Consider the following 57,523-nt stretch of genomic DNA (forward strand, 5'->3'; position numbering starts at 1 on the left):
GCCGTGCGCAGCCAGCTGAAAGCGGCGCGCGCGCAACGCGACGGCACGCTCGCACAGGAAATCGTCGGCGTGACGATCGCGCAGAAGAAGGGCGATCCGATCACGGTGCTGCAAGACGAGCATCCGCGTGAGACCAGCCTCGAAACGCTCGCCAAGCTCAAGGGCGTGGTGCGTCCGGACGGCACCGTTACGGCAGGCAACGCGTCGGGCGTGAACGACGGCGCGGCGGCACTGTTGCTCGCGAATGAAGAAACGGCGAAGCGCTTCGGTCTCACGCCGCGCGCCCGCGTGCTGGGTATCGCCACCGCCGGCGTCGCGCCGCGCGTGATGGGCATCGGCCCGGCGCCCGCCACGCAAAAACTGCTGGCCCGTCTGAACATGACCATCGATCAATTCGACGTGATCGAACTGAACGAAGCGTTCGCGTCGCAAGGTCTCGCGGTGCTGCGCGCACTCGGCGTGGCCGACGACGACGCCCGCGTCAATCCGAACGGCGGCGCGATCGCGCTGGGCCACCCGCTCGGCATGAGCGGCGCGCGTCTGGTGACCACCGCGATGTATCAACTGCATCGCACGCAAGGCCGGTTTGCGCTGTGCACGATGTGTATCGGCGTCGGCCAGGGCATTGCGATCGCGATCGAGCGGGTGTGATGGTTTAGCGGCTTGGTCCGCGCTACGGTTGAAGCTGGATGAACAGAAACAGCCTCGTCGCTCATGCGACGAGGCTGTTTCTTTTTGTGCGGCGAGCATATCGAATGCGTGTCTAATTCGGTCTAAAGACGCTTTTGATTACAACGGAATACCGGAAAACATCGACTGCCGATTCGGCCGCCACACAGTATGCATTTAATGCTGTCTGCATTTAAAACGCGCCGTTCATTCTGAATGGGCGTGAGAATATCCTTGCTTGTCCGGCTGACAGGATGCCGCTGTGACGCCATGCCGCGGCGCTTTAATGGCCGCGCGCATTCATTTGAAAATCACAATTCAATCAATTGCGGGTTGTTGTCAGGCATGTAAAATCGTTTGCGTCGTACCTTTTGAAAACTACCATCCTGAAGATGCACAGGCACTCATGGCGTTAAGAGTCCGCATTCCGCGGTTTCAGCTCGCCGTTACGCTGGATCGAACAAACTCTCAAGGAGCATGCAAATGAAGGCAGCGACGATTGGAGCAGCGTTGATGGTCGCGGCGTCTGCCGCAGCCCAGCCGGCATGGGCGCAAGATGCCATGGCCAGTGCCGCGCAAGGCATCGTCGGCGCGGTGGAGCCGGTGCATATGAAGGCGCAGATCGTCGGTATCGATCCGGGCACCCGCACGCTCACGCTCAAGGGGCAGGGCGGCAACGTGGTGGTCGTGCTCGTGGGCCAGCAGGTGGAGGGATTCGACAAGCTGACGGTGGGTGACCAGGTGGACGTGCTCTACAAGAATGCGCTCCTTGTGAAGGCCGAGAAGGTCACCGGCAAGGACAAGGGCATTCGCGCGCGTGTCGACACGCAGGTGTACGCCCCGGCCTCGGGCGGCTTCGAATCGGCGCGCCAGATCGAAGTGCTCGCCACCGTGCAGAAGATCGACCGCAAGAAGCGTCTGGTCACGCTGCGCGGCGCGTATCAGACGCAAACGCTCGAAGCCGGTCCCGACGTCGATCTGAAGGACGTCAAGGTCGGCGATACGATCCACGCGGTATTCGTGTCGGCGGCGGCCGTGCAGGTGACGCCGAAATAACGTCGGGCAATCGGCAGCCACAAAAACACCCCTTGTTTTAAGGGGTGTTTTGTTTTTTTGCCACGAACACAGCTCGCCTTCACGCGCGCGGCTAACGCGGCGCTGGCGGCCCCAGACTCAACCACGCGAGCCGTCCCAGCCAGCGTCTGAGCAGGCCGCCTCGCGCCGGCAGCGCGTAGCTCAACGACACGCGCGCGGCGCATTCGCCATCCGTACTGAGCCACACACGCTCGCCGCGTTGCAGCTGGAATGTGTGGCCCGGATCGAGCCAATGATCGTAAGGTGAACTGACGCGTGTGAGCCAGAGGCGCGCGCCTTGCACGGCGAGCGTGCCATCGGCTTCGACACGCCAGGTCAGCGTCGCGCCTGGCATGACTGAAAAATGCAGCACCAGCTTCGGCAGACGGTCGTCGTGCCGATACGCCACCAGACTCGATTCATCATCCATGCACTGCGGGCTTGCCTGATCCATCTCGTTCTCCGTCATCAAGCCGGCTGACGGAGGTGCCCACAAAACAAAAGGCCCCTTCCGTTACCGGCGGGGCCTTGGGGATATGTTACGCAGATTCAGACTGCTAACGCGCACGCACTCCCAATGGCCAGCCGATGATGGCTCGCTTCGGGTGTGTAATCGCATTTGCGATAGAGATGTGCGTCAACATGAGATCGAGTGTGCCGTTTTGCCACAGGTCTTGTCAATCAAAAAATCGCCATTCATTTGAACGGGTGTGCGAACCGCTCGGGATCCTTCGCAATGCGTAGTGCTTGCGTCGCCAGCCTATGAGGCGACATCCCATGCCTGCGTTCGTGGTGGGTTACGAGATCACGTAGTGAAGACGTCGACCACGCGTCGACGCTTACGGATCACGCTGACAGCCGGCGCTTCAGCGTCGATGCGGCGCGACGATACCCAGCGACGCAATGCGTCGATACAAGGTGGCGCGCGACATGCCGAGCGCTTGCGCCGCCGCGTTCGGCCGCCATTGATGGCGTGTGAGCGCATCGATAATGCGTGCGCGCTCTTCACGCGGGTCCTGCCGCGCGTCCCGTTGCCGGCCGTCATGTGGGTCAATCCGCAATAGCGCCGGTTTGTGCGCGGCTTCAGGCGCGAGCAACGCCGCTATATCCGGCGCGACATGGCGCAATTCCACCCGTGCGCCGTCACAGATCGCGCACGCGTAGCGCAGCACATTGCGCAACTGGCGAATGTTGCCCGGCCATGCGAACCCCGCCAGGCGCTCGGCAAGGTGTGGGTCGAGCGTGAGCACGTGGCCGGCCATTTGGGCTTCTTCGTCGAAGACCGCGTCGATCACGTCGCGGATATCCGCGCGCTCGCGCAGCGGCGGCATCGGTAAAGACGCGCCGCTCAACCGGTAATAGAGGTCTTCGCGGAACGTGCCGGCCGCGACCATCTGCGCGAGATCGCGGTGCGTGGCGCAAATCACGTCGATATCCACGCGCACGGGCGCATCGCCGCCGAGCGGCGTCACTTCGCCTTCGGCCAGCACGCGCAGCAGCCGCGTTTGCAGATCGAGCGGCATGTCGCCGATTTCATCGAGAAACAGCGTACCTGTATGCGCCTGTGCAATCTTGCCGCGTGCGCCGCGGCTGCGTGCGCCGGTGAAGGCGCCGGGCGCATAGCCGAACAATTCGCTTTCGATCAGCGATTCCGGAATCGCGCCGCAATTCACTGCGATAAACGGCCTCGCGCGCCGTGCGCCCGAATCATGCACCGCGCGCGCGAACACTTCCTTGCCGACGCCGGTCTCGCCGAGAATCAGAATTGGCAGACGTTTGCCCATCACGCGCAAAGCAACGGCCGCGTTATGCGCGATCTGCGGATCCGCGCTGTGTAGAAAACGTCCGAGCGCACCGAGTTGCAGATCGTTTTGCGACGCGGTTTGCGCCGATCTTGCGGCGCCATCGTGCATCGTGGACGCCGAGCGCGACATACGTCTGAGCGGCGCGCGAATACGCGCATACAACGTCGTCCCGGTCGCGCGCAGGCGCAAGCCGACAATCGCATCCGTGCGCGCGACGTCGTGCAGGTGCGAGCCCGACGTGTCGAATACGTCGTCGATGTGACGCGGGCCGTTCAGCGCCGGAATGCACTCGCGCGCCTTGCGATTGGCGGCAACGAGATTGCCGCATTCGTCGAAGGCGATCAGTACTTCGGGCTGCGCCTCGACAAAGTTGCGGCTCGAATGGCCGAACAGAATCCAGTGCTGGGTCGTTTGATTGAGGAAGTAACCGTCTTCGATCAGGCCGGCGCTTTGCCGCACCAGTTGAAACACGAGCCGCTGACTGTCGCGGTTATCCGGCGACTGCACGGCGGAGGCATCGAGCACGCCGATCATCTCGCCGGTCGGCGCGAAGATCGGCGCCGCGCTGCAGGTGAGGGTCGTGAACGCCGCGCGGAAATGATCGGTCTTGTGCACGATGATCGGCGCGAGATCGGTCAGCACGTTCGCCACGCCGCACGTGCCTTCTTCGCGCTCGGACCAGCACGAACCGATATACAGGCCCGCATGCTTGAAATCGCTGCGGCGTTCGCGATCGATCCGGTAGTCGATGGTGACGCCGTGCGCGTCGGTGAGCATCACGCAATAGTCGGCGACGCGAATCATGTCGTGCAGACGTGTCAGGCATTGGCCCGATGCACGCAGAAAGGCTTCTTCCTTGCCTTGCACTTCGCGCAATTCCGCCGACGTCAGCACGCGCGGTCCGATCACGGCGCCCGGATCGAGCCGGTACTGTTCGAACGAACGCTGCCACGACGAGACGAGCCGTGGAGAATCGGCGGGCGCGGGCAGGCGCCCTTCAATGGCGCCACGCACGCGGTCGATGTGCTGGGTCTGCGAGACGTAAGGCATGGTCGGCTCCAGGCGAGCGACACACAGTGAGATCAGGGTGTTCTTGTATCACATCCCGCTTGATGAATCACATTGCAATGCAGCACGCGAGACGCGTGAGACGATTGTCTCAGTCTCAGGTGAGACGGTTGGCCTTGTCGCGCAGATCGAGACGGGTAAAGGGTTTGCGACGCGTCTTCGTATTGCTCGGCCACGCTGCGAACGTTGCACGCGCCGGGCGTGAGACGCCTGGAACGCTGCGTCGCGTGGTGCCGGCTCACCATCCAGATTTGCATCTCGATGCGAAAAGCCCTTTAAACAGGGCACTTTCGCGCGGCGATGTGATTTCTCAGCAGATTGGCACACCCTTTGCAGTGTCCTACGCATGACAAAGCGCCATCGTTTGACGACGGCGACACAGGAGACATGCACAGTGCCATCGCCCATCACCGTCGGCGTGATCGCGAACCCTGCGTCGGGTCGCGACATTCGCCGTCTCACTTCCTATGCGTCGGTGTTTCCGACCTCCGAAAAAGCCAACATGGTGGTGCGCTTGCTGGCCGGGCTCGGCATGCTCGGCGTAACGCGCGTGCTGTGTCTGCGCGACCGGACCGGCGTGGCGGCGCTGCTGCTGCGCGCGCTCGACACGCACGACGCCGTCGCCGCGCAACAGCGCTGGCCGGAAGTCGAGTTCATCGAACAGCCGATCACCGACAGCGTCGCCGATACCCACGCGGGGGTCGCCGCGATGCTGCGGGCGGGCGTCGAGTTGATCGCCGTGCTCGGCGGCGACGGCACGCACCGCGCCGTCGCCGCGCATTGCGCAAGAGTGCCGCTGCTGACTTTGTCCACCGGCACCAACAACGCCTTTCCGGATTTGCGCGAAGCCACCGTGGCCGGCCTCGCCGGCGCGCTCGTCGCGTCGGGCGCGGTGCCGCCGGATGTGGCGCTGATGCGTAACAAGCGGCTCGTGGTGCGCTGCACGGCCGGGCCGAATCGCGGCCGCGAGGAGATCGCGCTGGTCGATGTCTGCGTGAGCCGCCAGCGCTTCGTCGGCGCGCGGGCCGTCTCCGATCCGGCCGATATCGAAGAACTCTTTCTCACGTTCGCCGCGCCCGACGGCATCGGCCTTTCGTCGATCGGCGGAGCGTGGGCGCCCGTGGAGCGCACCGCGTCGCACGGTTTGCATCTGCGCTTTGCAGCACCGGGCGAATCCGGCGTGCCGCTAGTGGCGCCCATTGCGCCGGGCCGGGTCGAGCGCGTGCTGATGCGCACGTGCGAACGCTTCGAAGTCGGCGTGTGGAGGACGCTGGAAACCGAGCACGGCACGCTCGCCTTCGACGGCGAGCGCGAAATCGAACTGGAGCGCGGCGACCGCTATGAGATCGCGCTGGATTGGGAAGGGCCGCTGACCGTCGACGTCGAACGCACGCTGCGTTTCGCGGCGTCGCGTCAACTGGTGCGGGAAGTGGCGAACGTGGTTGCGCATCAAAAGTAGGTAGTGGGCAGGCAGTGCATTCATTCCAAGGAGACACACCATGTCGGTTTCAACTGAATTGAGCAAGGAAGATCTATTGAAGGCGTATCGCATGATGCGCACGATCCGCGAGTTCGAGGAGCGTCTGCACGTGGAATTCGCGACCGGCGAAATTCCCGGCTTCGTGCATCTGTACGCGGGCGAGGAAGCGTCGGCCGTCGGCACGATGCTGCATCTGAACGACGCCGACTATGTGGCGACCACGCACCGCGGCCATGGTCATTGCATCGCCAAGGGCGTGGATGTGCGCGGCATGATGGCCGAGATCTACGGACGCAAGACCGGCGTGTGCCACGGCAAGGGCGGTTCGATGCACATCGCCGACCTGTCGAAAGGGATGTTAGGTGCGAACGGCATCGTCGGCGCGGGCGGCCCATTGATTTGCGGCGCGGCGCTGGCGGCGAAGTACAAGAAGTCGGGCGGCGTCGGCGTGTGCTTCTTCGGCGACGGCGCGTCGAATCAGGGCGTGATTTTCGAATCGTTGAACCTGGCCTCGGTATGGCGGCTGCCGGCGATTTTCGTGGCGGAGAACAACGGCTACGCAGAGGCGACATCTTCGACGTGGTCGGTGGCGACCGACAACATCGCGGATCGCGCGAGCGGCTTCGGCATGCCGGGCGTGATCGTGGACGGGTTCGACTTCTTCGCCGTGCATGAAGCGCTCGGCGAAGCGATCGAACGGGCGCGCAAAGGCGGCGGTCCGACGCTCGTCGAAGTGAAGTTCTCGCGCTATTTCGGCCACTTCGAAGGCGACGCGCAAACCTATCGCGCGCCCGGCGAAGTGCAGAAACTGCGCGACGAGAAGGATTGCCTGAAGCGTTTCGAAGAGCGCGTGGTGCGTGCCGAAATGCTGAGCGCGGATCAGTTGCGTGGTGTGGATGCCGAGGTGAAGAGTTTGATCGAGAGTGCGGTGACGGAGGCCAAGGCTGCGCCGTTGCCGACTGCTGAAGACCTGCTGAGCGACGTCTACGTGTCCTATCCGTAACGCACGCGTTGCATACCTAAACGATTGGAGACAGACATGGCACGCAAGATCACATTCTCTCAGGCAATCAACGAAGCACTGAGTCAGGAAATGGCCCGCGATGAAACCGTCATCGTGATGGGCGAGGACAACGCGGGCGGCGCGGGATCGCCCGGTGAACAGGACGCGTGGGGCGGCGTTCTCGGTGTTACGAAGGGACTGTTTCACAAGTATCCAGGACGCGTGCTGGACACGCCGCTCTCCGAAGGCGGCTATATCGGCGCGGCAGTCGGCGCGGCGGCCTGCGGCATGCGGCCGGTCGCGGAGCTGATGTTCATCGATTTCATGGGCGTGTGTTTCGACCAGATCTTCAACCAGGCCGCCAAGTTCCGCTACATGTTCGGCGGCAAGGCGGTCACGCCGGTCGTGATTCGCGCGATGCAGGGTGCGGGCTTGCGCGCGGCGGCCCAGCATTCGCAGATGCTGACTTCGTTGTTCACGCACATCCCCGGACTGAAAGTGGTCTGCCCGTCGACGCCATACGACGCCAAGGGACTGCTGATCCAGGCGATCCGCGACAACGATCCGGTGATTTTCTGCGAGCACAAATTGCTCTATAGCCGCGAGGGCGATGTGCCCGAAGAGTCGTACGCGATTCCGTTCGGCGAGGCGAACGTGGTGCGCGACGGCGACGACGCCACCATCATCACCTACGGACGCATGGTGCATTACGCCACCGAAGCCGCCGAAAAACTCGCCAAGGACGGCATCCAGGTCGAGGTGATCGACTTGCGGACGACTTCGCCGCTCGACGAGGAAACGATCCTCGAGAGCGCGAACCGCACCGGGCGCGTGGTCGTGGTCGACGAAGCGAATCCGCGCTGCTCGATCGCCACCGACATTTCCGCGCTGATCGCGCAGCGCGCGTTCCACTCGCTCGAGGCGCCGATCGAGATGGTGACCGCGCCGCATACGCCCGCGCCGTTTGCCGGCGTGCTCGAAGACATGTATATCCCGTCGGCCGCACAGATCGCCGAGGCTGTGATGAAAGTGAGGGCTTGAACGATGCCGATCCATATGATCACGATGCCCAAATGGGGCTTGTCGATGGAGCAGGGGCAGGTCAACGGGTGGCTCAAGGCCATCGGCGACAAGGTAGTGAAGGGCGACGAGATTCTCGACGTGGAAACGGACAAGATCTCGTCAGGCGTCGAGTGTGCGTTCGAGGGCATCCTGCGCCGGCAGATCGCCCAGGAAGGCGACACGCTGCCGATCGGCGCATTGCTGGCAGTGGTGGCGGACGCGGAGACGCCGGACTCGCAGATCGACGCCGAGGTCGAAGCGTTCCAGCGCGACTTCGTGCCGGCCACGTCGGCGGATGGCGACAGTGGGCCGCAACCGGAGAAGGCGCAGATCGGTGGGCGCACCGTGCGCTATCTGAAACTCGGCGAAGGCGGCACGCCCGCGCTGCTGATTCACGGCTTCGGTGGCGATCTGAACAACTGGTTGTTCAATCACGCCGACCTTGCCGCGCATCGCGCCGTGTGGGCTCTGGATCTGCCGGGTCACGGCGAATCGGGCAAGACGCTCGACACCGGGAGTGCCGACGAACTCGCGGACAGCGTGATCGCCTTCATGGACGATCGCGGGATCGACAAAGTGCATCTGATCGGACACTCCATGGGCGCACTGATCGCGATGACCGTGGCGGCGCAAGCGCCGGGGCGGGTAGCGTCGCTGGCGTTGATCTCGGGCGCGGGTCTGGGCAAGGAGATCAACGGCGACTACATCCAGGGCTTCACTGAAGGCAGCAATCGCAATGCGCTCAAGCCGCAGTTGGCGAAACTCTTCGCCGACCCGAGTCTCGTGACGCGTCAACTGGTGGAGGACATCGTCAAGTACAAGCGTCTCGAAGGCGTGCCCGAGGCGCTGCGCAAGATCGCGGCGTCGGCCTTCGACGGCAACGTGCAACGCGTGAGCTATCGGGACCGGCTGGCGGAACTCGCGCCGCGCAGTCTGGTGATCTGGGGCGCCGGTGATCAAATCATCCCGGCCGGGCATGCGCAGGGTCTGCCAGGCGACATCCGCGTTCATGTGCTCGACGGCAACGGGCATATGGTGCAGATGGAGGCGGCCTCCGAAGTGAATCGTCTGCTCAACGATTTTCTGGGGAGCTGAGATGGACGCCGCATTGCATGCCGACAGCGTCACCGCGCTCGGTCAGCACGGTAAGCGCAGCGCTGACAAGCTCGCGCGGATTCCGGTGAAGATCGTGCCGGCCACGGACGGCGAGGTCTTGCCGAAGCCGCCGTGGCTGCGCGCGAAACCGATGATGAGCGAGACGGTCGCGGGCATTGCGGCGATCCTGCGCGAGCACCGTTTGCATTCGGTCTGCGAGGAGGCAATGTGCCCGAACATCGGCGAATGTTTTGCGCGGCGCACCGCGACGTTCATGATCATGGGCGGCATCTGTACGCGGCGCTGTGCGTTCTGCGACGTCGCGCATGGCCGCCCGGCGCCGCTCGACGAGGCCGAGCCCGCTCGGCTTGCCGATGCCGTGGCGGCGCTCGGGTTGCGCTATGTCGTCGTGACGTCGGTGGATCGCGATGATCTGCGCGACGGCGGCGCGGCGCATTTTGCGCGCTGCGTGACCTTGCTGCGCGAGCGCGTGCCGGGCATTCGGGTCGAAGTGCTGACGCCGGATTTTCGTGGACGTATCGAGCGGGCGTTGCAGGCGCTCTCGGGCGCGTGGCCGGATGTGTTCAATCACAACCTCGAAACGGTGCCCGCTCTCTATCGTGCCGCGCGTGCGGGCTCGGACTATCAGGGCTCGCTGCAACTGCTCGCGCGCGTCAAAGAGGCGAACGAGGCGATGCTGACCAAATCAGGATTGATGGCCGGATTGGGGGAATCCGACGAAGAACTGCTCGGCGCGATGCGCGATCTGCGCGCGCATCGCGTGGACATCCTGACGATCGGGCAGTATCTCGCGCCATCGCGTTTTCATATGCCGGTGCGGCGGTATGTGACGCCAAAACAGTTCGACGCCTGGCGCGAGGCCGGCTTGGAGATGGGCTTTCGCGAAGTGGTGGCGGGGCCGCTGGTGCGCTCGTCGTATCAGGCGGACCAAATTGCCGACATCGCCATGGCACGCGCAACGCAATGATATGAAGAACGGTTGCCGCCCTCGCTTGTACTTATAGACGACAGCGAGGAGTGGCACCGTCGCCGTTTAAAAGCAGGCGCGGCTCGTCATTTCGCTTGCAACAATCTATGTCGGAATATGTCACGCAGCGCGAAAAACGCCCGCAAACCCTTGTCGCGCGGGCCTTCCTCGTGGTGAAACAGGGTGACATATCTTCCCTGTCGATTATGTCGGTGCGTCCTTCTATAGTCCGTTCTGTCGCCACACAGCAGTGACAGAAGTGGCCCGAATCCAAGAAGGACATACCGTGAAAAATCATTCGTTCGTCGTCCCGGCCGCCGCCTCTGCCTTTGCCTCTGCAACCGACTCAGTGTCGAGCGCCTCATCCGCACGCGGCGCGCTGCGCAAGCTCGTCCTCTCCGCCACGGTCGCCGTGCTCGCGCTCGGTAGCGCATCGGCGTTCGCCTGGTCGCAACACGGCACGGCGTACACCTCGCGCGGCACCTATAACGGCGCGCGTTACGGCTCGTGCGGCGGCAGCAGCTGTTCGCATGCGGGCGGCGTCGCCGGCCCTTACGGTGGCCTCGCGACCAACACCGGCACGGTGACGCGCAATGCGCCAGGCCAGTTCTCGAATTCGGGCACCGCGACGGGGCGCTACGGCAACTCCGTCCAGCATGCAGGCGACACCAGCTGCGCCGGTGGCACGTGCTCGCACACCGGGACGTTGACGGGCCCGGATGGCAAGACGGCCACCACTTCCGGCGATGTCACGAAGACCGGCACGGGGCAGTATTCGTCGTCGGGATCGGTAACGGGTTCGAACGGCAACACGGTCAACCATTCGGCGTCGACGAATTGCGCCGGCTCGACGTGCTCGCGTTCCGGCACCGTGACGGGTTCGGATGGCGGGACCGTCAACCACTCCGGCTCGGCCACGCGTGTGGCACCGGGTGTCGTGACGACTTCGACGAGCGTGACGGGCACGCATGGCAATACGGTGACGTCCAGCGGGACGGTCGTGGCGACCACGGGTGTCGTCGCGACGGGCGGCACGACGGTGGTGGTCGCGCCGAAGCCGGTGGTGGTTGCGCCGCCGGTTGTGTACGTGCCGCCGCCTCCGGTGGTGGTGACACCTGCGCCAGTTGTCGTGACGCCTGCTCCGGTGGTGGTTGCGCCTAAGCCTGTCGTGGTCGCGCCGCCGGTTGTCTACGCACCTCCGCCCCCGCCGCCTGCCGTGTATGTCGCACCGCGGGTCGTGTATGTCGCGCCGGCGCCGCGTCCGGTCGTGTGGGTGCCGGGTCACTGGATTGGGCGTGTCTGGGTGCCGGCGCATTGGTCCTGATGGGCGCGGCCATGCGAGTCAAATCCCGCGTGACAGTTGTGCAAGGTGGGGACATGGTGCGCCGATCGTCTTTCGATGCTTCATCGACACGGCGGTTTTATCAAGCAGGCGCGTTGGCAGCGATGGTGGTTGCCGCGGGCGTGGCGATTGCAATGAGCCGCTTCGTGGCACCAGCGGATACGCGCGGGGCGAGTGGATCGTCGCAGGAATGCTCCACTCGCTACGCCGCGTTGCTCGATCTTGCGGAACTGGCGAGACGCGACGGCAAATCATCCGAGGTCGTCGTGCGCGGGCTGAGCGACAGAGGCGGTGTGATGAGCGGATGTTTGTCGGTGGGCGGCAGGGCTAATGCGGATTAGCGTCCTGATTGCTGCTCACGCCACTCACGCCACAAAAAAAGCGCTCCCGGTTCCATAACCGGGAGCGCTTTTTTGTCATGCGCGGCGTAGTGGCGTTGCCGCGCTACCGCCCTTGCTGCTGCAAATACTGCCTGACATCGCTCAGCGTCACGCTGCCTTTATGGCTCGTGTCGATCTGATCGAAGTGCTTCGCCACAAAGCCGAGACCCTGGGTTTGCGCCTGCGCTTTGGTGACCGACGCGCCATTGCTGAGCGCCGAGTTCGCCCCGAGACGCGCCTCGAGCCGTTGTTGCGCTTGCTGCTGCAATGCCGTGCCGGTCGATGGCGCAATTGGTGCCGCCCGGTTTTGCGGGAAGAACGGACCGTCGACGCCGCGTGCGCCGTTGGGCGGCGTCGCGGGCGCCACCGCTTGCGGCGGCAACGCATATGCACTGCCGACCAGGCAGCCGAGAGCAATCAACGGGGAGACACGCCGTAACTTATCGATAAGAGACATGATGACTCGCATGGATTGAGTGAATAGGGTATCGCGAACGAGGTTCATCCGATCGGTTCCTTGAACGTTCCATGAGTGCGCGGTCAGGGCGCCGCCGCTTGCGCCGTGGCCGTGGCGGTCGGCTCGCTGGCGGGACTTTCGTCGCGCCACGGCGCCGGCAGCGTCCAGAGGGCGAGCGCATCGGGCAGCGGCGTGCCGCGATAGAAGCGCACGAGGTCGCGCTTCATCAGCGGACGGGCGACGTCGTCCAGATAGATCATGTGGCCACCCTGGAAGAAATTGACCTGCAAGTCAGGATTCAGGCCGGGCACGGTCTGCAACCGCGCCAACTGCTTCTCGGTATTGAGGAACGGCGTAGCGAGATCGTGGAAGCCGTTTTCCGAGAGCACCCTGAGTTGCGGATTGAGCGTCAGCGCACCGAGCAGGTCGGGGATCGTGTCGGGCAACGCCTGTCCGTCGTGCGAGAAATCCCACAGCTCGATGATGTTGTCGTTCAGCGGCATATAGGTCGCGTTCGGCGCCGTGTACCCGAGATAGTCCGGCATCTGGGTGGCGAGCGCCGTGGTGAACGGCTGCGAGATCAGGATGTCGGACGGATCGGAATCGCTCTGCAGACGCGGATCCGAATTCGGCAACGACACGCGGCCGTCATAGCGGCCGATCGTCGTGCCGGGCAGCAGGCTCGTCGAGAACGGATCGCGGTTGAAATAGCCCTGCAATGCCTGCACGGTCAAACCCGACGGCAAGGTCCAGGAGTCGAGCGTTTTCGCATTGGGGAAGACGGGCTTGCCCAATGCGTCAGGTATGCCGAGCTGGCTGAGCACCCATGACTGCGAGTAACGCCTGAACTTCTTATATTCCGCCGTGACGAACAGGCTGGTCTGCAACGCGTAAAGATCCTGATTGAGCGGCGCGGGCGACGCCTGGTTGTAGTACGCCGCGACCTCCGCATAGCCGGGGAAATAGCCCGCCAGCGTATCCGTGTCGAGCGCCAGCTCTTCCGACGACGCCGTGATGGCGACGGCTTCGATCGCATCGGCGAAATAGTTCAGGATTGCCGATTGCAGCACGATGCCGGTCAGATGCACGCCGGCGGATTCGAGCGCCAGCGCCAGCATGTCGGTACGCGGCGTGCCGTACGACTCGCCATACAGATAGATCGGCGAGCCGCTGCGATTGTTGACGGCCAGATAGCGCTGGATGAAGTCGCGCATGATGTTGACGTCGGCGTCGGTCGTCCAGTACTTCTTGTTCGTGTTCGGCAGAATCGCTTCGGAAAGCCCGGTTCCGGGCGGGTCGATGAAGACCATGTCCGTGGTGTCGATCAGGCTCTCCTTGTTGTCCACGAGCGGATAGTTCGGCCAGTTGCCGAACACCGGGTCGGGCGTGGCCACGCGCGTCGGCGCGAATGAGCCGAGCCGCAGCCAGATCGAGGAAGAGCCCGGGCCGCCGTTATAGACGAACGTGACGGGGCGCGCCGCGCCGTTCGCGCCCGGCGCGGTGTACGCCACGTACGACATGGTGGCTTCCGGGTTGCCGTTCGCATCGGCCGCCGTCAGATGGCCGGTGGTGGTGGTGTAGTTGATCGGCGTCTTGCCGAGCGTCCACTGGTAGTGCATGACCGCCGCCTTCTCCGCGGCCTGGGCGGGCGCGAGACCGTCGTTGGCTTTGGCCGAATAGGCGACCAGGTCGATATAGGTTTGATTGGCGGTCGGCGCCTGCGGCTGCGAAGCGGCGTGGGCGCTGAGTTGCTGATTCGCAGCGGTCTGCTGCATGCTCACGGCCGTGCCGGAGGACGAACTGCCGTCCCCGCCGCCGCATCCGCCGAGCAGCAGCACCGTTGCTGCCATTGCCATTTTCAGGGTTCCTGGAGCCGGCAGCTTGCGCTGACGAAAAGGGCCATTGCCTCGAAGACGCTCGTCTCGTTTCATCTCTATCCTCGGTGGTGGATTCAGATACCTTTTCACAAAGGCCGCTGTAGCGGATGAAGATGCATCGGAGTTCGAAATATTCTGGATGCATCGCCGCAAATACAGCGGTGGAGACCAACTTTCTTAAAAATGCATAGCCACTTCCCTGCTATGCGGGATGCGTAGAATAACTAAATATTGTGATTGAATATTCCGGTTATCTCGGCATGTTTTCCGTTTTTCCGCAATCGAATATTCGTATATTGGCGGCAGATAAAAAATAGGTGAAGCCGTAGCCTTTTGTCAAGGACGCGACGAATTTCCGTAATGACGGCTTCGGAATGCTGCGTGTGGATTCGTGCGGAACTAAGTGCGTACGGGCTTTACGGCGCAATTAATTCGCTGATTATTTATTACAAAATGGAAGTTGTTGTTTGCTAAACGTAATGATTAATTTGTGTGGATTGCCCGCTTATGCCAATTGATTTTCCGGGTGAATCAGATTGAGTTCCAGAAATACCGCGCCGGCAATCGGATTGAAGACATAAGCCGGAATCCGTTCGAAACCCAGCGATGCATAAAGCTCGAGCGCGGCTCGCATAGTCGGCAGCGAGTCGAGGCGAATGCGGTGATATCCCGCGTCTCTCGCGGTATCGCAAATGCGCGTCGCCAATTGCCTGCCGGCCTGCAGACCGCGTCCCGCTGGACGAACATAGAGCCGCTTCATCTCGCAGGTCGTGTCGTCGAGAGGCCGCATGGCGACGCAGCCAACGAGTTCTTCATCGTTGTGCGCGAGAAGCACCCGGCCTTGCGGTGCCGCGAATTTGCCGGGCAAGTCGGCGAGTTCGGACTCGAAGTTCTGGAAGCCGAGATCGATGCCCAGGCTCTCGGCGTATTCGCGGAAGATGGCCCGGACCGCTTCCAGTTGCTGTGGGAATTGGGCGGTCGTGATCTGGATCATGGGTATTCGTGGGTCGTGCGGTCCTATTGCGGTTCCACCTGCACCAACGGGAAACGGATCTCGAACGTCGTCCCCACCCCTTCGCGCGAGACGAAATGGATGTGTCCGTTCAACACGCGGCACAGTTCCTTGACGATAGCGAGACCGAGGCCCGTGCCGGGAATATCTTCACCCGCGGCGCGCTCGAATTCGTCGAACACGCGGTCCGCATCCGAAGGCGCGATGCCCACGCCGGTATCCGCGACGCGAATCGACCAGTGCTCCGCGTCGGCCATCGCGAAGTTCAATTCGATTTCCCCCGACTTCGTGTACTTGGTCGCGTTGGAGAGCAGATTGACGGCGATCTGTTTGAGCTTGAGACGATTGGATGTGACCGCCGTCAACGCAGGATCGAATGCCGTGCGCAACGTGAGTCCTTTTGCCTCGATCGAAGGACGCGACGAGGTGACGAGCTCCTCGTACAGCTCGCGCAGTTCAACCTGTTCGAATGCGAACGGGGCGCCGTCGCCGAGCACCATGGAATACTCGACCATCTGCTCGACGAGCTGTTTCATATCGGCCGCCTGGCGGTTCGCCAGCGTCAACGCCGTTTCGGCCCTGGCAGGCGCGCGCGAGATCAATTGCAGCGCGATGGAAAAGGTGTTCAGAAAATTGCGCAGATCGTGGACCACGCTGCGTGTGATCTGCATGCGCGACTCGTACAGGTCGCTCACCAGCCGCTGCTTCAGCATCAACTCGTGATTGGCGCGCTCGAGCCGGCCGGTGTACTCGTCGATCTTGCGGTCCCGTTCGCTGACCACTTCCTTGATCGACGTGAGCGTGACCATGCTGAAGGTTTCGGCGATCAGGCGCCGTGCCCGGCTCTCATGGCGGCGCGTGAAGGTGCTGTCGAGACTGGCGAATTCCTCGAGCGCTTCGGCCAGCACCTGATCGAAGAGATCGAGTTCGCGCACCAGTTCCTCGATACGATAGCCCTGGCGCCAGCGGATCTTGCCGTGTTTTCTCGCATTGCGCTCGATAGTCGTCTCGACCCGTTCGAGATCTTCGACATCGAGGGCCGCGCACAGTCCTTCGAGAATCTCCGGCAGATGATCCGCCAGTTGCTGATAAGTGAGTTTGTCCGCTTCGACGAGGTCGGTGTCGCCGAATACGGCATTCATCCATTGCTCGGTGAGTCGGATCCGTTCCGCGCGAACGAAGTCAGCAAAATTGCGCAGCGGGCTAACACGTGTGTCGGTCATGATGGCGCATTGGGGTGAAGTTTCTACAACGTACAAAGGCTCGAACCACCCACGCGCGTTGGACCGGAGGCGCATGGCGTGCCTCACAGGACAGGTACGTTCGGCTGGAGTCAATTAAAGGCCTGGCCGGCAAGCTCTCTGCCCTCGCGTGTCCCGAAAGCGCCGCCGCAGCCGATTATTCGCACCATTATCGCCGCAATCGCGGATTGTGGAACACCTCTTGCGGCGCTGTAGTCGGATGACAATAACGCTAACTCGAACGTTTAACCCGGCGGCCTCTGATGCACTCAATCTTGCTGGTAGACGACGAGCCGGAAATCCTGGCGGCGTGGCGCCTGATACTCGAGAACGAAGGTTACGAAGTCGGTTGCGCGAGCAACGGCGCAGAGGCGGTCGCGCGTGCGGCAACCAGCGTTCCCGCCCTGATCATCACCGACTGGATGATGCCCCTGGTGGACGGCGCTGAATTGTGCCGTCGACTGAAGGCGATACCGGAACTCGCCAACGTGCCGATTCTCGTGCATACCGCTGTTCCGCCGCCCGAGGGCGCGGTCAAGAACTGGGATGTCTGCCTGAGAAAGCCGGTAGGCGCGGAGCTTTTTCTGACGACGGTCGCGCAACTGTGCAAGCAGCGGTATTAGCTGTTGATCGTTTGAGCGCACAACGGGCAGTTTCTTCCGATTCTCGCGTGCCGCATCTTTGATGACCGGCAATATTGTCTCGCGCATTTCTCTGCGCCTCGCATCACTTCGAATTGAGCACCTTCAAAAAATCGACGAATGCGCGCAACGGCGCCGGCAAATGACGATGCCCCGGATAGTAGAGAAACGGCCCTGAAAAACGCTGCCACCACGGCTCCAGAATCGGCTCCAATGCGCCGCTGTCGAGATGCGGGCGAAGCATGTCTTCGAACAGATGAATGACACCCACGCCCGCGACGGCCGCGCTGACCGCGAGATCGATTGCCGCGCCGGGCCGCACCAGCAGCGGTCCCGATGGATTCAACTGCAACACTTCGCCATCGCGCTCGAAATACCAGATCGGCATGGCGCCACCGGCGAACTGTCCGCGCAGGCACGCATGCGAGAGCAACTCGCTGGGATGATCGGGACGGCCGTGCGCGTCGAGATAGCCTGGCGCTGCCGCCGTGGCGAAGCGTTGCACGCGCGGTCCGATCGGTATCGCGATCATGTCCTGTTCGAGCCGCTCGTCATAGCGAATGCCGGCGTCGCAGCCGATCGACAGCACATCGACGAAACCATCCTCGACCACGACCTCGACGCGGATGTCCGGATACGTCTTCAGGAAGGCGGCGATGATGCTCGGCAAGACGATCCGGGCGGCGCTCGACGGTACGTTCAGTTTGAGCGTGCCGGCCGGTTTGTCCCTGAACACGTTCAGCACGTCCAGCGCCGCTTCCATCTCGCTGAAGAGCGGCGTCAGCTTCTCGATGAGACGCAAGCCGGCCTCGGTCGGCGCCACGCTGCGCGTGGTGCGGTTGAGCAGGCGCAGACCGAGCTTGGCCTCGAGGCGGCGCACGGCGATGCTCAGACTCGACGCCGACACGCCGCTGACGCGTGCCGCGTCGCGAAAGCCGCCCGCGCGGGTGACCGAGACGAAGGCGGCCAGATCGTTCAATTCCATGGCGATTGTGCAAAATTTTAAACAACCCGTACACGTTAGACGGCTTTATTTAACAACGCAACCCCGTCCATACTGGCGTTCAACCACTTACCAAGGAGCGCGTCATGTCGAATCTCAACACCACGGACACCTTTCCGCTCGCCGGCCGCTCGGTACGCCGCATGGGCTACGGCGCCATGCAACTGGCCGGCCCCGGCGTATTCGGGCCGCCGAAGGATCGCGATGCAGCGCTCGCCGTGTTGCGCGAAGCGGTGGCGTCCGGCGTCAACCACATCGATACGAGCGACTTTTACGGGCCGCACGTCACCAACCAGTTGATCCGCGAAGCGCTGCATCCTTATCCCGGCGACCTCGTGATCGTCACCAAGGTGGGCGCGGTGCGCGGCAGCGACGGCGCGTGGCTGCCGGCATTCGAACCGGACGATATCGAGCGCGGCGTGCACGACAATCTGCGCAATCTCGGCCTCGATGTGCTCGAGGTCGTGAACATGCGGATCATGGGCAGCGTGCATGCGCCCGCCGAGGGTTCGATCGAAAAGCAGGTCACGGCGCTGGCCGAACTTCAGCGACGTGGACTCGTGCGTCATATCGGCTTGAGCAACGTGACGGCGACGCAAATAACGGAGGCGCAGCGCATTGCCGAGATCGTCTGTGTGCAGAATCACTACAACCTGGTGCACCGGGAAGACGACGCACTGATCGAGGAACTCGCGGGGAAGGGGATCGCGTATGTGCCGTTCTTCCCGCTTGGCGGGTTCACGCCGATTCAGTCGTCAGCGCTGTCGGATATTGCACAAACACTCGGCGCCACGCCGATGCAAGTCGCGCTCGCGTGGCTGTTGCAGCGGGCACCGAACATTCTGTTGATCCCCGGCACGTCGAGCGTCGGGCATCTGCGTGAAAATCTGCAGGCGTCGCAATTGAAATTGTCCGCCGAGGTGTGCGCGAAACTGGATGCGATCGGTCTCGCCAACGGCGAAGCGTGATCGCAAAGCACTGCGATTTCACACCGAATTCGCGATGGTCTCCCGCAGCCACTGATGTGCCGGATCGCGGTGCGAGCGCTCATGCCAGAGCATCGCGATCTCGTAGCCCGGCACATCCAGTGGCGGCTCGACCACCCGCAGCGCGCTGTTGTCGCGTACCAGCCGTTCCGGAAGCATGCCCACCAGGTCGGTGCTTGCCAGAGCCGACAACATGAACAAAAAGTGCGGCACGGACAGCACGACCCGACGCGTCATGCCGGCCTTCGCGAGCGCTTCGTCCGTCGCGCCGGCAAACCCGCCGCCGTCCGGCGATACGATCACGTGCTCCAGTTTGCAGAACTGCGCGAGCGTCGGCCGGCGCTTCAGACGTGGGTGACCGGCGCGGCCCACCAGAACATAGCGCTCGGCGAACAGCACCCGGTGGCGCAATCCTTCGGGCGCGCCTTCGCTGGTATGAAATCCCAGATCGATCTCCCCTTGTTCGGCTTGCCGCGCAATACGTGGCGGAGCCAATTCGACGACGGCGACGCGCGTGCCCGGCGCCGCCGCGCGCAAGCCGGCCAGCGCGGGCAGGATGATCGTCAATTCGACGCAGTCGGTCGCGGCAATGCGCCAGCTTTGCGTTGCTTCGGCGGGATCGAAAGGGCGCGCCGGCGCCACCGCGCGTTCGAGTGCTTCGAGCGCTTCGCGCAAGGGTTCGCGCAACGCCTCGGCGCGCGCGGTGGGCCGCATGCCGCGCGGTCCGGGCAGCAACAGCGGGTCGCCGAGGACATCGCGCAGTTTGGCCAGATGCGCGCTGACCGACGGCTGCGAGAAGTTCAGCCGCTCCGCCGCGCGCGTGACATTGTGCTCCGACAGCAGCACGTCGAGCGTGACGAGCAGGTTGAGGTCGAGTCTCCTGAGATTATTCATGGCTATACCTGACATATTGACAATTCATTTCCAATATACCGGAGCGAGGTCTATCTTTGGTTTCTTTCAACCATGAAGGCCATGTGATGAACGTTCTTCTTGTTTATGCGCACCCGGAACCCAAGTCGTTGAATGGGGCGCTCAGGGACTTTGCGGTCAAACGTCTTGAAGATGCCGGACACACCGTTCAGGTATCCGACCTTTACGCAATGCAGTGGAAAGCATCGCTCGATGCGCACGACAGCCTCGTGAAACAACCCGGCGAACGCTTTGATCCGGCGCTCGACTCGAAGCATGCGTTCGAGAACGGGCTGCAGAGTAAAGACATCGAACTCGAACAGGAAAAGCTGATGTGGGCGGATGCAGTCATCCTGCAGTTTCCGCTCTGGTGGTTCACCATGCCTGCCATCCTGAAAGGCTGGGTGGAGCGTGTGTATGCGTACGGCTTTGCATACGGCGTCGGCGAGCATTCCGATGCGCGCTGGGGCGAGCGCTACGGCGAGGGCAAACTCGCCGGCAAGCGCGCGATGCTGATGGTCACGACGGGTGGTTGGGAATCGCACTACAGTCCGCGCGGCATCAACGGTCCGATGGACGACGTGCTGTTCCCGATTCAGCACGGCATTCTGTATTACCCCGGCTTCGACGTGTTGCCGCCGTTCGTGATCTACCAGACAAGCCGCATCGACGAAGCGAACTATCCGGAGGTGCGTGATGCGCTCGGGCAACGGCTCGACGATCTTTGGACCACAGCGCCGATTCCGTTCCGGCCGCAGAACAGCGGCGCATACACGATTCCGGAACTGACGCTGCGGGCCGATATCGAGCCCGAAAAGGTCGGGTTCGGTGCGCACGTCGAATAGGATCCTGACGGGGCGCGCGTAGTAGGTTCTTCATACAAGGAGGCGCGCCTCTTGTCGCGACCCCAAGCTGACGGGATCGTATGTTTCGCTGAAATTTGGTTGTAAGTCGCCGTTGCTAGAGTCGTCCACAGAATTGTGCCGCCGTATGCCGGACAGTGGACACCTGGAAAGGGAAGAGCGACAAACCATGAATAAAGCTCGTGCGTTCTGGCTCATTCTGACGCTGCTTTTTACGACGCCCGCCTGGGCGTTTCAGTCACGCGTCGTCACGATTCCGAGCGCGGCCATGCATAAGTCGCTCGAAGCGACGGTCGTGCTGCCCGATCAATATGCGCGCGGCAAAGCGGCCGACCGCTTTCCGGTCGTCTATCTGTTGCACGGCTCGGGCGGCGACTACACCGACTGGACCTCGAATTCGCAGATCGGCAAGCTGGCCGACCGCTATCACGTGATACTCGTGATGCCCGATGGCGGCCACGAAAGCTGGTACATCGACAGTCCGGTCGATCCGCACAGCCGCTACGAAACCTATGTGGGCACCGAGGTGGTGGGTTACGTCGACGCGCATTTCCGCACGATCGCGACGCGTCAGGCGCGCGCCATTACCGGCTTGAGCATGGGCGGCTTCGGCGCCTTGCATATCGCGCTGGACCGGCCGGACGAATTCGGCGCCGCGGGCAGCATCAGCGGTGCGGTGGATCCGCGTGGCTGCGAGGACGAGCCGGGCATCGACCAGGTATTCGGCGATCCGATGCGGCATGCCGACTTCTGGAACAACGAGGCGATCGTCGAGAATGCGCGCAGTTTCGGCAACGCGCATATCGCGCTCACGATCGACTGCGGGGTGAACGACTCGCTGGTGCAATCGAACCGCACGCTGCACGAGCGGCTGGTCGAACTCGGCGTGCCGCACGACTACGCGGAGCGGCCCGGCGGCCACACCTGGAAGTACTGGGCCAACGCGGTGCAGTATCAGGTGCTGTTTTTCGCCGGGACGTTCAAGCGCAACGGGGCCACTACTGCGGTAAGCGCCGCAGCTTGAGGCTGTGCCCGCGCGCAGCGGGGCGGTTTCAAGCCGCCCACTTTTCCATCAATCGATGCCGTGAAACACCGCATCGTCCGGACCGAGATAGGCGGGCGGGCGCCACGCCGCATCGCGCATGGAGTGCTGGACCAGTTTCTCGACGCCCAACAGCACCGCGAAAATCGCCATCCGCACTGGAATGCCGTTATCGGTTTGCCGGAAAATCGCCAGCCGTGAATCGTGATTCAGGTCCACGCTAAGATCGTTGGCGCCTGGCCGGCTGTCGCGCGGCAGCGGGTGCATGATCAGCGTATCGGCGCCGCACACGCCATCCACCAGCGCCTGATTGATCTGGAAGTCCGGCGTGTAGCCTTCGAACGATTCGTCGGTGAAGCGCTCTTTCTGGATGCGCGTGGCGTACACCACGTCGGCGCCGCGCAGTCCGGCGGTCAGATCGTGGGTCTGCTCGATCACGTGGTCGTTGCGCGAAATCTGCTCGATGATATAGCTCGGCATTTCGAGCATGGGCGGCGAGATCAGCGTGAACTTGATGCCGCGATACAGCGCCAGCAGCTTGACCAGCGAGTGCACGGTGCGCCCGTATTTGAGGTCGCCGACCAGCGCGATATGGGCGCCGTCGACGATCTTGCCGAGGCGCGAGAACTCGCGCTGAATCGTGTACAGATCGAGCAGCGCCTGGCTCGGGTGTTCGCCCGGGCCGTCGCCGCCGTTGATCACCGGCACGTTGGTGGCGCGCGCGAATTCAGCCACCGAGCCTTGCTCCGGATGGCGGATCACCAGCGCGTCCACGTAGCCGCTCATCACGCGGCTGGTGTCGTAGATCGACTCGCCCTTGGCCATCGACGAAAACGTGAAGCCGGTGGTGTCGCACACCGAGCCGCCCAGCCGGCAGAACGCCGCGCCGAAGCTCACACGGGTGCGCGTGCTGGCTTCGAAGAACAGATTGCCGAGCACCGCGCCTTCCAGCACACGGGAGATTTTGCGGCGCCGGGCGATCGGCTGCATGATGTCGGCCACGCGAAACAGCGCCTCCACCGAGTCGCGCGAGAATTGATCCACCGACAGCAACTGCGGCTTGCCCTCAAACAGCATCTGGCTGGCGAGCGACTGTGAGTCTACGCTTTGCGTATACTTGTCGCCCGGCTCGCCGTTCACCACGATTTCCGACACGAAGCGCTCGACGATCTCCGGCATGGCCCGCGATTCCTGCGAGTCGTCCGGCAGGAGCCACGTATCAAGCGCCCGGCGCGACACGCCGATGCGGCTCGCGAACGTGTCGCGTGTCATGTTCAGGCGACGCATCGCATCGCGTAGGAAGGCTTGTTGCGGGACGCTCATGGGGCACCTGTCGGAAGAGGGGATGGCGGGCTGATGTACGCGGTGCGTATATTAGTTTTCCTGCGGCAGAAGTCAAGCAATTTCGCGATGGACTTTGCCAAGCCGCGCCGGTCGCGGTTACACTGCGTGTCATGCATTCCGGCCCAACGCTCAGACTCCGCCCGTCGACTTCCGCACGTCTCGCTCACGCGAGCGTCGCCGTCGCACGCGCGTGGGGCTCGAACGTCGGCGCCAAAGCCAAAAAACAGCCGCTCATCTGACCGGAGCTCGCTGTTCCGTCAGATGTGCGACGGAACAGCCGGTCAACGCCCGCCTGGGCACTTTCCTGTCTTTCCTCCCTCGCACTGCCTGACGGAATCGATACGGTCGTCATCGAGGTAAAGACATGTCTATTTTTTCGGGTATCTGGGTTCCGCTCATCACGCCGTTCGCCGACGGCGCCGTCGATCACGCCGCCTTGCGCGCGCTGGTGCGCCGCTATACCGGCGCGGGCATCGCCGGGCTGGTCGCGCTCGGCACGACCGGCGAACCCGCCGCGCTCGACGCCGCCGAACAGGACGCCGTGCTGGCGACGATTCTCGACGAAGCGCAGGCCGCCGGCCATCTCGCGCAGGATGGGCGAGCGTTGCCGGTGCTGGCCGGCGTGTCGGGCAATCACACGGCGAGCATGCGCGAGCGCATCGAGCAATTGAACGCGCTGCCGGTTGCCGGCGTGCTGATGGCCGCGCCGTATTACATCCGGCCTTCGCAGGCGGGGATCGTCGGCCATTTCATGGCACTTGCCGATGCCAGCGAGAAGCCGGTCGTCCTGTACGACATTCCGTATCGAACCGGCGTGCGGCTCGAACTCGACACGCTGCTCACGCTCGCGGCGCATCCGCGGATTCAGGCGGTGAAGGACTGCGCCGGTTCGCTCGACACCACGCTCGCGCTGATTCGCGACGGCCGCCTGCAGGTGCTCACCGGCGAGGACATCAATATCTTCAATACCTTGTGTCTGGGTGGCAGCGGGGCGATCGCGGCGTCCGCGCATGTGCGGCCCGAGCGCTTCGTCGAGATGTATCGCGCGCTCGCGGCGGGGCGGCTCGCCGAAGGCCGGCGCATTTTCCATTCGCTCGCGCCGCTGATCCAGGCGCTGTTCGCCGAGCCGAATCCCGCCCCCGTCAAGGCCTTGCTGGCCGCGCAAGGCCTGATACGCGACGAACTGCGCATGCCGATGACGCGCGCCAGCGGTGCGCTGATCGAGCGGCTCGAAGCGCTGGCTGAACGGGAGCGGAGCGAGTCGCGGGAGAGCGAAGTATCGGTTTGAGCGAGGCGATTCATCCAATATTCCGGTCGTTTTCCCGGTCGACGCACCGGGATTTCTGGCCGGCATCGAGGACGATGGTTCGAGTGGCGCCCCCACATCATTAACATGAGCCACGCCGTGCAACTGTGCGGCATCCCCAAGCTGGCCGTGATCAGGCGCGAGAGCTGCGGTCACGCCTACATCAGCATGCGATGGCGACGAGGTGGCGGCCTGGACCAGCGCGGACGTCAACTTCATGGACCGGCAGATCCCGGGTCGGCGTCCTAGACGGCAGCGAACGTGAGGACGACCCTGCGCGCCGCGTGGCCAGGAAATTCGCAAGACCCGACGATCTCGCCGCGCATCGATAAGGAAAACGAAGACTATGTGTGACGTTCAATCGCCGGGCGCTCGTGGGAAATACCGCCTCGCCACGATCGCGACGTGAGGCTCTCGCTTCAAGGTTGAACCTCATACGGTGGACATGTGGACAGGCGCTGATCGTCTACCGCACCGCCGACAGTGAAGTGATACAGGCTTTGCCAGGTGTGATCCGCTACGCCGAGCAGTGCGTGCATTTCATCGTCGAAGAAGCAGCCAATCCCTGTCGCGCGCACGCCGGCGGCTTCGGCTTCGAGATAGAGCGCCTGGCCAAGAATGCCGCATTCCCAGAACAGATGGCGATAACGCCACGGCTGCTTCAACGCGGTTCCGAATTCCGCGATCATCCCCAACGCAAAGCAGGAATCGGCGCCGATATCCTGGTGACAGCAGATCAACTTTGCCGTGGCGCGCAAATCGTAAGGCAACAGAAGATAGAGCGGCAGATGATCGGGGCCGGTCTTTTGCCACAGCCACTCTGGACGTAGGGCCTGCTTGAGATCCGGCAGCGCGCCCGGATTTCTCACGAACATATACAGACCCGGCTCCAGCTCGCCCACGCGATGCACCATTAGCGCTGCATGCACTGCTGCGGGAGACATCAGCGCATTCCACGGCGGCGTGTCATGACGTGGCAACAGGCACGCCAGCATGCTGAAAAACGCCGCCTCGGCGATGCGCGTCGCACCGTCGAAATTCACCGCGCTGCGGCGCTGCCGCGCGATCCGGGCAAAGCTGAGATCAACGGCGGGCAACGTGGGCGACGGGTGCTCTTCCGGAGTCGGCAAGGTCGGTTCGCGAGTACAGGGCTTATGCGTGGCGCGATGGATCGAATCGATGTCCGGCCACTTCACATGTCCCGGACTCAGCTGATTCGCGCGTCCGTGCCACTGCGCGCTATCCAGGACGATCAGCATGCGTTCAAGATCAGGCCGCCATTCAGGGTTGCCGATCCAGAGCAAGGCATCCGGCGCTTCTGCCTCTGCCTGCCCGAAATCTTCTCCGCGGTTCAATCCAAGCAGGTTGGCCACTGCGTCGTCCGCAGCCGCCTCCATCAGCCGCGTCTGCCAGCCAAGCGCCGCCGCTGCGTAACTCATCGCGGCGATGACATGGCCGCAATCGTGCTGGCAGTAGCGCCAGGCGCGCATGCCGTATTTCCACGCCTCGCGCCAGAAAATCGAGCTTATGCCGACCAGGACGCCGCCTGGCGGGAACGCCTCGCTCCATCGTTCGTCATCCACGGCAGCGCGACATTCAAGGGAATGGTCACGGCTCTGGTAATGGTAGATCCCCGCGGACAAGCCGGGCAGCGTCGGACACAGAAGATAGCCCTCAGTCGGATGCAGATTTCCGCTCGATGGGTTGCAGCGCAGTGCCCACCGCTGGGTGCCGTACGATTTCCACGCCGACAGGCCGAGCGAAACTTCGAACAGAATTGCCAGACTGGCGAGATCGAATCTGCGCGCGGGCGGCAAAGCTCCGCAGCGTAGTTCGTTGTAGCGTGTGGTCAGGCTATCCGCGGCCAACGGCAGACCAATGCGCGGTGCGCCGTGAAACACCCGGAACGGATCCGGTTGGGTTGCCCAGTCGAGTTTCCCGGGGCCAGGGGCATAGCCGCTGACGCGGTGCTTGCTGCGCTCGTGATATTCAAGCATCGCATGCTGTAACCGGTCCATGTTCCCCTCAGACCAGGAATATCCGCACATGCGACTGTACAAAGCCGGCTGGCTCGACGTTCGGGCGCGGTCGTCATCAAGTCGTGGAATGGAACGCGCTTCGGCAAACTGCTATTGCGTTCGGCGCCTCCTGTGCGATGCCCCGGCTATCGGGTTGTCTTCACGAAAGCAGGGGATGTTTTCGGCGCATGGTTCACCCTTCAGGTGTCTTTGAACGTTTTCGGGACCGCCGACTTCAAAAACTCGTGACCATCCCAGCTTAGCCGCCAGTCGCTACCCGTCGAGCGGACGAGATTTGCGTCGGCAAGCAGGCTCAACTGATACCACACACCCCGGTTTGAAACATCGAACGCATCCTTGAGCGCGCTTTCAATGTCAAATTCGCTGAGGTGCGGGGATTTGTTTTCCTCGAGAGTCTTCAGTATTGCGAATGCCAGATTCATATCGCGCTTCACGATCCCCTCCTGTCGCAGATAGGACATACCTCGAAACGGCGCCGCGGGTACAAGGTCCGCAATCATGCCGGGTGTGGCTTGCTGCACGGCTCTCTGCGCTTTCGCACAGTTCCACGAAAAGGGTGGCACGACGCGAGCCGTGCAGGTCCACGACCGAGGTTCATTAGACGGAAAACCACCGGACGTCCCATCTAACTGAGAGGTTGTGGCCGACCAGCCATGGTCCCGTGCGGTCGCCGGGCATCGTGAGCCTGATTGCTTTGTTGTGCTGGTCGCGAGTGCGCTCTCCGGGATTCAACGCTTCGGTCCCCTCATACCCTCGTTTTCCATTGCGGCATGCCGCTCTTCGCTGGCTTCAATGGGTTCCATGGTCTCGTCGATCGAAGCTGTCGCGCGTTCTGTGGCCGCCTTCGTTTCGTCGACGGCGGAACCGAGTCCTCCGTCGTCGTCGCTCGGGGGCTCCAGCATGTCTCGAAGCATGGCTGCCAACTCCGGCGTGTTCCACGGTGCGCCATGCTGCTCTTTCTTCTTTATGTAGTGCCTGACTTCCGCGTCCTGCTCCGGTGTCAGGGGAAGACCGCGAAATGTGCTTTGAGGGGTAGCGTCGGTCATGGTATTGCTCCGGAATTTGTCCCATTTTGAGTGTAGCCCTGTTGTGGCCAGCGAGCCTCAACTATCGGTCTGCGTATGGACTGATCCGCCCATTCGCATCGGCCCGTTCAGCGAGCAGACATTGCTGTTGGCACAGATACGAGCTAGGCGATTTGCGCAATTGCTGCTGATAGGACACCTTGGAAACAAGCCCCGGGCGGGACAACGTCACGCGATGACATGGTTCAGCGCAGGGGCCTTGCGCAGAAGTGACATATCTCAAGCGTGGCTTAGCGTCTTTTTGCGGCACCTGCAGGCGGTTTCGACCGCTCATGACGATGCGCGCATCAATGCAAATTGCGACGGGTCATGAAGCGTGGCGGGAGCTATGACAAAACTGTCCGGACAGTTTTCCATTGAGCGCGTGCACGAAAGCTGTACGCTGGTGGTTCCCGACTGGGACCTGATCGGACCCAGATAAGGACACGACATTCGGTTTTCACAACCCCCCAGGCGCAACTGCGACAGACTCGGGCACTCGTCACGTTCTGGGATTATGGCGACGTCGTGAAGCGGAGCACGAATATCGGTGTCGAACAGACGGAAGGGCGCAAGATGCAACTGATCGAACCTGATGAACGCCAGGCTTTCCTGGCGACCAGAAGGTGAATTCGAACTGCTGGAAACGGATATGACTGACCCCAAGGGTGACGAGAACGTCATCTGTTCGGCGATGCCGACGCGGTAACATAATTTGCTCGATGAGCAGCATGATCGTCGGTACGGGTTGGCCACGCGGTGGGACTCAGGGATTCGCCCGACGCAGCGGTCCAGTTTCATACTGACGTGAAACGCCGTCTAGGCCGCAGCGATAAAATCGGCGATGCGGCAGCGATCGATTTCGCCAGATCAAGGGGGTATTGGTTATGGAGTGGATGGACGCGCGACCCGTAGTGCCGGGCTACTACTGGGTGCGATTTACGGACGACCGGACGCCGAAGCAGACCATCGCGGAAGTCGCGGAAGTGCCCGGGAACGGTTCACAGCAGTTAGTCGTGATCCTTCTGGGCGACGATGAAATATTGGAACTGGACGATTCGTTCTTCGACCGCGCACTGTTTGCCGGACCGATGGAACCTCCGCCGATGGAGTGACCGCCATAGCCGGACCGGCCGCGACTCCACTGGCAGAACTTCAAACCGTTGCAGTTCGTGGCGTATGGCGAAGACACCTCTAGAAGCCGCCCGAAATGACTGCGCGATGCGTGCGTAGTACGACATCCAGTCTTCTCGGGCTAGGGCTCGGTGATGACCTATTCAGCTTGACCGACCCGCCCCGCGTCTGAGCGCCCCTCTTCCGAAGGAGCCATTGACGGCCCGGAGCTGATTTGCGTGCTGACGCACAATCATCTGACAAAAAGTAAACAAACTTACTAAGATGAGAATTCGGGGATGGCGGCGTACGCGTAGCCATCAGGCAGACTCGCACCTGGAACTGTTTGGTTTGCCGAATGCGGCTCACGGCGTCTGCGTGACAGTGGTCGTTCATCCCGTCCGGCGCCGCTGATCCTGCTCACCTCGGAGACGCATATGCTGAGCCCCCATGAATTTGCGACCTTGATGCTCGTCAAGGACACCTCCGATCCAGCCGGACTGGATCGCGCGGAGTTGGACGCCCTGGTGGAGCACCAACTCGTCGCGCTGGAAAAACTTGCTTCCGGAGGAGAGCGTTTTTCCATCACCTGCGATGGGGATTCCATTCTTCAGGCCGTCGCCCGGATCAATTGAACGACTGCCGCACCTGTCGTACCGCCTGAACAGAGCCGGTGGCGTGCGTTTGAGCCTGCGCGGAAAAAGCGGGGCGACGCCCACACTTTTGTCGATCTATTCACGCGATCCTGCCTGCCCGTCCGCGGAACCTGTGTCGGATCGCCATTCAGGAGCTTCATGATGATGATCGACATCGGCTCCGCTGAATGATCCCGGACGGACGTCGCCGCTCTCCTTATGAGTGCGGCGCGACACGCCTCCCCCGACGTCGACGAATCGACAACACGATACGAGCCGCGCAAGCGGCCGGATTGAAGCCATGCCGGACGGTACGGGCCATTTTCGACGGCCTATTTCATCGCGTCGATGCGGCGCTCCGCGTCGACGCGAGCCTGTTCGATTGCCTGCTCTGGCGTTCCCGCAGGCGTCTCCGGGTTTTTCCAGTAGATGGGCGGTTTGGTCAACGTGTATGCCCAGTCCCACCTGCCGTCCTTCTGTTGGGTCACGTAAACGCTGTAGTTGACCTCGTGGTACGAGAAATTGTGGCTGGCCATGAAGGTTTCTCTCGGAGTCTTTGAGAAATCCTAGCATGAAGGAACTATGTGTAAGCCGGCTCCCCGGCGCAGGTGAATCAGTGCTGCCCCGCGTTCAGGAACATCCAGAATTGTCGCGCCGGCGGCACCGGGGAGTGCGCGCAAATACGCCGCAGCAGTAACCGCAGGTGCAGTCCTCTTCGATGCGTGCATCGGGAGGCGACGCGTCGACGCGGAACTCTCTATCGTCGAACTTCGTGGCCGTCTCCGAAAGGGCGCGCTACTCGTCGTCGCGCTGGACCAGTTGCGGGCGTCCTGCCGGGTCTCGACCTATGTCCGCGAGCTTGTTCCGGTAGTCGCAGCCAAGACAAATGAAAAAAAATCCTTCCTCATCGATTTGGGGCTCGACCTCATCGACGGCGAACCGCGCATTGCAGTTTCGGCAAGTCCACATAGCTGTCTCCATCGCCGTGTTCGACGCTTCGCCGGTTATCGAGATTCGCAGAGGCGAGGCGGTAATTCATAACTTATGCTCTTTAAGCAACTTGCTGGCAAGAGCGAGCGCTGCATCTCGTGCCCGATCCTCACGCGCGAATTCCTGTTCAGTTTCGTGCGGATCGTCCGACTCAGGTTCAGCTCCCACTCGCCGCGGATGCACGATTCCCCGATAGTAGCCTGTCACAGTCTGCATCACGCGAACTCGCGCCACATGCGTGTGAGTTTCGTATATCTAACATTCCACAACAACGGACGCGTATGCAAGCCGAAAGCGACTCGCGCGAGGGCACATCGAAGCGGATCTTCTGCACCGGGTAGTCGCAATACATGACCGAGCAACCGCCCACATTTGCCCAGTCCCGTTACCACCTCATCAACGTGACGGTGCCGGTCCGAGTAGCGCTTCATTCGTCGCGTTTCCCTTCGCAATGCTCAACAGTCAGCCGATGGTTTTCTATTCGCCGTCGCAGCTCGTGCAGGATGCGACACGCCATGGCATGAAGGTGATTTGTAATTGCCGTTGAAAGTCAATTGCCATCTGAGCGCCGCGAGTGAATATCAACGTGCGTGCGCACCACCGCCTCGCAATGCGAACCTGAGGTAGCTCAAATACGGATCGCACGGAATAAACACGCGTGCTTGATCGTTCAATGCGCAATGACGACGAACCGCCGACGCGAAGGTCGAGGGGCAAGGATGCCATCCACGCCGCTCGCGGGTTGGTGCGCTCGTTCAGAACAGAAAGGGGTCGACGCGCGTCGCCAATGGTTATGCCGCGCGGGGACTATAGGCAAATCATCCAAAGATCAGGAGGTGACATGCATAAGCTTGCAACTGTTTTCTCGCTTGCTGGAGCGGCCACGCTCGCACTGGCTGCGTGCGGCGGCAATTCGGACAACAATATGCCCACGCCGACCGCCGGTACATTCAAGTCGACCATTCTCGTGTCCGACGGCAGCGTCGCCGCGCCGCACGTCGACCCCAATCTGCAAAACGCCTGGGGCATCGCGTTCGGTCCGACCACCCCCGTCTGGGTATCGGATAACAATACACAGAAGTCGTCGCTGTATGACGGCAATGGCGTGGTGCAGTCGCTCGTCGTCACGCTACCGCCGGCCGCAAGCGGTCAACCCGCGAGTCCGACCGGTATCGTTTTCAACGGCACCACGGACTTCGCCGTCACGGCGAATGGCGCAACCGGTAACGCGGCATTCATTTTTGCCACCCTCGCCGGCACGATCGCGGCCTGGTCGCCCAAGGTCCTGCCGACGCAGGCTGTCACCGTTCACGATGACGGCGCGGGCGCAGCCGAATACACGGGCCTCGCGATCGCCAGCAACGCCGGCGCAAGCATGCTGTACGCCGCCGATTTCCATAACGGCAAAGTCGATATGTTCGACAAGACTTTCACGAAGGTCACGGTTGCCGGCGCCTTCAGCGATCCGAACGTACCTGCGGGTTTTAATCCGTTCGGCATCCAGGCCGTCGGCACTACGATTTATGTGGCGTATGCGAAGCTCGGGCCCGATGGTCACAGAGATCAGAGCGGTGCGGGCAACGGCGTGGTGGATGCGTTCGATACCGCCGGCCACCTGCTCAAGCGCATCACTTCAAACGGGCCGCTCAATTCGCCGTGGGGGATCGCCATGGCGCCGGCCAATTTCGGCGCGTTCAGCAACGATCTGCTGATCGGCAACTTCGGCGACGGCACCATCAATGCGTTCGATCCTGCGACTGGCGACTCGAAAGGGCCGCTCACACAGGCCGATGGTTCGAAGGTGACGCAGCCAGGGCTCTGGGGCCTGGCGTTCGGCAACAACGCCGACAACCAGCCTTCCAACACGCTGTTTTTCGCGGCAGGTCCGACGGCGACGACGGGTGTCTATGGACGCATCGATTCGTCGATGTAGCCGGCTGAAGGTCCAGGCGCTCGATGCGGGATCGTCAAGCATGGCGCCTGAGAAGGCGAGCGGTCCCATTCAAGCGCTCATAGTGGAAACGAGATCCAGCGCCGGCCGCGGTGCGGCCGGCCGCATGGCCGTGCCGCGCCGCGCGCTTCAGACGATCGTCAGGCTCACGCGGCCACCATTCTTTCCCGCAGCAGGTTGCCGAAGTCGTCGGCGCTGAGCGGCTTGCCGAGCAGGAATCCCTGCATCTCATCGCACATCATCGTCTTGAGCATGTCGAGTTGCGATTCGGTTTCGACGCCCTCGGCCACCACGTCCATTTCCAGCGAGTGCGCGAGCGCGATGATCGCCGACACGATCGCGCTGCCTTCCGGGCCGTGCGCGTCGAGGCCGTTGGTGAAGAAGCGGTCGATCTTCAGTTGCTTGACGCGAAAACGCTGCAGATAGGCGAGGCTCGAATAGCCGGTGCCGAAGTCGTCGATCGCGATCTCGAAGCCGCTCGCCTGGAATTCGCGGATCATTTCGATGGTTTTGGGCGCGTCCTGCATGGCCACGGTTTCGGTGATCTCGAACATGATCTGCTCGCAGGCCACGCCTTCGGCCTCAACGATCTCGAGCATGCTCGCCACCAGGTTCGGCTGCAGCAACTGGCGCGGCGACAGGTTGATCGCCACTTTCATCGACGGCAGGCCTTGCGAGACCCATTGGCGAATCTGCCGGCAGGTTTCGCGCACGACCCAATAGCCGATCTGCACGATCTGCCCCGAGCGCTCGGCGATCGGAATGAACTCGAGCGGCGTCAACGTGCCGAGTTGCGGATGATGCAGACGGATCAGCGCTTCGGCGCCGGCCAGCGAGTTGCCGCTGCCATGAAACTTCGGCTGGAAGTGCAGCGAAAAATGACCGGCGGCGAGCGCGTCGTGCAACGCGTTCTGAATCTGCAGCGTGCGCGTGGCGGCTTCGTTCATGCTGCGTTCGAAGAAGCGATAGGTGCTGCGGCCCGCGCGCTTAGCCTCGTACATGGCGGCGTCGGCGTGCTTCAACAGCGTTTCGACGGTGTCGCCGTCGTGCGGATAGAGGGCGATGCCGATGCTCGGCATCACCTGCAGCGGTTGCGAGTCGGTCCACACGCCGAGGCGCATGCGCTCGAGCACGCCTTCAGCGAGCGCGCCGGCGTCTTCGCGCGAGCCGAGGTTTTCGGACAACACCACGAATTCGTCGCCGCCCAACCGCGCCACGGTGTCGCTCGAGCGCACGCACAGCAGCAGGCGCTGCGCGAACGCGGTCAGGACCTGGTCGCCGGCCGAGTGGCCGAGCGAATCGTTGATGGTCTTGAAGCCGTCGAGGTCCATGAAGAGGATGGCGAACAGCGTGCGTTGCCGGCGCGCGCTGAGGATCGCGCGTTCGATGCGGTCGGTCAGCGTGCTGCGATTCGGCAATCCGGTCAGGGTGTCGAGCGTGGCGAGCCGCACGATCTGGCCGTTCAGCTTCGACACCGCGCCGACCAGAAAGGCTGTGCGCGCATCGAAACGCGACAGCATCAGCGTGACGATCAGAATGGCAAAGGTAAGCAGGATCACCGAGGTCGCGAGCCACGTGGCGTTCACGCCTTTGGCCGCGCCGCAGACGGCGCCGAGCGGAAACTCCGCGGCGGCCATGGCGGCGTAATGCATGCCGGTGATCGCAACGCCCATCACCAGCGCCGCGGCCAGACGCTTGCGCACCACGTGGCGCGCGTCGTCGTTGCTGAGCGCGCGGGCCATCCACAGCGCGGCGGTCGACGCGCCGATCGCGATCGCGAGCGATGCCGCGAACCACGCCGGCCGATAGTGGATGCCCGGCGCCATCTGCATCGCTGCCATGCCGGTGTAGTGCATGCCGGCAATGCCGAAGCCCATCACCACGCCGCCCGCCAGCAGGCGGCCGGCGGTGAGCCGCACACGCGTCGTGACGTACAGGGCCAGATAGGAGGCGCCGATCGCGAGGCCGAGCGACGCGGCGGTCGTCGCGAAGTCGTAGCCGAGCGGAATCGGCAGCGAAAAGGCGAGCATCGCGATGAAGTGCATCGACCAGATGCCGACGCCGAGCGCCGCGGCGCCGCCCAGCCGCCAGGCGTGCCGCAGCCGCGCCGATGCCAGCAGGAAAATCCGGCCGGTCAGATCGAGCGCCGTGTACGACGCGAGCGTCGCCACGACGAATGAGATGGTGACCAGCCAAAGGTTGTATGAGCTCTGCATGTTCAGTCCAACCGCCAGGAGGGAAGCGGCTGAACATGTTATCGACAGTTCGGGGCTTTTATTTAATTCATTTTCAATATGTTAGCCATTGGCGTCGGCCGTCTCGCCGGCGCGCGCCGCTTGTGCGAGGGCGAAGCCTTCGTCGAGCCAGCCGGTGATGCCGCCGCTCATCAGCTTGACGGGCCGCCCCAACTCGGCGAGACGCAGTGCGCCGCGCGCGGCGCCGTTGCAATGCGGACCCGCGCAGTACGTGACGAAGAGCGTCTCCCGCGGATAGCCGGCGAGCTTCGACGCCACGATCTTGCCGTGCGGCAGATTGAGCGCGCCCGGCACGTGACCCTGCGCGAACAGCGCGGGGCCGCGCACGTCGAGCAGCACGAAGCCGGGCGCGCCGCTCGCGAGCGCTTCGTGGACGTCGGCGCAATCGGTTTCGAACCGCAGCGAGGCCTGGAAGTGGGCTTGCGCGGCGGGGCTGTCGGCGGCGGGAATGGCGGTAACGGCGTTCAAGGTCGGCATGGTGAAGTGAGGTTCCGGTAGGAGCGGTGGGTGTGTAGTTGTCTGGCGATCGCGATTCGGACGCCTTCATTGTGGCGTTGCGCGCCACGCGGGATAAGTGGCGGAATCGTCAATCTCCGGTAACATCACGCCATGCACAATCATCTCGTCGTCGCGCTCGCCTACGATCGGCTCTGCACCTTCGAATTCGGCTGCGTGACCGAACTGTTCGCGCTCGAGCGTCCTGAGCTCGGCGTGGACTGGTATCGCTTCGCGGTCTGCGCAAGCGAGCCGGGCCCCATCCGGGCGGCGGGCGGCATCACGCTTGCCGCGCCTTATACGCTCAAGTTGCTGGAGCGCGCCGACACCATCGTCATTCCCGGCTGGCGCGATGCCGACGAAGTGCCCCCCGAACCGCTCCTGAAGAAAATCCGCGCCGCCTATGCGCGCGGCGCGCGCCTCTGTTCGATCTGCTCGGGCGTGTTCGTGCTCGCGGCGGCGGGCGTGCTCGACGGCAAGACCGTCACGACGCACTGGCGCTATGCCGAAAAATTGCAGCAGCGCTATCCGCAATTGCGCGTGCAGCCGGACGCGCTCTATGTCGACGAAGGGCAGATCATCACCTCGGCAGGTTCGGCGGCCGGGCTCGACATGCTGCTGCATCTGGTGCGGCGCGATCACGGCAGCGCGGTGGCGAACCGGGTCGCGCAGCGGCTCGTGGTGCCGCCGCATCGCGAGGGCGGCCAGGCGCAGTTCGTGCCGCGTCCTATGCCGCAGGACGACAGCGGTCGTCTGTCCAAACTGATGGACTGGGTGCGCAGTCATCCCGCTTTGCCGCACACGTTGCGCTCGCTCGCCGAGCGGGCGGCGATGAGCCCGCGTACACTGCAGCGGCAGTTTCACGATGCCACCGGCATGGCGCCTTATGAGTGGCTCGTGCGCGAGCGCGTGGCCATCGCGCGCGAGCTGCTCGAAGCGCAGGCGCCGCTGCCGATGGCGCGCGTCGCGGAACTGGCGGGATTCGGTTCCGAAGAATCATTGCGTCGGCATTTCCGGCGCATCGCATTGACGAGTCCGGGTGCGTATCGCAAGAAGTTCGGCGCGCGGGAAACGGCTTAGACGCGTGCCCGTGTGGTGAGCAACACCTGCACCGAGAAAAACGCTAACCATGCAAACTAGTCTCGATCACCCGCCGCTCGTTTTCATCGTGTCCTTCGCGTTGCTGTGGCTGCCGGCGCGGATCGGCGCGGCGCTTCCGCGGCGTTTCAGAAAAATCGAGGACGACGCGATGTGGTCTACTGTGAAGCAGTCGGCCGCCGCGCAGCCCACGCCGATGGTCGCGCTCGCCGTCGCGGGAATGAACGGTGTGCTCGACACGCAGGGCAATATGCAAGCCACGTGATGGAACCGCATTCCTTATGCGGCGTGGGCGCTCATGATCGCCGACATGGACAGTGCGCGCGGTGGCGTGATTCGCGTGAAGCCGCTCGATCTGCATGCGCTTGCGGAGTCCATGCGCCCGCATTGAACGATGGTCGAGGCTCGCGCTGAGCCTCACATGCAAAGGAAACTCATGCTCGATATCGCCAGGACGATCGCCAGTTTCAACGCCGGTCGAGATCCCGAACGGCTCGCGATGAAATACAAGGCCATGCGCACTTCACCGTTCGTGTTTTTGCGCGGCACATGTCACCTGTTTTACGAACGCCTGCCGCGCGACAAGGTGTTCGACGACGCGCCGCCGGTGTGGATCTGCGGCGACATGCATCTGGAAAATTTCGGCAGCTACAAGGCCGATAATCGCCTCGTCTACTTCGATAACAACGACTTCGACGAGGCCTGTCTCGCGCCGAATCTCTACGAACTGGTGCGGCTGTTGACGAGCGTGCTGGTCGGCGCGAGCGATCTCAAGCTGAGCCGCGCGCAGGCGCTGGCGCTGTGCCACACCGCGCTGGAAGCGTATGGCGCGGCGCTCGCGTACGGCAAGTCGCGCTGGATCGAAGGGGAAACCGCGACCGGCATGGTGCGCGATCTGTTCGTCGCGCTCGCGAGCCGCACGCGGGTTGCGCATCTGGACCGGCGCACCACGCTCAAAGGCAAAACCCGCACGCTGAAAGTGGACGGCAAGAAAGCGCTGGCGGTCAGCGACACGCAACGTGCCGCCGTCACGCAGTTCATGCAGAAGTTCGCCGCGGGCGAGCCCAATCCCGACTTCTTTCGCATTCTCGACGTGGCGCGGCGGATTGCCGGCACCGGGAGCCTTGGCGTGGATCGTTACGTGATCCTCGTCGAAGGAAAAGGCTCGCCGGACGGCAACTATCTGATCGATCTGAAAGAGGCGCTGCCTTCTTCCGTGACGCCGCACTTGAGTACGCCGCAGCCGGCGTGGCAGACGGAAGCGCAGCGCGTCGTCGAAATTCAGCGGCGCAATCAGGCGGTCTCGCAGGCGTTCCTGCATGCGGTCGAATTCAATCAGCGCTCGTATGTGCTGCGCAGCCTGCAGCCTTCCGAAGATCGCGTGGCCTTGAGCGACTGGGACGGCAAGCTGCCGCGTCTCGAAGAGGTGGTCAACAGCATGGCCGAGTTGAGCGCATGGGCGCATCTGCGCAGCGGCGGCCGGCAGAAGTCGTCGATTGCAGACGAGTTGATTGCGTTCGGCAATCGTAAAGACTGGCAGTTGCCGTTGGTCAATATCGCGACGCAATGCGAGGCCCAGGTCGCGGCGGATTGGAAAACGTACTGTGAAGCCTACGACAGCGGCGTGTTCGACCTGACACCGAAACCTTGAGATTGCGTCGCGCTGGCGGCGTATGACATCGTGACCGCCGCGCTTACAACGTCTTCGATTCGCCGCCGGCAGAGGCTCTCGGGATGCCCAGTGCATCGCGGTGCCGCGCCTGCCGGTACGTCTCCAGACAAACCCTGATTGCTGCGTCGAATCCGCCGCTGCTATCGTTCGCAGGTCATGTGGAAGCGCTTCCACTCAGTTTCGGACGCAGGTACGCCGGAGCTTCCACCGTACCCGGTTCAACGACCTCAGCGCAGGAGAATCCGTGGCAAACGACACATCCGCTGTATCCGACGCTCTCTCCCCCCATTCCCAGTCAGTCGCCGACCCTTTCACCCCGCCCGCGGATTCGTCGCTGTGGCGCAAGAACTTTCTGCTCGGCGCGGCCACCGCTTCGTATCAGATCGAAGGCGCGGTGAACGAAGACGGCCGCCTGCCGTCCATCTGGGACACCTTCTCGGCGACGCCCGGCAAAGTGCTGGCCGGCGACACCGGCGAGGTGGCCTGCGATCACTATCATCGCTGGGAAGCGGACGTTGACCTGCTGGCCGGACTCGGCTTCGAAGGCTACCGGCTTTCGATTGCGTGGCCGCGCGTGATGGATGCGGCCGGCGCGCCGAACCGCACAGGCATCGACTTCTACAAGCGTCTGCTGGCGCGGCTGAAAGAGAAGGGCATCACGACCTCCGTGACGCTGTATCACTGGGACTTGCCGCAGCATCTGGAAGATCACGGCGGCTGGCTCAATCGCGATACCGCGTACCGTTTCGCCGATTACGCCGACCTGATGAGCCGCGAACTGGCCGGCAGCGTCGATGCGTGGGCGACGCTCAACGAGCCGTGGTGCTCGGCGTTTCTGGGCTACGGCAACGGCCACCACGCGCCCGGGCTCGCCGACACGCGCTACGCCACCCAGGCCATGCATCATCTGCTGCTGGCGCACGGCCTCGCGGTGCCGGTGTTGCGCGCCAACGATCCGGCTTCGCAAAAAGGAATCGTCGCCAACATCGGACGCGGCACGGCCAATAGCGGGAGCGCCGCCGACCAGCGCGCAGCGCATCTGTTCGAAGTGCAGCACAACGCGTGGATTCTCGATCCGCTTCTGAAGGGCAGCTACCCGCGGGATCTGTTCGAATTGTGGCCGGGCACCGAGCCGCTGGTGCTCGACGGCGACATGCAGACCATTGCCGCGCCGCTGGACTTCCTCGGCATCAACTATTATTTCCGCACGAATGTCGCGAGCGATGGCGCGCACGGTTTCAGGGACGTGCCGCTCGAAGGCGTGGAGCGCACGCAGATGGGCTGGGAAGTGTATCCGGACGGCCTGCGTGATCTGTTGACGGGATTCAAGGCCACGTATGCGAATCTGCCGCCGATCTACATCACCGAAAACGGCATGGCGTCGGACGACAAGGTGATCGACGGCCATGTGGAGGACAGCCAGCGCATCTCGTTCCTCAAGCGCCATCTCGCCGCGGTCGACCAGGCGATCAAGGCCGGCGTGGAGATTCGCGGCTATTTCCTCTGGTCGCTGATGGACAACTTCGAGTGGGCCTTCGGGTACGAGCGTCGCTTCGGTGTCGTACATGTCGATTACGCTACCCAGAAGCGTACGATCAAACGCAGCGCGGAGCTGGTGTCGAAGTTTCTGAAGGAGCGCAAAGCACGCAGTGAATAGCAGGCGGGAGCTGGTTGGTATGTCGACTTGAAACACGGGCGCCAAGCCTGGAGGAGACGGAATGAACAGCAAAAAAATGGTCTTGCGAGGCGTGGTTGCGGCACTGGCGTTGTATGGCGTCGTCGCGCAGGCGGAGCCTTTGAAGGCCAACGTGATTCACTGGTGGACCTCGGGCGGCGAGTCGGCCGCGATTCGCCAGTTTGCCGATGCGTATAACAAGGCCGGCGGCCAGTGGGTCGACAATGCGGTGGCGGGCGCCGATCAGGCGCGCTCCACGGCGATCAACCGGATCGTCGGCGGCGATCCACCCACTGCCGCGCAGTTCAATACGTCCAAGCAGTTTCACGACCTGATCGATCAGGGCCTGCTGAACAACGTCGACGACGTCGCCGCGAAAGAGAACTGGAACGGCGTGTTCCCGCAGTCGATTCTCGACAGCATCAAGGTGAAGGGGCATTACTACGCCGCGCCCGTGGATATCCATATGCCGGCCTGGTTCTTCTACTCGAAGCCGGTGTTCCAGAAAGCCGGCATTGCCGGAGAGCCGAAAAGCTATGACGAGTTCATCGCCGATCTCGGCAAGCTGAAAGCCGCGGGCGTGATTCCGCTCGCGCTCGGCGGCCAGCCCTGGCAGGAGAAAATCACCTTCGACGCGGTGCTGGCGGATGTGGGCGGTCCCGATCTCTATATGAAGGTGTACCGCGACCGCGACATGAGCGCCGTGAAGTCGGACGCCTTCAAGAAAGTGCTGGCGTCGTTCAAGCGCCTGCACGATTTCGTCGATGCCGGCTCGCCCGGCCGCAACTGGAACGACGCCACGGCGCTCGTGATTTCCGGCAAGGCGGGCGTGCAGATCATGGGCGACTGGGCCAAGGGCGAATTCTCCGCGGCCAATCAGGTCGCCGGCAAGGACTTCGGCTGCTTCCCCGGTTTCGGTCCGCATTCGCCGTATTTGGTCGCGGGCGACGTGTTCGTGTTCCCGAAAACGGACAATCCCACCACGATCAAGGCGCAGAATCTGCTTGCCACGGTGATGACCTCGCCGGCCGCGCAAGTCGCATTCAGCGCGAAGAAAGGCTCGATTCCGATTCGTCCCGACGTGGACGGCAGCAGTCTCGACATCTGCGCGAAGGAGGGCATTGCGATCATGAAGGACAAGTCGCGTCAGTTGCCGAATCCGGAAATGCTGCTCTCGCCTGACACGCAGGGCGCGTTGATCGACGTCATCACCAACTTCTGGAACAAGAACCAGTCGGTCGACGACGCGCAGAAAGCGTTCGCCAGTGCGCTGAAGAGCTAGGTGGGCAGCATGCACGCGCTCAAGCTGCCGGCCGCGGGGTCGAAGACACGTCAAGCGCGGCTGAAGAAGCCGCTCAAAAAGCGTTTTCCGTTCGCGGCGTGGCTGGCGCTGCTGCCGATGGTCCTGACCGTCGTGTTCGCCTATCTCGGCACGATGATCTGGACCGCGCGCGTGTCGCTCAGCAATTCGCGCACGTTTCCTTCCGGCGACTTCGCGGGCTTCACGCAATACGTGCGGCTCTTCCATAACGATCGCTGGCTGCTGTCGCTGCAAAACATCGTGATCTACGGCGCGTGCTTTATCGTGGCGTGCATGGTGATCGGTTTGCTGCTGGCGATCTTCATCGATCAGCGCGTGGTTGCCGAAGGCGCATTGCGCACGGTGTTTCTCTATCCGTACGCGATGTCGTTCGTGGCCACGGGACTCGTCTGGCAGTGGATCCTGAACCCGCAACTGGGCGCGCAGGCCGTGCTGCACAAGCTCGGTTTCGCGCACGCGCGCTTCGACTGGATCGTCGATCAGGACTGGGTGATCTATACCATCGTCATCGCGACGGTGTGGCAGGCCTCGGGTCTGGTGATGGCGTTATTGCTCGCGGGTTTGCGCGGCATCGACGACGAGTTGTGGAAGGCCGCGCGCATCGACGGCATTCCGCGCTGGCGTGTCTATGCCAGCATCGTCGTGCCGATGCTCGGGCCGTCGATCTCCACCGCTTTCGTGCTGCTGTTCGTGATGGTCGTGAAGCTCTACGACGCCGTGGTCGCGATGACGCAAGGCGGCCCCGGCACGGCGAGCGAAGTGCCGGCGAAGTTCATCATGGACTATCTGTTCGGCCGCGCCAACATCGGGCTCGCGTCGGCGGCGTCGATCGTGTTGCTGGCCACCGTGCTGGCGATTCTCGCGCCGTTCTTCTACGCCCGCAGCCGCGCGGCCTTGCGTAAGGAGGTGTGATGAACACGCTCAGTCCGCCGCTGAAAGGCGGCACGCCGGGCCGCGCGCGGCCGCGTCGCCGCCGCACTGCATTCACACCGGCGCGCCTCGGCGTCTATGCATTTTTGCTGACGGCCGCGCTGTTCTTTCTGCTGCCGCTCTACGTGATGCTCGTCACCTCGGTCAAGCCGATGAGCGAGATCCGCCTCGGCAATCTGCTGGCGTTCCCCGCGCATTTCACGCTCAGCGCGTGGAGCGCCGCGTGGCAGTCCGCGTGCACCGGACTCGATTGCAACGGCATTCAGGTCGGCTTCTGGAACTCGGTGCGCATCGTCGTGCCGAGCACGATTCTGTCGATCGCGATCGGCGCGGTGAACGGCTATGCGCTGTCGTTCTGGCGACCGCGCGGCGCCGGCCTGCTGTTCGGCGTGCTGCTGATGGGCGCGTTCATTCCCGTCCAGGTGATGGTCTATCCGCTCGTGCGCGTGCTGGCGAGCGTGCATCTGTTCAGTTCGCTGCCGGGTATCGTGGTGATTCACACCATCTTCGGCATGCCGGTGATGACGCTGCTGTTTCGCAACTACTACGTGTCGATTCCGCAGGAGCTGTTCAAGGCGGCGCGCATCGACGGCGGCGGCTTCTGGCGCATCTTCGTGCAACTGATGCTGCCCATGTCCACGCCGATCATCGTGGTGGCGATCATCATGCAGGTGACGGGCATCTGGAACGACTTCATTCTCGGTCTCGTGTTCGCCGGCACCAAAAACCTGCCGATGACGGTGCAACTGAACAACATCATCAATACGACGACCGGCGAGCGCCTCTATAACGTCAATATGGCGGCGACCATTCTGACCTCCATGGTGCCGCTCGCGGTGTACTTCGTTTCGGGCCGCTGGTTCGTGCGCGGCATTGCATCCGGCGCCGTCAAGGGATAGGGCGATGACAAACGTGGCTAATATGGCAAACGCCGTGGACATGGCGGGCGTGGCCGGCAGTTCCGATGCGGCGGACGTGGCGGGTCTCACGAATCCGGCCAACGTCGCCGTGCGCAATCTGACCATTCGGCTGGGCGCGAACACGGTGATCGAGAACCTCGATCTCGACGTGCGAGCCGGCGAATTCGTCGTGCTGCTCGGCCCGTCCGGCTGCGGCAAATCCACCTTGCTGCACAGTATTGCCGGATTGATCGACGTGACCGACGGCGCCATCGAAATTGCCGGCGAGGACATGACCTGGGCCGATCCGAAGGACCGGCGCATCGCGCTGGTGTTCCAGTCGTACGCGCTCTATCCGACCATGAGCGTGGAGCGCAACCTGTCGTTTGCCTTGCGCATCAACGGCACGCCGAAAGCGGAGATCGCGCGGCGCGTGGCGCGCGCCTCCGAGATGTTGCAACTCGGGCCGCTGCTCAAGCGCAAACCGGCGCAGCTTTCAGGCGGCCAACGGCAGCGGGTGGCGATCGGCCGGGCAATCGTGCGCGAAGCCGACGTGTTCCTGTTCGACGAGCCGCTTTCGAATCTCGACGCCAAACTGCGCACCGAACTGCGCCGCGAACTCAAGCAACTGCACCAGCGTTTGGGCGCGACGATGATCTACGTCACGCACGATCAGGTCGAGGCGATGACGCTCGCCACGCGCATGGCGGTGATGCGCGGCGGCGTGATCCAGCAGTTCGGCACGCCCGCCGAAGTCTACGCGCGCCCCGACAACCTGTTCGTCGCGACGTTTCTGGGCACGCCCGCGATGAACCTGCTCAAGGGCACGCTCGAAACACGCGAGGGCAGGGTCCACTTCAGCACCGGCCATTGGCGCCTCGACGTGTCGGCGTACCCGTTCAAGAACACGCCGGCCAACGGGTTGCCGTGCGTGCTCGGCGTGCGGGCCGAAGACGTGCGCCTGGCCGAGGGCGCGAGCGAACACGCAAAAGTTTCGCTGGTGGAGCCGATGGGCAACCACCGCGTCATCTGGCTCGACTATCATGGAGTGCAGGTCGCATCGATCGACCAGACGAAGACGCCGTTGGCGATAGGGGACACCGCGGCGTTCTCGTTCGACAGTACCCATGTCTCTCTGTTCGACGAAGCGGGCGGCGCGCGCTTGTAGCGCCGGCACGCGGCGTCACTGAAAATACAACATGCTTGACGGAGATCCGCGTGGCAACACTCAAAGATGTCGCGGCACTGGCCGGCGTGGGCATGTCGACCGCCTCGCGTGCCATTTCCGGTAAAGGACCCATCTCAGCCGATGCCGCCGCCCGTGTGAAGGCGGCCATCGAACAGTTTGAACTTTCGTCCGTCTTCCATCGGCCGGGCCATGGCAACGCAGTCGCTCGGCATGGTCGGCATTTTCGTGCCGACTTTCTTCGGCTCCTATTACGGCACGATTCTCAAGCAGACGGATACCGAACTGCGCGCGGTGCGCCGTCACGTGGTGGTGGCGACGGGCTGCGGAGAAGTGTCGCCGCGCGAGCAGGCCATCGAGGCGGTGCGCTTTCTGATCGGCCGCGATTGCGACGGCGTGGTGGTGATCAGCCACGATCTGCACGACGAGGATCTGATCATGCTGCACCGCATGCACCCGAAAATGGTGTTTCTGAACCGCGCGTTCGATCAGTTGCCGGAAGCGTCGTTTTGCGCCGACCATCATCGTGGCGGCGAATTGGCGGCGCGCACGCTGCTCGATCACGGGCACCGCGACATCGCGGTGATTTCCGGGCCGTTCAGCGCCTCGGACAACCAGACGCGTCTGGAAGGCTTCTTTGCCGAACTGGCGCGCGAGGGCATTGCGCGCGACGACGTCACGCTGATCGAATCGGACTTCTCACCGGAAGGCGGCTACGCCGCCGCGCAAAAGCTGCTCGACGCGAAGCGTCCCTTCACCGGCGTGTTCTGCGCGAACGATACGATGGCCGTGAGCGCGTTGGCGCGTTTTCACCAGGCGGGCATTGCCATTCCCGACGAGGTCTCGGTGATCGGCTATGACGACGATTACTCGGCCGCTTATGCCGCGCCGGGACTCACGTCGGTGCATATTCCGACTGCGGAACTGACGCAGAACGCCGTGCGCTGGCTGCTCAATCAGTGCTACCGGACCACGTGGGAGATTTTCCGTGAGTTTCCAGTGAGCGTGACGATGCGTGAGTCGGTGGGGCCGGCGCCGGGTGTGACGGCGGCCGCGATCGAGGCGGCGCGTTTGAGCCGCACGACGTAGCGGCGTCTCGCGAGGCGGCGAAGTGCCGCCCGCGGCTAACGCTCAGGTGCCGCTGCGCAGCGACTGCTCGTAGCGCAGGCGCGCTTCTTCGTCGAGCCGTGTATCTTCCAGTTCCTGGAGCACGGCTTCGAGATCGATCGGCGTGGTGTCCAGTTCGACGCGGCCGGTCAACGCGGCGTCGACATGCAGCGCGCCCGCTTCGTAGAGCGACCAGATTTCCTTGCCGTAGGTGGTGTCCAGCAACGCGGGCGCGAAGCGGCCGAAATACGTGGCGAGGTTGTTGACGTCGCGCTCGAGCATGGCGGGCGCTTCGAGATTGCCGGCGGCGTCCACCGCTTGCGGCAGGTCGATGATGACCGGGCCGTCGGCGGCAAGCAGGATGTTGTACTCGGACAGGTCGCCGTGAATCATGCCGGCGCACAGCATGCGCACCACCTGGTTCACCAGCAGCGCATGCAAGTCGAGCGCGCGTTCTTCCGTCAGCTCGACGTCGTTCAGACGCGGCGCGACATTGCCGTCGGCGTCGGTCACCAACTCCATCAGCAAGACGCCGTCGGTGCAGATGAACGGCTGCGGCACGCGGACGCCCGCGTTGGCGAGCTGGAACAGCGCGTCGACTTCGGCGTTCTGCCAGGCCTGTTCCTGCACTTCGCGGCCATAGCGGCTGCCTTTTTCCATCGCGCGCTGCTGGCGGCTGTTCTTGACCTTGCGGCCTTCGCGGTAGGACGCGGCCTGGCGGAAGCTGCGCTGCTTGGCGTCTTTGTAGACTTTCGCGCAGCGCGTGGCGTCGCCGCTGCGCACCACGTAGACGGTGGCTTCCTTGCCGCTCATCAACTGGCAGATGACTTCGTCGATCAGGCCTTCTTCGACCAGCGGGAGCAGACGTTTCGGAGTTTTCATGCGACCGCCGAAGGGCGGTGGGCGGCGCGGCGGCGACAAGCGGCCGGTTGCGAGGGCAGATGATGCGGGATTCGGGTCATGCCGGATTATACGGGGAGACCGCGCGGAGCATGGAAAAGAGCCATGACCGGGTCGCGAGTCGATCGCTTCTTGCCTGATGATTCCAATGCGCGCGCAAACCGCTAGAAGCGTTCGTCTAATTGCCGGACGGTGAAAAGGAAAGCCGACTTTTCGATCGCGACGGGTGAATGAGCTCGCAACCGTTTGCGTATCGCACGCGCCCTCGAACATACGCTTCGCTACCGTTTGCGCCGCATTTTCTGCTGATATCCCGATGCGGACGATCGTGGGCTCACGCGAGATTGTTGTAGCTGCCGACACACTGATTTGCTGTTTTCCAGCATTCAATTCGCATGGTGATCGCTTAAACTTGGCGGTAACAATATGTTACGGGGTGCGAGATGTTGGCCGTCTTCTTCATTGCCTGCCCGATCTGCATCGCCGCGTTGGTTGGTTTCGCGCGGCACGTGGATCCGGTGACGGGGCAATTCAAGCGTTGAATCCGTAAGTGGGTGATTTTCCGCAGCGCCATTGGGGCGCGTGATGCGGTGTTCTCTTTTCTTGAGCCGATCTCGCTACAAGTCTTGCCTTTGAGTGCCGAGTCGCGGCACGATGCGCGATAACCTGGATTAGGGCAGTATCGCGTATGCGAGAATTTCTGGCGAATATCACGGCGCGCGCCAGCGTGCTGAAGGGCGTTCTTCCCCTGAACCGCGCCGCGGCGGCGCACGATGCGCTGGCCGGTGTGCAGCTTGCGTCGATGGATATTCCGCAAGTGCTGGGCTACGCGCGCATTGCGGGCATGCCGGCCGTCACCGGTCTGTATACGGTCTTTCTGCCGCTGATCGCGTTTGCGTTTTTCGGCGCTTCGCGGCACCTCGTCGTGGCCGCCGACTCCGCAACCGCCACGATTTTCGCAAGCCGGCTCTCCACCATGGCGCCGGCGGCGAGCGCTGAATATGCCGCGCTCGCCGCGATGGTCGCCTTGCTTACCGCTGCCTTGCTGTTCATCGCGCGGATTTTCAAGCTGGGCTTTCTCGCCGACTTTCTGTCGCGTACCGTGCTGGTCGGCTTTCTCGCCGGCGTCGGCGTGCAGGTCGGCATTGCGATGCTCGGCGACATGTTCGGCTTGCCCGGGCACGCCGCGCGCAGCGTCGATCAGCTCGTGCTGGTGGTGCGCGAAGCCACCCAGGTCAATCGGCCGACGCTCGCCATTTCGCTGCTGGTGGTCGTCGCCATTCTGACGTTCAAGCGCTTCCTGCCACGCGTGCCGGTGCCGTTGATCGCGGTCGTGGCGGGTATCGCCGCGAGCGATCTATATCATTTCCCGGCCCACGGTATCGCTGTGCTCGGCCCGGTGGCGGGCGGCTTGCCACCGCTGCGCATCCCGTCGGTGACATGGCAGCAGATGCTCGATTTGTTGCCCGTGGCGGCGTCCTGCTTCGTGATGATCGTCGCGCAAAGCGCCGCCGCGAGCCGCGTGTTCGCCGAGCGTCATCACGAGGCGGTGGATACCAACGCCGACTTGCTGGGCATCGCCGCGGCCAACACGGCGGCGGCGTTCTCGGGCGCCTTCGTGGTGAACGGCAGCCCGACGCAAACCGCCATGGCCGATCTTGCGGGCACGCGCAGCCAGTTCGCGCAGCTCGTGTTCGCGGCGGTGGTGGTCGTGGTGCTGCTGTTTTTCAGCCGCTTTCTACAGTATCTGCCGCACTGCATTCTTGCCAGCATCGTGTTCACGATCGCCATCGGCCTGATCAATCTGAAGACCTTGTTTGCGATTCGCCGCGAGAGTCCCGGCGAATTCGCGCTGGCCGTGTTCACCGCGGCGGCGGTGGTGCTGATCGGCGTCGAGCACGGCATTCTGGTGGCGGTGGCGCTCTCGCTGCTGCGGCACGTGCGCCACAGCTACCGTCCGCATACGATGATTCTCGCCCCCGGCGACGACGGCGTGTGGGTGCCGGTGCCCGCCGTGCCCGGCATCCAGACCGCGCCGGGCCTGATCGTCTACCGCTTCGGCGCCGACCTGTTTTATGCGAACGACCACTTTTTCGTCGACGATGCGCGCCGCCTGATCGACGCAGCCCCCGGCAAGGTGCACTGCTTCGTGATCGACGCGAGCGCGATCACCGACCTCGACTATTCGGCCTCGCGTTCGATCGGCGAGTTGATCCAGACGTTGAAAAGCGTTGGCATCAAGGTGCTCTTCGCGCGCGTGAACCGCTATTTGCGCTCGGACATGGACCGGCACGGCATCACGCCGATCGTCGAGGAAACTTGCATTTTCAACACTTTGCACGAAGCGCTGCGCACGGCCGGCGTGGAGAAGCCCGACCGGCATGTGAAAGAGGCGACGTAAGCGCTGGTTTGCGCGAGGGTGGCGCGTGGCTGTTGGCGTTGCGCTTATTCGTTTGCGAAGAAATAGCCGATGAAGAAGCACACGCCCGCGATGACCGCACCGAGCACGGCCACCGTATAAGCGAGCGCCGTGCCGTGCCACAGTCCGTCGAACCACTGATGAAGCTGCGCCATCAGCACCGCCGCATTGCCGCCGATACGCTGCAATTCGATCTGATAGCGCGGATCGGCGATGCTGTACATGGAGACGGCGCTGTCTGGCGGCGGCGTGGTCGCATAGATGATCACGGCCAGAATCACACCGGTCACCAGCGCCGCGATGCCCGCCAGATAGAGCCGCTTCTGCCACGGCGAGCGTTGCGCTGCCGGGTTCACTTCGTTGCCGCCGCTCATCGTGTTCGTCTATCCGCTTCAATCGTCACGGCGACAGTATCGCAGAGCGGCGGGCGTTTCCAGGCGCGCTCAGGTTTTCGAAGTCAGCAGCTTGATGCCGGCAATGCCGAACATGATCGCGAGCGACCCGTCGAGCCAGCGGCGGATCGCCGAGTAGATGCGCCGTGCCGAAGCGGTCGAAAACAGCACCGCGTAGCTGCTGAACACCGATACGCCGATGCACATGCAGCCGAGCACCACCGGCGTGGTGTGCGAGGCGCCGCCGGCCGGCGACATGGCCAGCGAGACGATCGACAGCCAGACCAGAATCGCTTTCGGATTGGTGAGATGCAGCAGCAGGCCGCGCAGATAGAGGCGCTTGAGCGCTTCGTCCGCGCGCGCGGTGCCCGTGGGCAGCGCCTTGGGACGAAACGCGGAGCGTGCCGATTTGAAGCCGAGCCACAGCAGATACAGGCCGCCGGCGATCTTGATCGCCACCAGACATTCCGAATAAGTGGCGAGTACCGCCGACAAACCCAGCGACGCCAGCAGCGCCCAGAAGAACGAACCCGACACCACGCCGAGCGCGAAGGTCAACGCAGAGCGGCGGCCCGAGCTCATCGCCAGTGACATGATCGCGAGATTGCTCGGCCCCGGGCTCGCCGTACCGACGAAGTAGGCGCTGTAGGCGATCAAAACATCGGCGGTGAGGAAGGTGCTGGCGATCATGGGCTGGACCTCGGCGGCGGGCAAGGTGTGCGGCTCGGTGCGCACAGGGGTAAAGGCGCGAACGTCACGAAGCGTCGCGCGAACGGGGATTTTGCGCTCGGCAGGCCGAATCTCACAGATACAGTTGACTGTTCCGGCAACAGCACAATCACGCAGGCGCCTGCCGGCTCACGCACCCGCCGCCGCGCCGACGCAGTCGGCGAGCGCACCCGCCACCGCCTGCCGGCTATGCCGCGGGCGCTGCACGAGGCCGATCTCCCGCTGAAACGTCGCCTCGCCGAGTTCGAGCGCGACGACCCCGGCTGGCCACTTGCCGAGTCCCGCGCTATTCGGAAGCAGCGCCACGCCGATGCCGCGCGCGACCAGTTGCACGATCCCCTGCAATTCGTCCAGTTCGATCACGTCGTGCACGTTCAGCCGCGAGCGCCGCAGAAACCGGTCGACCAGCCTGCCGCCGAACGAGGTGCGGTCGTAGCGGATAAACGGCTCGCTGCGCAGCAGTTCGCGCCAGGACCGTGCCTCGCCCTTGCCGCGCGCAAGCGCCTTGGGCACGAGCAGCACGAACGGCTCGGTGACGAGCGTGCGCCATTCGAGTTCGGACGGCAGCGCGAACGGTGGTTTGATGACGACGGCCAGGTCCAGTTCGCCGGAATCCACTTGCCCCAGCAAGCCCAGCGACACGCCGGGCACGACGCGAATGCGCCAGCCGGGACGGTCGTCGCGAAAGCGCGCGAGCGCGTCGGCGAGAAACGACACTTGCGCGGACGCGATGGCACCCACCCGCAGCATGCCGCTTTCCGCCGCGACCGCGCCACGTTCGGAGAGCCGCGCGTAGAGCGTCATCATTTCCTCGGCGAGCGCGAGCGTTTCGCGGCCGGCGTCGTTGAGCGTGGCGGAGCGGCCGGTGCGGTCGAACAGCGCGAAGCCGAGTTCCTCTTCAAGCCGCTGCATCTGCGCGCTCACGGCGGATTGCGTCAAACCGATGCGCGCGCCCGCGCCGGAAAACGTGCCGTACTGGCTCACAGCGATAAAAGTCTTGAGTTCGCTCAGCATGATCGATTGATCGATTGATCGATTTTGGTGATGGTGAGATCAAATATATATCGTTTTTCACCATTTTTAATCATGGTTAAACTTTGCCTCACGCGTGTGGCCTTCAAGGCGCATGCATGTTCAACCCAATTCCAATCAGCGAGTTTCCCCATCATGAGCGTTGCCGCTACCGCCTTGCCGCCGTTCCATCTGGCGTTCCCTGTTCATAGTCTTGCCGCCGCGCGCGAGTTTTACGGCGAACTGCTAGGCTGTCCGGAAGGACGCAGCTCGGACGCGTGGGTCGATTTCAATTTTTACGGTCATCAGATCGTCGCGCACCTCGCGCCCGAGGAAATTGGCCACCGCCACACCAGCAAGGTCGACGGCGACGCCGTGCCGGTCCGTCACTTCGGCGCGGTGCTCTCGATGGCGCAATGGCAGGCCGCCGCGGACAAGCTGCAGGCGGCCGGCATTGATTTCATCATCGAGCCGCACGTGCGCTTCAAGGGCGAAGTGGGCGAGCAGGCGACCATGTTCTTCCTCGACCCGTCGGGCAATGCGCTGGAATTCAAGGCGTTTGCGGATATGTCGGCGTTGTTTGCGAAGTAACGCTGGCAGCGACATGGCAAATCGGCCGTGATCGACTAAGCTTTCAATATGCGTGAAGTATTTGCTTCGCGCAAATCAATCGACGCGATGTTTCGTGATGCTCTCGCGTGACATCGCGTTGAACCGACGCCTCAACCTCGGCTATCTTCGCTCATCAAACGTTTGCTCTTCAGCAAACCGTCCCGCAGTTCAAGCACTGTTTTTCCTTACATTAGCCTTCCTGACAATTCCGCCATTTTCGCGCCATGCAGGCGTTGGTGCTACCGATCTAGCATAAGCGCTGATTCACCCATCCCTTACCTGCATTCATTCGGGCGCGTTTCATGTGGATCGTCAACGTTGCGCTTAAACGGCCATACACGTTCATCGTGATGGCCATTCTGATTTTGCTGGCGACGCCATTCGTGCTGTTGACCACACCGGTCGACGTGCTGCCGGAGATCAATATTCCGGTGGTCAGTATCATCTGGACCTACACGGGCTTGTCGGCCGAAGACATGGCCAACCGCATCACGTCGGTGAACGAGCGCAGTCTGACCACCACGGTCAACGACATCGAGCACATCGAATCGCAGTCGCTCGCGGGCATCACGATCCTGAAGGTGTTCCTGCAGCCGAACGCGAACATCCAGACGGCGATCGCGCAGACGGTGGCCGTCGAACAGGCGCAGGTCAAGCAGATGCCGCCAGGCGCCACGCCGCCGCTGGTGATCAGCTACTCGGCCTCCAGTATTCCGGTGATCCAGCTCGGCCTGTCGAGCCCGAAGCTCTCCGAGCAGGCGCTCAACGACACGGCGCTGAACTTCCTGCGTCCGCAGCTCGTGACGATTCCCGGCGCGGCCGTGCCGTACCCCTACGGCGGAAAATCGCGGCTGATCTCGGTCGACCTGGACACGCGCGCGTTGCTCGCCAAAGGGCTGACGCCATCCGATGTGGTCAGCGCGTTCAACGCGCAAAACCTGATTCTGCCGACCGGCACGGCGAAGATCGGACCGAAGGAATACACGATCAACATGAACGGCTCGCCCGCCACGTTGGAAGGGCTCAACGATATTCCGGTGCGCACGCTCAACGGTGCGACGACGTATCTGCGCGAGGTCGCGCACGTGCGTGACGGCTACTCGCCGCAAACCAATATCGTGCGGCAGGACGGCCATCGCGGCGTGCTGATGTCGGTGCTCAAGAACGGCAGTGCGTCGACGCTTTCCATCGTCAATACGCTGCGCGGCCTGCTGCCGAACGCGCAAGCCGCCTTGCCGCCGGATCTGAAGATCACCGCGCTATTCGATCAGTCGGTGTTCGTGAAAGCGGCGGTGCAGGGCGTGGTGCGCGAAGCGCTGGTTGCCGCCGCGCTGACCGCCGCGATGATTCTGCTGTTCCTCGGCAACTGGCGCAGCACCTGCATCATCGCGATCTCGATTCCGCTGTCGATCCTGTCCTCGTTGATCGCGCTGCATGCGCTCGGACAGACCATCAATATCATGACGCTCGGCGGTCTCGCGCTGGCGGTCGGGATTCTGGTGGACGATGCCACGGTGACGATCGAGAACATCGAACGGCATCTGCATATGGGCACGAATCTGCACGATGCGATTCTCGACGGCGCGGGCGAAATCGCGATTCCCGCGCTCGTGTCCACGCTATGTATCTGTATCGTGTTCGTGCCGATGTTCTTCCTGACCGGCGTGGCGCGTTATCTGTTCGTGCCGCTCGCCGAAGCCGTGGTGTTCGCGATGCTGGCTTCGTACGTTCTGTCGCGTACGCTGGTGCCGACCCTCGCGATGCTGCTGATGGGTCACGCGCACAAGCCGAAGCAGGGCGCGAAGCCGAATCTGTTCATGCGCCTCTATCATCGCTTCGATCGTGGTTTCGAGCGCATGCGCGCCGGCTACATCATGATTCTCAGCAGCTTGCTGGTGCGGCGTGGCATGTTCGGCAGCGTGTTCCTCGGATTTTGCGTCGTCTCGATGGGCCTGATTTTCGTGCTCGGCGAAGACTTCTTCCCGAGCGTGGACGCCGGCGACATTCGCCTGCATATGCGTGCGCCGACCGGCACCCGCATCGAGGAAACCGCGCGTCTCGCCGACGAAGTCGAAAAAGTGATTCGCGAAGTCGTGCCGCAAAAAGAACTCGGCACGATTCTCGACAACCTCGGTTTGCCCTATAGCGGCATCAATCTCTCGTACAGCAATGCGGGCACGATCGGTACGCTTGACGGCGAGATCCAGGTGGCGCTCAATGAAGATCACAAGCCCACGCAAATCTACATGGACAAACTGCGCGCGATCCTGCCGCAGCGTTTTCCGGGCGTCGAGTTTTTCTTTCAGCCCGCCGACATCGTCACGCAGATTCTCAACTTCGGCCTGCCTGCTGCCGTGGACGTGCAGATTTCCGGCGCGAATCAGGAGGGCAACTTCGACATTGCGCGCAAGCTGCTGAAACAGGTGCGCATGATTCCCGGCACGGTGGACACGCACATCCAGCAGAAACTGGATGAACCGGCGATCAATCTTCAGATGGATCGCACACGGCTTCAGCAACTCAATCTGAGCGCGAGCAACGTGGCGCAAAACGTGCTCATTTCGTTGTCGGGCAGTTCGCAAACCTCGCCGGGTTTCTGGTTCAACAATCGCAACGGCGTGGAATACAACGTGGCGGTGCAGACGCCGCAGTATCAGGTGTCGTCGATCGATGAGCTATTGCGCACACCGGTGTCGGGCTCGACCACCGGCCCGACGCAATTGCTCGGCAATCTGGTGCGGGTCACGCCGCGGACGCAGTTCGCGGAAGTCACGCATTACAACATCAGGCCGGTGATCGATCTCTATGTGAGCGTCGAGAAGCGCGATCTGGGCAGCGTGGCGAATCAGGTCGACAAGCTGGTGGACAACGTGCGTGCGTCGCTGCCGCGCGGCAGTCAGATTACCGTGCGCGGCCAGGTGCAGACCATGCGCAGTTCGTTCTTCGGTCTTGGGATCGGCGTGGCGATGGCGATCGTGCTGGTGTACCTGTTGATCGTGGTGAATTTCCAGTCGTGGGTCGATCCGCTGATCATCGTCAGCGCGTTGCCCGCGGCGTTGGCGGGCATTGTGTGGATGCTGTTTCTGACCGGCACGCACCTGAGTGTGCCGGCGTTGACGGGCGCGATCATGACCATGGGCGTGGCCACCGCCAACAGTATTCTGATGGTGGCGTTCGCGCGCCAGCGCCTTTCCGCCGGCGCACCGCCGTTGACCGCCGCGCTCGAAGCCGGTGCAAGCCGGATCAGGCCGGTGCTGATGACCGCCTTCGCGATGATCATCGGCATGATTCCGATGGCGCTCGGTCTCGGCGAAGGCGCCGAGCAGAATGCGCCGCTCGGCCGCGCGGTGATCGGCGGCTTGCTGTTCGCCACCGTGTCTACGCTGTTTTTCGTGCCGCTGGTGTTCGCGGCGATTCACTCCCGCCTTGCGCGCCGTCACCGCGACGATGGTGACGACGGCGACGCAAACCACAACGGTTCCCACGGCGACGGCCACGACGGCCCCGCGCCCGGGCACGGCGGCGCCGGCAAGCCCGCGTAAAGTTAAATGATGGCTGACTGAGATGACCGAAAAAACTCATGCATCGCTAGCGATTCCGGCGCGAGAGACCGAAGGCGGCCACGCCTTGCCGCCGCGCCATCGCGAATGGAAACGCGCCAAGATCGCCGTGTGGATCGTGCTGGCACTGCTCGCCGTCGGGGCCTTGCGCACCGTGGTTGCGAACATGATGCAAAACCGTTCGGTGGCGGAGACCACCAAGCAGAACGCGACGCAGTATGTGAACGTGGTGAGTCCGACGCAGACCGAAGGCGGCGGCAATACCTTGCTGCCGGGTACGCTGCGCGGCTACGTCGAATCGCCGATTTACGCGCGCTCCACCGGTTATCTGTTGCACTGGTACGCGGATATCGGCACGCGTGTGAAGCAGGGTCAACTGCTCGCCGATCTGGACACGCCGGAAATCGATCAGGAACTCGCGCAGGCATTGGCGCAGCGCCAGCAAACCAGTTCGAGCCTCGGCCTTGCCAGGAGCTCGCTGGACCGTTGGCAGCAACTGCGTCAGCGCGATGCGGTCTCGCAACAGGAACTCGACGAACGGCAGAGCACGTACACGCAAGACGTGGCCAACCTCGCCGCCGCCGACGCCAACGTCAAGCGCCTGCAGCAGCTGGAATCGTTCAAGCGCATCGTCGCGCCGTTCGCGGGCGTGGTCACGCAGCGCAACGTGGATGTCGGCGACCTGATCGACGCGGGCAGCGGCACGAGCCGCGCGCTCTTCGCGCTCGCGCAGTCGGACCCGCTGCGCGTCTATGTGCAGTTGCCGCAGGCGTATGCGCAGAACGTGTCGGTGGGACAGAAGGTGGTGGTGACGCAGGCCGAACTGCCGGGCCAGCAATTCCACGGCACGATCACGCATATTTCCGGCGCGATCGACGTGCCCACCCGTTCGCTGCAGGTCGAAGTGACACTGCCGAATCCGGACGACAAGCTGCGGCCCGGCGCGTATGTCCAGGTCGCGCTGCCGGCGGTTGCGCACGCGCGATTGATGGTGCCGGGCAACGCCTTGCTGTTTCGCGCTGAAGGCCCGCGGGTTGCGGTGGTCGATGCGAACGGCAACGTGCAGTTGCACAAGATCGTGATCGCGCAGGATCTCGGCCAGTCGCTCGAAATCGAAAGCGGCATCGAGGCCAGCGACAAGATCATCATCAACCCGAGCGATTCGATCGCGGACGGCGATCACGTGCAGATCCAGCAGCCGCAGGCCAACGGCAAGGGGGCGTCGTGAGGCACGTGGCCACATGCCGTGCACTGACGACGCTGGCAGGCGCGGCGCTGCTGGCCGCGTGCACGGTCGGGCCGGACTATCAGCGGCCGCAGGCCGAAGTGCCGCCCACCTGGCAAACCGATTCGTACTGGCGCGTGGCCGTACCGTCTCATGCGCCGATTTCGCCGGACTGGTGGAGCGCGTTCAGCGATCCGACGCTCGCCACGCTGGAAACGCAGGGGCTCGTGCAGAATCAGACGCTGCTGGCGGCCAGCGCGCATTACGAGCAGGCGCGGGCGACGCTCGCGAACAACCGCGCGCAGCAGATTCCCGAAGTCGATTTCGCGGCGCAGGCATCGCGCTTCCGGATTTCGCAGAACCGTCCGCAGACGAATTACGGCACGCCCACGACGTCGACGGTGCAAAACAGTGTGCAGCTCGGCCCCACCATCAACTACGACACCGATCTATTCGGCCGGATACGTCGTGAGGTGGAAGGCGCCGCGGCTTCCGCGCAGCAGTCGGCCGACGACCTCGCCAACGCGCGGCTCGTGCTTACCACCGATCTCGCCACCGACTATTTCTCGCTGCGCGAACTCGACGCCGAGATTGACGTGCTGAATCAGTCGGTGAAACTGCAGCAGAAGGCGCTCGACTACGTGACGACCGAGCACGATCTCGGTTCGGTGTCGGGGCTCGACGTGCTGCAACAGAAATCGCTGCTCGACTCGACGCGTGTGCAGGCGCAACTGCTGCTTAACCAACGCGCGCAGTTCGAGCATGCGATCGCCGCGCTGGTCGGCGTGCCCGCGCCGCAGTTCGCGATCGAACCGAAGGTGCTCGATGCGAAAGTGCCGTCGATCCCGCTCGGCGTGCCCAGCGACGTGTTGCAGCGGCGGCCGGATGTCGCCTCGGCGGAGCGCGCGATGGCCGCGGCGAATGCGCAGATCGGCGTCGCCAAGGCGGCATTTTTCCCGAGCCTCACACTGGCGCCGAGCATCGGTTGGGAAAGCACACAGTTCGCCAGCCTGTTGAGCGCGCCCACGCTGATGTGGACGCTCGGCGCGGCGGTCGGCCAGGTGTTGTTCGACGGCGGCCGCCGCGCGGCCAACGTGAAGTTCGCGAGCGAAGGCTACAAGGCCACCGAGGCGAACTACCGCCAGACCGTGCTCACCGCGTTCCAGCAGGTGCAGGACGGCATCACCGGACTCTCCGTGCTGGACGGCGCGGCGAAGCAGTCGAGCGAGGCCGTCACCGACGCGCAGCATCTGCTGGCGCTCGCCAACGACCGCTATTCGGGCGGCCTCGTCGCTTACCTCGACGTGATCACCGCGCAACAGCAACTGCTCACCAGCGAGCGCCAGGACGTGCAGATTCACGGCCAGCAGATGACGCTGTCGGTCTCGCTCGTGAAGGCGCTCGGCGGCGGCTGGGACGTCGGCGCGGACATGCCGAATACGCCCATGGGCGCGCAGCCGAACGACACGAAGGAGGCGATGGCTCCCGCGCGGTGAGCTACCGGATCATGAAGCAACAGGGGCGGCAACAGGGGCACGCGGCGGTGCGCAAGAAGATTGCAAGGCGTTTCGTATAATGCACATACAAGGGGACGC

At 63.1% G+C, this 57,523-nt stretch carries 49 protein-coding genes and 2 pseudogenes (1 of these 51 running past the window's edge); 32 read left to right on the forward strand and 19 right to left on the reverse strand.

Annotated elements, in window-relative coordinates; translation table 11 throughout:
• Together pcaF and B0G74_RS39230 are read left to right on the forward strand one after the other, a co-directional pair.
• Nucleotides 1-651, forward strand: the 3' portion of a protein-coding gene (pcaF, locus tag B0G74_RS39225) for a 3-oxoadipyl-CoA thiolase (protein WP_132382383.1). It extends 552 nt beyond the left edge of the window; 651 of the gene's 1,203 nt are visible here — the last part of the coding sequence; its start codon lies off the left edge, out of view; the stop codon is at nt 649-651.
• A gap of 501 nt (nt 652-1,152) precedes the next feature.
• Nucleotides 1,153-1,725, forward strand: a complete 573-nt coding sequence (locus B0G74_RS39230) for a hypothetical protein (protein WP_132382385.1) — start codon at nt 1,153-1,155, stop codon at nt 1,723-1,725.
• A gap of 91 nt (nt 1,726-1,816) precedes the next feature.
• Here the strand turns inward: B0G74_RS39230 and B0G74_RS39235 are convergent, their stop codons facing one another.
• Together B0G74_RS39235 and B0G74_RS39240 are read right to left on the reverse strand one after the other, a co-directional pair.
• Nucleotides 1,817-2,197, reverse strand: a complete 381-nt coding sequence (locus B0G74_RS39235; RefSeq protein ID WP_132382387.1) for a DUF2917 domain-containing protein — start codon at nt 2,195-2,197, stop codon at nt 1,817-1,819.
• A gap of 412 nt (nt 2,198-2,609) precedes the next feature.
• Entirely contained in the window at nt 2,610-4,598 is a 1,989-nt protein-coding gene (locus tag B0G74_RS39240; RefSeq protein WP_132382389.1) for a sigma-54-dependent Fis family transcriptional regulator, read from the reverse strand.
• A gap of 412 nt (nt 4,599-5,010) precedes the next feature.
• On the opposite strand from B0G74_RS39240, the gene B0G74_RS39245 reads away from it, so the two are divergent.
• From B0G74_RS39245 to B0G74_RS47195, 7 genes are all read left to right on the forward strand, one after another.
• The gene (locus B0G74_RS39245; RefSeq protein ID WP_132382391.1) at nt 5,011-6,075 is read left to right on the forward strand and encodes an NAD(+)/NADH kinase; all 1,065 of its coding nucleotides are present in this window, start codon (nt 5,011-5,013) and stop codon (nt 6,073-6,075) included.
• A 40-nt stretch (nt 6,076-6,115) separates the two neighbouring features.
• Complete coding sequence (locus tag B0G74_RS39250) at nt 6,116-7,099, forward strand: thiamine pyrophosphate-dependent dehydrogenase E1 component subunit alpha (protein ID WP_132382393.1); 984 nt, start codon at nt 6,116-6,118, stop codon at nt 7,097-7,099.
• 36 nt (nt 7,100-7,135) lie between these two features.
• Nucleotides 7,136-8,140, forward strand: a complete 1,005-nt coding sequence (locus tag B0G74_RS39255) for an alpha-ketoacid dehydrogenase subunit beta (protein WP_132382395.1) — start codon at nt 7,136-7,138, stop codon at nt 8,138-8,140.
• A 3-nt stretch (nt 8,141-8,143) separates the two neighbouring features.
• On the forward strand, nt 8,144-9,256 hold the full coding sequence (locus B0G74_RS39260) for an acetoin dehydrogenase dihydrolipoyllysine-residue acetyltransferase subunit (protein ID WP_132382397.1): 1,113 nt from the start codon (nt 8,144-8,146) through the stop codon (nt 9,254-9,256).
• 1 nt (nt 9,257) lies between these two features.
• The gene (gene lipA / locus B0G74_RS39265) at nt 9,258-10,244 is read left to right on the forward strand and encodes a lipoyl synthase (RefSeq protein ID WP_132382399.1); all 987 of its coding nucleotides are present in this window, start codon (nt 9,258-9,260) and stop codon (nt 10,242-10,244) included.
• A gap of 286 nt (nt 10,245-10,530) precedes the next feature.
• Nucleotides 10,531-11,568, forward strand: coding sequence for a hypothetical protein (locus tag B0G74_RS39270; protein WP_132382401.1), 1,038 nt, complete (start codon nt 10,531-10,533; stop codon nt 11,566-11,568).
• A 152-nt stretch (nt 11,569-11,720) separates the two neighbouring features.
• A complete protein-coding gene (locus B0G74_RS47195) occupies nt 11,721-11,927 on the forward strand; it encodes a hypothetical protein (RefSeq protein ID WP_243658529.1) in 207 nt (68 codons plus the stop codon).
• 103 nt (nt 11,928-12,030) lie between these two features.
• On the opposite strand, the gene B0G74_RS39280 is transcribed toward B0G74_RS47195, so the two are convergent.
• From B0G74_RS39280 to B0G74_RS39295, 4 genes are all read right to left on the reverse strand, one after another.
• Nucleotides 12,031-12,423, reverse strand: a complete 393-nt coding sequence (locus B0G74_RS39280) for a 2-oxoglutarate dehydrogenase (RefSeq protein ID WP_243658530.1) — start codon at nt 12,421-12,423, stop codon at nt 12,031-12,033.
• 83 nt (nt 12,424-12,506) lie between these two features.
• On the reverse strand, nt 12,507-14,279 hold the full coding sequence (locus B0G74_RS39285; RefSeq protein ID WP_243658531.1) for a peptidase S10: 1,773 nt from the start codon (nt 14,277-14,279) through the stop codon (nt 12,507-12,509).
• A gap of 526 nt (nt 14,280-14,805) precedes the next feature.
• Complete coding sequence (locus B0G74_RS39290) at nt 14,806-15,294, reverse strand: GNAT family N-acetyltransferase (RefSeq protein WP_132382407.1); 489 nt, start codon at nt 15,292-15,294, stop codon at nt 14,806-14,808.
• 23 nt (nt 15,295-15,317) lie between these two features.
• A complete protein-coding gene (locus tag B0G74_RS39295; RefSeq protein WP_132382409.1) occupies nt 15,318-16,535 on the reverse strand; it encodes a sensor histidine kinase in 1,218 nt (405 codons plus the stop codon).
• Nucleotides 16,536-16,816: 281 nt separating this feature from the next.
• On the opposite strand from B0G74_RS39295, the gene B0G74_RS39300 reads away from it, so the two are divergent.
• Nucleotides 16,817-17,176 (forward strand): response regulator, encoded by a 360-nt coding sequence (locus B0G74_RS39300; protein WP_243658532.1) that lies wholly within the window; start codon nt 16,817-16,819, stop codon nt 17,174-17,176.
• 103 nt (nt 17,177-17,279) lie between these two features.
• Here the strand turns inward: B0G74_RS39300 and B0G74_RS39305 are convergent, their stop codons facing one another.
• Complete coding sequence (locus tag B0G74_RS39305; RefSeq protein ID WP_132382411.1) at nt 17,280-18,179, reverse strand: LysR family transcriptional regulator; 900 nt, start codon at nt 18,177-18,179, stop codon at nt 17,280-17,282.
• Between the two features lie 104 nt (nt 18,180-18,283).
• On the opposite strand from B0G74_RS39305, the gene B0G74_RS39310 reads away from it, so the two are divergent.
• On the forward strand, nt 18,284-19,165 hold the full coding sequence (locus B0G74_RS39310; RefSeq protein ID WP_132382413.1) for an aldo/keto reductase family oxidoreductase: 882 nt from the start codon (nt 18,284-18,286) through the stop codon (nt 19,163-19,165).
• 18 nt (nt 19,166-19,183) lie between these two features.
• On the opposite strand, the gene B0G74_RS39315 is transcribed toward B0G74_RS39310, so the two are convergent.
• Nucleotides 19,184-20,092, reverse strand: a complete 909-nt coding sequence (locus B0G74_RS39315) for a LysR family transcriptional regulator (RefSeq protein WP_132382415.1) — start codon at nt 20,090-20,092, stop codon at nt 19,184-19,186.
• A gap of 71 nt (nt 20,093-20,163) precedes the next feature.
• Between B0G74_RS39315 and B0G74_RS39320 the strand changes: the two genes are divergently transcribed.
• Nucleotides 20,164-20,940, forward strand: a complete 777-nt coding sequence (locus B0G74_RS39320; protein WP_132382417.1) for an NAD(P)H-dependent oxidoreductase — start codon at nt 20,164-20,166, stop codon at nt 20,938-20,940.
• 187 nt (nt 20,941-21,127) lie between these two features.
• On the forward strand, nt 21,128-21,982 hold the full coding sequence (locus B0G74_RS39325; RefSeq protein WP_132382419.1) for an alpha/beta hydrolase family protein: 855 nt from the start codon (nt 21,128-21,130) through the stop codon (nt 21,980-21,982).
• A gap of 48 nt (nt 21,983-22,030) precedes the next feature.
• Here B0G74_RS39325 and B0G74_RS39330 read toward each other — a convergent pair whose 3' ends face one another.
• Nucleotides 22,031-23,323, reverse strand: a complete 1,293-nt coding sequence (locus B0G74_RS39330; RefSeq protein ID WP_132382421.1) for an aspartate carbamoyltransferase — start codon at nt 23,321-23,323, stop codon at nt 22,031-22,033.
• 385 nt (nt 23,324-23,708) lie between these two features.
• Between B0G74_RS39330 and dapA the strand changes: the two genes are divergently transcribed.
• Complete coding sequence (gene dapA, locus B0G74_RS39335) at nt 23,709-24,632, forward strand: 4-hydroxy-tetrahydrodipicolinate synthase (protein ID WP_132382423.1); 924 nt, start codon at nt 23,709-23,711, stop codon at nt 24,630-24,632.
• Nucleotides 24,633-25,069: 437 nt separating this feature from the next.
• On the opposite strand, the gene B0G74_RS39340 is transcribed toward dapA, so the two are convergent.
• The 3 genes from B0G74_RS39340 to B0G74_RS39350 form a co-directional block, all read right to left on the reverse strand.
• Nucleotides 25,070-26,668 (reverse strand): SagB family peptide dehydrogenase, encoded by a 1,599-nt coding sequence (locus B0G74_RS39340; protein ID WP_132382425.1) that lies wholly within the window; start codon nt 26,666-26,668, stop codon nt 25,070-25,072.
• 200 nt (nt 26,669-26,868) lie between these two features.
• Nucleotides 26,869-27,210 (reverse strand): DUF2513 domain-containing protein, encoded by a 342-nt coding sequence (locus tag B0G74_RS39345; protein ID WP_243658533.1) that lies wholly within the window; start codon nt 27,208-27,210, stop codon nt 26,869-26,871.
• A gap of 207 nt (nt 27,211-27,417) precedes the next feature.
• Nucleotides 27,418-27,735 (reverse strand): hypothetical protein, encoded by a 318-nt coding sequence (locus B0G74_RS39350; RefSeq protein ID WP_132382427.1) that lies wholly within the window; start codon nt 27,733-27,735, stop codon nt 27,418-27,420.
• 594 nt (nt 27,736-28,329) lie between these two features.
• Here B0G74_RS39350 and B0G74_RS47200 point away from each other — a divergent pair.
• The 3 genes and pseudogenes from B0G74_RS47200 to B0G74_RS39365 form a co-directional block, all read left to right on the forward strand.
• Nucleotides 28,330-28,435, forward strand: a pseudogene (locus B0G74_RS47200) (transcriptional regulator); the annotation flags it as partial.
• 214 nt (nt 28,436-28,649) lie between these two features.
• A complete protein-coding gene (locus tag B0G74_RS39360; RefSeq protein WP_132382429.1) occupies nt 28,650-28,868 on the forward strand; it encodes a hypothetical protein in 219 nt (72 codons plus the stop codon).
• 435 nt (nt 28,869-29,303) lie between these two features.
• Complete coding sequence (locus B0G74_RS39365) at nt 29,304-29,501, forward strand: hypothetical protein (protein ID WP_132382431.1); 198 nt, start codon at nt 29,304-29,306, stop codon at nt 29,499-29,501.
• 332 nt (nt 29,502-29,833) lie between these two features.
• Here B0G74_RS39365 and B0G74_RS39370 read toward each other — a convergent pair whose 3' ends face one another.
• Complete coding sequence (locus tag B0G74_RS39370) at nt 29,834-30,037, reverse strand: hypothetical protein (protein WP_132382433.1); 204 nt, start codon at nt 30,035-30,037, stop codon at nt 29,834-29,836.
• Between the two features lie 1,295 nt (nt 30,038-31,332).
• Here B0G74_RS39370 and B0G74_RS39375 point away from each other — a divergent pair.
• Nucleotides 31,333-32,424 carry a TIGR03118 family protein gene (locus B0G74_RS39375; RefSeq protein WP_132382435.1) on the forward strand — a complete coding sequence of 364 codons (1,092 nt, stop codon included), beginning with the start codon at nt 31,333-31,335 and terminating at the stop codon, nt 32,422-32,424.
• 164 nt (nt 32,425-32,588) lie between these two features.
• Here B0G74_RS39375 and B0G74_RS39380 read toward each other — a convergent pair whose 3' ends face one another.
• Together B0G74_RS39380 and B0G74_RS39385 are read right to left on the reverse strand one after the other, a co-directional pair.
• Complete coding sequence (locus B0G74_RS39380) at nt 32,589-34,658, reverse strand: EAL domain-containing protein (RefSeq protein WP_132382437.1); 2,070 nt, start codon at nt 34,656-34,658, stop codon at nt 32,589-32,591.
• A gap of 81 nt (nt 34,659-34,739) precedes the next feature.
• The gene (locus B0G74_RS39385; protein WP_132382439.1) at nt 34,740-35,174 is read right to left on the reverse strand and encodes a rhodanese-like domain-containing protein; all 435 of its coding nucleotides are present in this window, start codon (nt 35,172-35,174) and stop codon (nt 34,740-34,742) included.
• Nucleotides 35,175-35,306: 132 nt separating this feature from the next.
• On the opposite strand from B0G74_RS39385, the gene ftrA reads away from it, so the two are divergent.
• The 9 genes and pseudogenes from ftrA (at nt 35,307) to B0G74_RS39430 (ending at nt 45,062) form a co-directional block, all read left to right on the forward strand.
• On the forward strand, nt 35,307-36,272 hold the full coding sequence (gene ftrA, locus B0G74_RS39390; RefSeq protein WP_132382441.1) for a transcriptional regulator FtrA: 966 nt from the start codon (nt 35,307-35,309) through the stop codon (nt 36,270-36,272).
• Nucleotides 36,273-36,321: 49 nt separating this feature from the next.
• Nucleotides 36,322-36,555 (forward strand): hypothetical protein, encoded by a 234-nt coding sequence (locus tag B0G74_RS39395; RefSeq protein WP_243658534.1) that lies wholly within the window; start codon nt 36,322-36,324, stop codon nt 36,553-36,555.
• Nucleotides 36,556-36,726: 171 nt separating this feature from the next.
• Nucleotides 36,727-37,941 (forward strand): DUF2252 domain-containing protein, encoded by a 1,215-nt coding sequence (locus B0G74_RS39400; protein WP_132383278.1) that lies wholly within the window; start codon nt 36,727-36,729, stop codon nt 37,939-37,941.
• A gap of 265 nt (nt 37,942-38,206) precedes the next feature.
• Nucleotides 38,207-39,619, forward strand: coding sequence for a GH1 family beta-glucosidase (locus tag B0G74_RS39405; protein WP_132382443.1), 1,413 nt, complete (start codon nt 38,207-38,209; stop codon nt 39,617-39,619).
• Nucleotides 39,620-39,680: 61 nt separating this feature from the next.
• Complete coding sequence (locus tag B0G74_RS39410) at nt 39,681-40,919, forward strand: ABC transporter substrate-binding protein (RefSeq protein ID WP_132382445.1); 1,239 nt, start codon at nt 39,681-39,683, stop codon at nt 40,917-40,919.
• A gap of 9 nt (nt 40,920-40,928) precedes the next feature.
• On the forward strand, nt 40,929-41,870 hold the full coding sequence (locus tag B0G74_RS39415; protein WP_132382447.1) for a sugar ABC transporter permease: 942 nt from the start codon (nt 40,929-40,931) through the stop codon (nt 41,868-41,870).
• The gene (locus tag B0G74_RS39420; protein WP_132382449.1) at nt 41,870-42,787 is read left to right on the forward strand and encodes a carbohydrate ABC transporter permease; all 918 of its coding nucleotides are present in this window, start codon (nt 41,870-41,872) and stop codon (nt 42,785-42,787) included. The genes B0G74_RS39415 and B0G74_RS39420 overlap by 1 nt, the downstream gene beginning before the upstream one ends.
• Nucleotides 42,788-42,809: 22 nt before the next feature.
• Nucleotides 42,810-43,955 carry an ABC transporter ATP-binding protein gene (locus B0G74_RS39425; protein WP_243658535.1) on the forward strand — a complete coding sequence of 382 codons (1,146 nt, stop codon included), beginning with the start codon at nt 42,810-42,812 and terminating at the stop codon, nt 43,953-43,955.
• Between the two features lie 50 nt (nt 43,956-44,005).
• A pseudogene (locus B0G74_RS39430) lies at nt 44,006-45,062 on the forward strand (substrate-binding domain-containing protein).
• A gap of 42 nt (nt 45,063-45,104) precedes the next feature.
• On the opposite strand, the gene B0G74_RS39435 reads toward B0G74_RS39430, so the two are convergent.
• Nucleotides 45,105-45,962 carry a PA4780 family RIO1-like protein kinase gene (locus B0G74_RS39435; RefSeq protein WP_132382451.1) on the reverse strand — a complete coding sequence of 286 codons (858 nt, stop codon included), beginning with the start codon at nt 45,960-45,962 and terminating at the stop codon, nt 45,105-45,107.
• Nucleotides 45,963-46,668: 706 nt separating this feature from the next.
• Here B0G74_RS39435 and B0G74_RS39440 point away from each other — a divergent pair.
• Nucleotides 46,669-48,381 carry a SulP family inorganic anion transporter gene (locus B0G74_RS39440; RefSeq protein ID WP_132382452.1) on the forward strand — a complete coding sequence of 571 codons (1,713 nt, stop codon included), beginning with the start codon at nt 46,669-46,671 and terminating at the stop codon, nt 48,379-48,381.
• Nucleotides 48,382-48,425: 44 nt separating this feature from the next.
• On the opposite strand, the gene B0G74_RS39445 is transcribed toward B0G74_RS39440, so the two are convergent.
• From B0G74_RS39445 to B0G74_RS39455, 3 genes are all read right to left on the reverse strand, one after another.
• On the reverse strand, nt 48,426-48,773 hold the full coding sequence (locus B0G74_RS39445; RefSeq protein WP_132382454.1) for a hypothetical protein: 348 nt from the start codon (nt 48,771-48,773) through the stop codon (nt 48,426-48,428).
• A 69-nt stretch (nt 48,774-48,842) separates the two neighbouring features.
• On the reverse strand, nt 48,843-49,481 hold the full coding sequence (locus B0G74_RS39450) for a LysE family translocator (protein ID WP_132382456.1): 639 nt from the start codon (nt 49,479-49,481) through the stop codon (nt 48,843-48,845).
• A gap of 168 nt (nt 49,482-49,649) precedes the next feature.
• Nucleotides 49,650-50,534 (reverse strand): LysR family transcriptional regulator, encoded by an 885-nt coding sequence (locus tag B0G74_RS39455; protein ID WP_132382458.1) that lies wholly within the window; start codon nt 50,532-50,534, stop codon nt 49,650-49,652.
• A 153-nt stretch (nt 50,535-50,687) separates the two neighbouring features.
• Between B0G74_RS39455 and B0G74_RS39460 the strand changes: the two genes are divergently transcribed.
• From B0G74_RS39460 to B0G74_RS39475, 4 genes are all read left to right on the forward strand, one after another.
• Entirely contained in the window at nt 50,688-51,122 is a 435-nt protein-coding gene (locus B0G74_RS39460; protein ID WP_132382460.1) for a VOC family protein, read from the forward strand.
• A 323-nt stretch (nt 51,123-51,445) separates the two neighbouring features.
• Entirely contained in the window at nt 51,446-54,685 is a 3,240-nt protein-coding gene (locus B0G74_RS39465) for an efflux RND transporter permease subunit (RefSeq protein WP_132382462.1), read from the forward strand.
• A gap of 22 nt (nt 54,686-54,707) precedes the next feature.
• A complete protein-coding gene (locus B0G74_RS39470) occupies nt 54,708-55,931 on the forward strand; it encodes an efflux RND transporter periplasmic adaptor subunit (protein ID WP_132382464.1) in 1,224 nt (407 codons plus the stop codon).
• Complete coding sequence (locus tag B0G74_RS39475; protein ID WP_132382466.1) at nt 55,928-57,424, forward strand: efflux transporter outer membrane subunit; 1,497 nt, start codon at nt 55,928-55,930, stop codon at nt 57,422-57,424. The genes B0G74_RS39470 and B0G74_RS39475 overlap by 4 nt, the downstream gene beginning before the upstream one ends.
• Nucleotides 57,425-57,523: the final 99 nt, after the last annotated feature.

The sequence above is a fragment of the Paraburkholderia sp. BL9I2N2 genome, from assembly GCF_004339745.1.
In the GTDB taxonomy this organism is placed as follows: domain Bacteria; phylum Pseudomonadota; class Gammaproteobacteria; order Burkholderiales; family Burkholderiaceae; genus Paraburkholderia.

Bases quoted from the DNA above. Each gene is read 5' to 3' on its own strand.
- B0G74_RS39360 (WP_132382429.1), top strand. From the start codon at position 28,650: ATGGACGCGCGACCCGTAGTGCCGGGCTACTACTGGGTGCGATTTACG.
- B0G74_RS39440 (WP_132382452.1), top strand. From the start codon at position 46,669: ATGCGAGAATTTCTGGCGAATATCACGGCGCGCGCCAGCGTGCTGAAG.
- B0G74_RS39400 (WP_132383278.1), top strand. From the start codon at position 36,727: ATGCTCGATATCGCCAGGACGATCGCCAGTTTCAACGCCGGTCGAGAT.
- B0G74_RS39255 (WP_132382395.1), top strand. From the start codon at position 7,136: ATGGCACGCAAGATCACATTCTCTCAGGCAATCAACGAAGCACTGAGT.
- B0G74_RS39235 (WP_132382387.1), bottom strand. From the start codon at position 2,197: ATGGATCAGGCAAGCCCGCAGTGCATGGATGATGAATCGAGTCTGGTG.
- B0G74_RS39410 (WP_132382445.1), top strand. From the start codon at position 39,681: ATGAACAGCAAAAAAATGGTCTTGCGAGGCGTGGTTGCGGCACTGGCG.
- B0G74_RS39325 (WP_132382419.1), top strand. From the start codon at position 21,128: ATGAATAAAGCTCGTGCGTTCTGGCTCATTCTGACGCTGCTTTTTACG.
- B0G74_RS39330 (WP_132382421.1), bottom strand. From the start codon at position 23,323: ATGAGCGTCCCGCAACAAGCCTTCCTACGCGATGCGATGCGTCGCCTG.
- dapA (WP_132382423.1), top strand. From the start codon at position 23,709: ATGTCTATTTTTTCGGGTATCTGGGTTCCGCTCATCACGCCGTTCGCC.
- B0G74_RS39250 (WP_132382393.1), top strand. From the start codon at position 6,116: ATGTCGGTTTCAACTGAATTGAGCAAGGAAGATCTATTGAAGGCGTAT.
- B0G74_RS39285 (WP_243658531.1), bottom strand. From the start codon at position 14,279: ATGGCAATGGCAGCAACGGTGCTGCTGCTCGGCGGATGCGGCGGCGGG.
- B0G74_RS39280 (WP_243658530.1), bottom strand. From the start codon at position 12,423: ATGTCTCTTATCGATAAGTTACGGCGTGTCTCCCCGTTGATTGCTCTC.
- B0G74_RS39460 (WP_132382460.1), top strand. From the start codon at position 50,688: ATGAGCGTTGCCGCTACCGCCTTGCCGCCGTTCCATCTGGCGTTCCCT.
- B0G74_RS39470 (WP_132382464.1), top strand. From the start codon at position 54,708: ATGACCGAAAAAACTCATGCATCGCTAGCGATTCCGGCGCGAGAGACC.
- B0G74_RS39320 (WP_132382417.1), top strand. From the start codon at position 20,164: ATGAACGTTCTTCTTGTTTATGCGCACCCGGAACCCAAGTCGTTGAAT.
- B0G74_RS39305 (WP_132382411.1), bottom strand. From the start codon at position 18,179: ATGGAATTGAACGATCTGGCCGCCTTCGTCTCGGTCACCCGCGCGGGC.
- B0G74_RS39340 (WP_132382425.1), bottom strand. From the start codon at position 26,668: ATGGACCGGTTACAGCATGCGATGCTTGAATATCACGAGCGCAGCAAG.
- B0G74_RS39240 (WP_132382389.1), bottom strand. From the start codon at position 4,598: ATGCCTTACGTCTCGCAGACCCAGCACATCGACCGCGTGCGTGGCGCC.
- B0G74_RS39260 (WP_132382397.1), top strand. From the start codon at position 8,144: ATGCCGATCCATATGATCACGATGCCCAAATGGGGCTTGTCGATGGAG.
- B0G74_RS39420 (WP_132382449.1), top strand. From the start codon at position 41,870: ATGAACACGCTCAGTCCGCCGCTGAAAGGCGGCACGCCGGGCCGCGCG.
- B0G74_RS39445 (WP_132382454.1), bottom strand. From the start codon at position 48,773: ATGAGCGGCGGCAACGAAGTGAACCCGGCAGCGCAACGCTCGCCGTGG.
- B0G74_RS39380 (WP_132382437.1), bottom strand. From the start codon at position 34,658: ATGCAGAGCTCATACAACCTTTGGCTGGTCACCATCTCATTCGTCGTG.
- ftrA (WP_132382441.1), top strand. From the start codon at position 35,307: ATGCACAATCATCTCGTCGTCGCGCTCGCCTACGATCGGCTCTGCACC.
- B0G74_RS39310 (WP_132382413.1), top strand. From the start codon at position 18,284: ATGTCGAATCTCAACACCACGGACACCTTTCCGCTCGCCGGCCGCTCG.
- B0G74_RS39290 (WP_132382407.1), bottom strand. From the start codon at position 15,294: ATGATCCAGATCACGACCGCCCAATTCCCACAGCAACTGGAAGCGGTC.
- B0G74_RS39395 (WP_243658534.1), top strand. From the start codon at position 36,322: ATGCAAACTAGTCTCGATCACCCGCCGCTCGTTTTCATCGTGTCCTTC.
- B0G74_RS39425 (WP_243658535.1), top strand. From the start codon at position 42,810: ATGGCAAACGCCGTGGACATGGCGGGCGTGGCCGGCAGTTCCGATGCG.
- B0G74_RS39365 (WP_132382431.1), top strand. From the start codon at position 29,304: ATGCTGAGCCCCCATGAATTTGCGACCTTGATGCTCGTCAAGGACACC.
- B0G74_RS39435 (WP_132382451.1), bottom strand. From the start codon at position 45,962: ATGAAAACTCCGAAACGTCTGCTCCCGCTGGTCGAAGAAGGCCTGATC.
- B0G74_RS39455 (WP_132382458.1), bottom strand. From the start codon at position 50,534: ATGCTGAGCGAACTCAAGACTTTTATCGCTGTGAGCCAGTACGGCACG.
- B0G74_RS47195 (WP_243658529.1), top strand. From the start codon at position 11,721: ATGAGCCGCTTCGTGGCACCAGCGGATACGCGCGGGGCGAGTGGATCG.
- B0G74_RS39375 (WP_132382435.1), top strand. From the start codon at position 31,333: ATGCATAAGCTTGCAACTGTTTTCTCGCTTGCTGGAGCGGCCACGCTC.
- lipA (WP_132382399.1), top strand. From the start codon at position 9,258: ATGGACGCCGCATTGCATGCCGACAGCGTCACCGCGCTCGGTCAGCAC.
- B0G74_RS39370 (WP_132382433.1), bottom strand. From the start codon at position 30,037: ATGGCCAGCCACAATTTCTCGTACCACGAGGTCAACTACAGCGTTTAC.
- B0G74_RS39450 (WP_132382456.1), bottom strand. From the start codon at position 49,481: ATGATCGCCAGCACCTTCCTCACCGCCGATGTTTTGATCGCCTACAGC.
- B0G74_RS39350 (WP_132382427.1), bottom strand. From the start codon at position 27,735: ATGACCGACGCTACCCCTCAAAGCACATTTCGCGGTCTTCCCCTGACA.
- B0G74_RS39385 (WP_132382439.1), bottom strand. From the start codon at position 35,174: ATGCCGACCTTGAACGCCGTTACCGCCATTCCCGCCGCCGACAGCCCC.
- B0G74_RS39295 (WP_132382409.1), bottom strand. From the start codon at position 16,535: ATGACCGACACACGTGTTAGCCCGCTGCGCAATTTTGCTGACTTCGTT.
- B0G74_RS39465 (WP_132382462.1), top strand. From the start codon at position 51,446: ATGTGGATCGTCAACGTTGCGCTTAAACGGCCATACACGTTCATCGTG.
- B0G74_RS39315 (WP_132382415.1), bottom strand. From the start codon at position 20,092: ATGTCAGGTATAGCCATGAATAATCTCAGGAGACTCGACCTCAACCTG.
- B0G74_RS39230 (WP_132382385.1), top strand. From the start codon at position 1,153: ATGAAGGCAGCGACGATTGGAGCAGCGTTGATGGTCGCGGCGTCTGCC.
- B0G74_RS39415 (WP_132382447.1), top strand. From the start codon at position 40,929: ATGCACGCGCTCAAGCTGCCGGCCGCGGGGTCGAAGACACGTCAAGCG.
- B0G74_RS39300 (WP_243658532.1), top strand. From the start codon at position 16,817: ATGCACTCAATCTTGCTGGTAGACGACGAGCCGGAAATCCTGGCGGCG.